This is a genomic window from uncultured Streptococcus sp. (assembly GCF_963511325.1).
Lineage (GTDB): Bacteria > Bacillota > Bacilli > Lactobacillales > Streptococcaceae > Streptococcus.
On sequence record NZ_CAUPII010000011.1, the window covers coordinates 1 to 45,137 of the forward strand.

The following is a 45,137-nucleotide window of genomic DNA, read 5'->3' on the forward strand; positions in this document are numbered from 1 at the left end:
TGTTTGGGTCTTTAATATCAAGGAGTTTTGTGATAAAATGTAATTGTTCCATATGGATCTTTCTAATGAGTTGTTTTGTTGCTTTTCATTATAGATCTTATGGGACTTTTTTTCTACACAAAAATAGGCTCCATAAGATCCATAGGGGATTTACCCACTACAGAAATTATAGAGCCACTAATTGAACTTTTGTCTATTCGTAAAGCAATTGAAATTCAATATTCTTTGCCAGAGTTAGAAAAAATAAGGTTCTTAGGGTTATCTCACTTTATGAAAGTGCATAAAAATGGTATAATATATAGTAGAGTTTTTCATTTTAAAATCTTTGTATTGTTTAGAACATTTATTGCTTTTTATGATATAAGAAAAATCTCAGGAGAATTAGATTATTAAATATTAGTTGAAATAAAACCATAGAAATAATGATTTTGGTTTAAAGATGATATAAAGTGATAATCGAGATATAAAGGATTTATGATAGAAATCTGTTTCAATTACTTAGAGATTATCGTCATAAGGAAGTTCTATAACTACTTCTTTAAGTTGATATGTGTTGTTTCCACGATATGAAAAACGATGGCAGTTAGTTTCAGTTTATATTGCGGTTGAAAATTAAATGTATGTAATAACTATCTATGTATAAAGTAACTTCTATAATATCCAATATAAATTGGGTGGCAGAAGTTGTCTTTTTCATTGTCTTTATCATAAAAAAAGTATGAGAGATATGAAAAAAAAATTAGGAGTGGGATTGTATGGGAAAGGAATTAATTAGTGTCATTGTTCCAGTTTATAATGCTGAAAAATACTTACAGAAATGTTTAGATAGTATTTTGGAACAAACATATCAAAATTTGGAAATTATCATTATAAATGATGGTTCTACAGATAACTCGGGACAAATCTGTCAGGAATATGAAAAACAGGATGATCGTATCATCTATATAGAAAAAGAAAACAGTGGTGTATCTGATACGCGAAATGCTGGTCTGGATCGAATGACAGGAACGTATGTTACCTTTGTTGATTCCGATGATTGGGTAGAACCAAACTATATTAAGTTTTTATATGAGAAAGTGATAGAATATCAAGCAGATATTGTAGTTGGAAATTATACTAGTTTTAATGAGTCTAATTCAGTTTTTTATTTCCACATCTCTACTGACTATTATGAAAAAGTATATGATAATAAGTCTATAATACCTTGTTTATACGACTCTAAAGAATTGTTAAAGTCTGCTTTGATTGTACCCTGGGGGAAAATTTATAAAAAAGAAATAATAGCGAATTTGCGTTTTCCAATTAATAGAATTGGAGAAGATGCATTATTTAATTTGAAGGCCTTATTAGATTCTGAAAAAGTTGTTTATGTTAATAAATCAGCCTATATATAGAGTGCGTGAGGGAAGTTTGTCCAATACTTGGACAGATGAATGGATTAGAGATGCCATTTATATAATTGAAGAGAGATTATCTTTATTGGCAACGTTAGGATATCCACTTTCGGAGCATAGGCGAGCATACAAAATGAGTTTGGATTATATCAGTTCTGAAGCTTACAATAGAGGTTTAGCTAATTCTTATGAATTAAACTACATAAAAGAGAAAAAGATGTTATTGGATAGACTTCTTCCTCAGAGTAAAGAAGACAAAAAAGCCGTCGTATTTGTAGCTGATTTTTTATATGTCGATCAGGTTGTGACAACCATGAAATCTATTTGCTATCACAATCGTTCGGTTCGTTTTTATATTATCAATAAGGATTTTCCAAAAGAGTGGTTCATACAATTGAATGGTCGATTAAGGGACTTTGATTCGGAAATTATCAATTGTCGAGTAACATCTGATCAAATATCACGTTTTAAAACAGATATTAGTTATGTAGCCTCTCTGTGTTATTTTATACCTGATTTTGTAAAAGAAGATAAGGCACTTTATTTGGACTGTGACTTGGTTGTTACGAAAAATCTAGATGATTTATTTGCGACTGACTTACAAGGTTATCCATTAGCTGCGGTGCGTGATTATGGCAGAAAAGTGTACTATGATCAAGAAATATTTAATGTAGGTGTATTACTAATCAACAATCTTGTTTGGAAACAAGAAAGTATGACTCAACGATTAATTAATTTAACTGATGAACAGCATGACAAGGCGGATCAGGTGGATCAACTTGTTTTGAATAAACTTTTTGAAAATAAGTGGCTAGAGTTGGATTTTGATAATCATTATATTGTGAGTCATAAGCAATTTACAGATTATAAACTACCAAAATCTCAAGACTATCCAGGTATTATTCATTATCTTTCGCATAGAAAACCGTGGAATGATATAGGGATTCAAGCTTATCGCAATGTTTGGTGGTATTATCATAATCTTGAATAGACAGAATTAGGCCAAAACTATCATTTACTTACGCTTAAAAAGGCTCATATCTATCCTCAAAAACTACCTGTTACTTGTTTAATTTATACTTTTTCGGATCGTATTGAGCAATTAGAGTCTCTAGTTCAAGCTTTACCGGAAATTCAATTTATAATTGTAGCTAGCGTCAAAGTTAGTGATCAATTGACAAAAAGGATTGTCAATCCCAATGTGACTATTTTGTCTGAATTTAATGATTTATCAGAGCTTGAGCAAGAATTGATTGAGATAAGTCAAGTTCTTTTAGATATTAATCACGGCGAAAAAAATGAAGAAATAATGGAGCAGTTTGCAAAATTAGGGAAGCCTATTCTTGCCTTTGAAAATACAAAATATTCTGAAGTTGGACAGATAATCTATAAAGTAGAACAAGTTCAAGAAATGATTAATAAAATAAGAGAAGTGGAAGATAAACATGGATTTTAAAAATTCTGTAAAGTTGTTAGGAGATTTTCATCATATAGAGATTTCTCCTACTAGTAGCATTGAACTAGGAACAGATGTTACATTTCGCTCATTTGTAAGTCTAGAAGTGTCTAATAATGCTAAGCTGACACTAGGAAATAGAGTTTTCTTTAACGATCATTGTACGATTCGTTGTGGCAAAGAGATTGAAATTGGTAAGGATACTATGTTTGGTGATGGTGTGAGAATTTTTGATCACAACCATAAATACTCTAATTACCATATTGAAAAAATTCAGTTTAAAGCTGATAAGATAACTATAGGGAAAAATTGTTGGATTGGAACTAACGTTGTTATTTTAAAAGGTGTTACCATTGGAGATAATGTTATCATTGGGGCAAATGCTTTAATTTATAAAGATATCCCAGCTAATTCTGTTGTCACTGCTCAAGAGGATTTAAAAATCACTCCTAGACAACAGCATCAGTTTCACGCCTTTACTTTAACAGCATCAGATACTTTAGAACATTTAGACTATCTTGTACAAGAACTTCCTGAAGTTGCATTTCATATAGCTGCTAAAACAAATGTCTCAGACTATCTAGAAAGCTTTAATCACTACGAGAACGTGAATATTTATACTAATGTGCATCATGATGATATTCTCGAAGATTTATTAAATAGAGCAGATATTTACTTAGATATCAATCATTGGGGAGAGGTTGATAATATTGTAGGTCGTGCTTTAGAGATAGGAAAACCGGTATTTTCTTTTGAAACAGTTGTCCATAGAAGAGATAAAAACGTCCGAGTTTTTAGTTTAGAGGATAAAGAGAGTATGATTAATAGCATTCGTCATCAACTAGCGAATGATGAAAATGGAGATTAGATAATGGGGTTTGATATTTTGGAAGAAAGAAGGGCAGTTGTTCTTGCGGGGGATAAGAATTACCTTATCCCGATACTTACAACAATAAAATCTATTCTATATTACAATCAAAATGTTAAAATTTATATTCTCCATCAAAATATTCCTAGTGACTGGTTCAATGATCTCAAGGTACAAGTGGAGAAATTGGGAAGTGTTGTAGAAGACATTCGTATAGATGAAGAGATTGATTCTAGGTGGAAAAACCAGGAACATATTTCAGCGATTGCGTATGCTCGCTATTTCATTCCTCATTATATTGAAGAGGAGAGAGTACTCTATCTGGATAGTGATTTGATTATTAATGGTAGTCTTGATTTACTCTTTAATATTGATTTGGGTGATAAGTATCTTGCTGCTGTTCGAGATGTAGATGGTGTTGGTTTCAACTCAGGAATGTTATTAATTGATAATTCTAAGTGGAAACAATATGATATCACTACTAAATTAATAAATAAGACAATTGATTACGTATCTTCACCTGATTTTGCAATCAGTGATAGATTTAATGGTGTTCAGACTATATTAAATTTGATGTTTGAAAATCATTGGCTAGAGTTGGATAAGCATTTTAACCTTCAAGTTGGTCATGATGTCATTGCTTTTTATAGCCATTGGGATTCACACTTTGAGTTGGATAAAGAACCTTTGATCATCCATTATACGACCTATCGAAAACCATGGTCCACTTTGATGGGCTATCGTTATCGAGACTTATGGTGGGCATTTAGGGATGTTAGTTATGAACAGATTGCTGACCACTATGCAGGACGTTTTACCATCAAGAGAGTTTATGACCTTCATAATGTCAATCTATTTACATTCACAGATTCGCAGGATTTTCTGTATATTGAAGAACTAGCTCAAGCTCTTCCTGATGTTGGATTCCATATTGGAGCTTATACAGATATGGGTTCAATTTTAATGGCTTTGGACAAATATCCTAATGTTTACTTATATCCTAGCATGGTTGGGGCAGTGATTGATGAAATGATTGAGAAGACAGACGCCTATCTGGATATCCATAAAGGGAGTCCGATGGACTTTATCGTCAGTCGCTATACCAGTGCAGGTAGGCCAGTACTGACCTTTGATACGACCAACAAAAATCAATTGGAACAAATAGTCGTTTCCTCTCAATCTCCACAGTCAATGATAGAAGCAATTAAAGAGTTAAAGAAAGATAAAATGAACATGAAGGCAATTGTACTCGGAGCCAACTACCAATATGCAGATAAGGTATTAACGACAATCAAATCAATCTGCTGTCATAATCGAGGACTTCGTTTTTATCTGATTAACAGCGATTTTCCGACAGAGTGGTTCTATAATCTCAATCGTAAATTAAAGAAGCTAGACTGTGAAATCGTCAATGCCCGTGTCAATAGTTCTCATATCAGCCAATATAAGACCAATATTCACTATGCAACATTTTTACGTTACTTTATTTCGGATTTTGTTGAGGAAGATAAGGTCTTATATCTGGACTGTGATTTGGTTGTCACAAGAGACTTAAGTCCTCTATTTGATGTCGAATTAGGAGACTATCCTTTGGCAGCAGTCAAGGATCTGGGGGCTCAAGTATATTTTAATGAGCATGGATTCAACGCAGGTGTCTTGCTCATCAATAATCGCCTTTGGAAACAAGAAGAAGTTCGCAAGCAGTTGATTGAAATGACTAATGAGTTGCATGATAAGGTTGCTCAAGATGATCAAAGTATCTTGAATCTCTTATTTAAAGATCGTTGGTTAGCTTTAGACTTTAAATATAACTGCATTACCTTGCATACACATTTCTCAGATTATCGACCAGAACCTGGGACTTATCCACCGATTATTCATTATTTGACAGAGAGAAAACCATGGGGATTGTATGAACGCTCCATCTATCGAGATGTTTGGTGGTATTATAATGCCCAAGATTGGTCTGATATGAGTCAGGTAACACCTTGTCTGACAAAAGATCAGGTGAGTCAATACACAGGGGTTCAACATTCAGCCCTAGTCTATACCTTCTCAAGCGACTTGAGAAATATGGGCTACTTGATTGAACATCTACCGGATGTCAAATTTTATGTGGCAGCTCCCGTTATGGTGGCTGATAGTATCACAGCTCTACTAGCCTACCCAAATGTCTCTGTCTTGTCAGATATTGCTGGGCAACCAGCTTTGATTGATAGCTTGGTTGAAGGCTGTGACTTCTTACTGGATATCAATGCTGAATCCGAAGTTGATGGGATCATTGGGCGTTTCCGACAAGCTGGAAAACCAGTATTTGCTTTTGAAAGTGTAGCCCATGGTGAACAAGGTCAGTTTCTTTATGACCAAGCACATCCTGAGGAGATGGTTCTAGCTATTGAAAACTATTGCCAAAATGGAGAGCTACCTGTAAAAAAGCTGCAATCCTACCCAAAGGTACTGGATATCCAGCAGAGTCTTGATTATATACTGGAGCACCATTCTTCTGTCATTCGTTATGGAGATGGGGAAATGGATATTATGATGGGGCATGGGATTCCTTATCAAGACTATGATGAGACATTGGCAGAACAGCTTAGAAGTATGATCCAACTAGAAAGCTCTCCAGAATTGCTGGTTTGTCTTTCTGATGTTTTTGAAGGTTTGGAACGCTATAATCCTGAAGCTGTTAACTTTTGGCAAAAGCATTTAGAGAATTATAAAGAAGCCTATCATAGATTTTGTACAGCAAGTTTCTATGGTTCTACTTTTATATCTCGTCCTTATATGGACCTCAAAGATAAGTCTGCTTCGGTAGCCCACTTTGAAAAATTAAAGAAACTTTGGGATAAACGAGATATCTTGATCGTCGAAGGTGAAAACTCACGTTCAGGAGTTGGCAACGATCTTTTTGACAATGCTCAGTCAGTTGAGCGGATCATCTGCCCTTCTAGAAATGCCTACAGTAAAGTTGAGGCTATTCAAGAAGCGATTGAAAAGCATGCGGCTGGTAAATTAGTATTCTTGATGCTTGGACCTACAGCCAAGGTTTTAGCGTATCACTTAAGCAAAAAAGGCATACAAGCGGTTGATTTAGGTCATATTGATTCCGAATATGAGTGGTTTAAGATGGGAGCAGCTTCAAAAGTGAAATTCTCACACAAGCATACCGCAGAGCATAATTTTGATCAAGAAATTCAGCTAGTTGCCGATGCGGCTTATGATGCATCTATCATCGTGAAGCTATAGTCAAGGAGTAGTGAATGAATAAAAAAGTATTTGTGTTAGCAGGAGATTACGGTTATATTCGTCAAATCGAAACTACCTTAAAATCTATTTGCTATCACAATAGTGATGTCAAGATTTATATTTTTAATCAGGATATTCCCCAAGAGTGGTTTGTCTCCGTCAGGGAAAAAATGGCATACCGAAATAGTGAGATAGTTGATATCAAGCTGTTTGGAGGTAATATGCGAAATTGGAGTCTACCACCTGTTGGACAGCACATAAACTTTATGACCTTTGCTCGTTATTTTATACCGAGTTTTGTGTCAGAAGATATTGTTTTATATTTAGATTGTGACTTAGTAGTTACACGTGATTTGACAGATCTATTTTCTATTGATTTAACCAATAAACCTCTAGCTGCTGCAAAAATCATATATGGTTTAGAAGACAGATTTAATGCAGGAGTGTTACTGATCAATAATGCGTATTGGAAGGATAAGGGAATCCAGCAGGAACTCATTAACATTACTGAAAGAGAACATGAACACTTACTTGAAGCTGATCAAACAGTTCTCAATCTAGTGATGGGAGAAAATTATGTATTATTAGATGATACCTATAATTTTCAGATTGGATATGATCAGTTGGCTGATAGTCGGGGGCAATATTTTATTTTTGAATTGCCTTTGACTCCATTACCAGCGATTGTTCATTATTTGTCTACCGATAAACCTTGGAATACTTATTCGGTAGGTCGCCTACGTGAAGTTTGGTGGAAATATAATCAACTAGAGTGGTCTCAAATAAATAGTCAAGAAGAACTTGTCGTGAAAAAAGCTAAATATCAAGCATTGATCATTACAGGCAGTCAGCAATTAGAACAAATTGATTATCTGATTAAACATTTACCTGAGTATGATATTCATATTTTAACTTTTACGGATATGGGAGAAATTCTCAGAAGTCTAGCCAGTTATGAGAATATTAAGTTGCATCCAACTGTTATGAGGTGGATGTGCAGGAAAATGATTGAAGAATGTGATGTTTATCTGGATATCAATCATGAGTTTAAATTTCCTGATGTTTTAGAATGGGTGCAAGAAGCTAAGAAAACAATTTTAGCGTTTGATAATGTGGCCAATCCTTATCATGTAGATCAAGTATTTCCTCATGATAATCCTCAGGCTATGGTCGATTTTTTGAAGGAACTTTAAGTTTGTGAGTGGTTTGTTTTAAAAAATACTAAATTAGAGATTCAAAATGAAAATTAATATTACAAATATTTACGGTATGTCTGGTCAGAGTACAGCCTTGATCGCCCAGAATGAAACCGTTAAAATTGCAAAAAAGTTAGACTTTCACGAGCTTAGCTTTTACTTTTACAATATCTATAGTGATAGTCAAGGCGAGTTGAATAGCCGTTTAGATGGCGTTTTAGCTAAGCTGGGTTATGGGGATATCGTTGTTTATCAATCTCCTACATGGAATGGTAGAGAGTATGACCAGGCCTTTATCAGGAAATGTAAGATTTTAAACACGAAAATTATTACCTTTATCCATGACGTGCCACCCCTTATGTTTCCATCCAATTATTACTTAATGCCTGAGTACATTGAGATGTACAACCAATCAGATCTAGTAGTTGTTCCTTCAGAAAACATGAAAGAACGCCTGATTCAGGAAGGATTGACAGTTCAAAAGATTATTATCCAAGGCATGTGGGATCATGTTCATGACTATCCTTTGAGACAGCCTGCTTTTCAAAAAAAACTATCTTTTGCGGGTAGTGTAGAACGTTTTGAACACTTATCCAACTGGGCTTACTCAACCCCACTCGATATTTTTTCCGAGTCTAATCAGGAGAATCATAATCCAAGTGTTTCCTTTAAAGGGTGGAAAACAGATCCAGAGTTGCTTTTTGCTTTGTCAGAGGGGGGCTTTGGCTTAGTATGGGGAACAAGTGAAAATCCAGCTGAAGAGGCAGATTACTATCGCTTGAATATCTCTCATAAAGTTAGCACTTATCTTGCTGCTGGAATTCCAGTAGTAGTACCATCCTATCTCTCAAATGCCAGTTTCATAAAGGAAAAAGGCTTAGGTTATGTAGTAGATAGTTTGGAAGAAGCCAGTCGTCTTGTAGAGGGAACGACAGTAGAAGCTTATCAACAAATGGTTGAAAATGTATATAAAGTGAGTTATGCCTTGAAACAAGGCTACTTTACAAAAAAACTATTGATTGATGCAGTGATGCAGGTTTTGAATGTTTAGAATAGAATAGTTATGGATTGCCCTCATCCATTAGGATGAGGGAACGCCATTGTTAGCAAAAGATCAATTTATAGATTTAGCTATGTTCATCAGAATATCTCATCACTCGAATAAGGTAGGAGAAAAATTTGAAGAAAAAATTAACATCAGTTGTCGTGAAACGGGTTATGTGGACGATTTCTTTCTTATTCATTTACGTTCTAGGAAGTAGATTGACCCTTCCCTTTGTAAACGTTAATGACACGAGTTTTTTGGGTGGAACTGCAGCTTTCTTAGCCTTTTCTACTTCTATAACAGGTGGAAATCTTCGGAGTCTTTCCCTATTTTCAGTTGGACTGTCTCCATGGATGTCGGCGATGATTTTATGGCAAATGTTTAGCATGTCTAAAAAACTTGGTCTGGGTAGTTTACCACTTGAAGTTCAAGATCGACGAAAAATGATATTAACGTTTGTCATTGCTTTAATCCAAGCATTAGCCATTACTCTAAATCTCCCTATTCAGTCAGGGATGAATTATGGGCTAGTCTTGACCATGAATGTTCTACTCTTGATTGCGGGCACCTTTTTCTTAGTCTGGTTATCGGATTTGAATTCTTTGTTTGGTGTCGGAGGGTCTCTAGTTATCTTGATGTCAAGTATGGTGTCAAGTATGCCACAAAACATCTTAAAAAGCATCAAAGAATTACAAGTTGGTCCCTTATTGATTGTGGCTCTTTTGATGCTCTCAATGGTATTTTTAGCGATTGCAGTTAGAGTTCAGAGAGCTCGTTATCGAATTCTGGTAAATAAGATTATGATCCACAATCGCTTTAAACGTTATTCTTATTTGGATATTTTGCTGAATCCAGCTGGAGGGATGCCCTTTATGTATGCCATGTCCTTGGTATCCATCCCACAATATAGCTTGTTGCTTCTTCAGATGGTTTTACCGAAAGAATCGTGGATTGGAGAGTGGATTAGCCGCTTTGCAATTGGTCAGCCAATTTGGGTCTTCACTTATATTGTTGTTTTATTTATATTAGGAATTGCGTTTGCATTTGTAAATATGAATAGTGAAGAAATTGCTGAGAGAATGAAAAAATCTGGAGAATATATTTATAATATCTATCCTGGAGAAGATACTAGTCGTTATCTCGGAAAATTGATATTTCGTTTTGCAATCATTGGGTCTATCTATATCGTATTTATGGCAGGATTACCAATGTTGATTGTCTTATATGATCCGCGCTATATGCAACTAAGTATGCTTTCAGGCTTATTTTTGATTTTTAATGGAATGGTGTTTAATATCAAGGAAGAAATTGATGCTTTGACCTTAAATGAGAATTATAGACCACTCTTAGAAATTGATTCATAATTGTGAGGAGAATATATGTATTATTTCATTCCTTTTTTGGAGCGTAACAATCCATCTTGGCAAGCTAGTATTGTGCCTTGGTATAGAACTCCTTATCGCTTAGAATTTGATGATATCTTACACCAAATTCGTATCTTTAAACGCCAAGAATTAGAATCTAAGATGCTATGGTTGACTTATCATCCTCATCTACGCTATTTGTTACACAGACAAGATTTATTGGAGTCTGATGTTTTCTCCGTTTTTGATGCTATTCAAAATATTGAAGCTGAGGAGATGCATCCTTTACAATTAAAGGATTTAGCATGGGATGAAGATTGTGATTTTATCTATACTCCTTTTGTAGTTGTAGTTAAGCAACAGGGAGAACTCTATGCTGAAATTGAATATGGTTCAGAAGGCTTTATCAGCTACATCACTTACTTTAAGGATGACCAAGTTGATTTTATTTGCTATTTTGATGATCGAGGCTTTTTATCTAGTCTTGTAGAGTTTAAGGATCAGAAGCCAGCTACTCGCTATTATTACAATGCAAAAGGCCAGTGGCAACTTAGGGAAAACTTGCAGGGGGAAGAGCCAATTGTAAAGGTAAACCCAGCAGTAAGCTATCGTTTTGGAAAATTAGTTTATGACAGTATAGATGAAGTCATTTGGGAATTCTTAGCAACATTTTTAAATCAAGACTATGAGGTTGGAGATTCATTTGTTTTGGCAGCTAATACCAAGTTTCAAGATCAATTGTTAGAAAAATTACCAAAAGAAGCTCCTAAAATTATAAGTTTCTTTATTGAAAGAAATCAAGCAGATGATTTACAAACTCATTGCCAGGTAGTAGAACAGTCTAGAATGTTGATTAGTGATCGGAAAGATTTTCTTGAGCGATTACAAGAGACCTATCCCCAATTTGCTTCTAAAATGCATCATTTACCGTCATTTGATACGCGCTTAAAATTAGGGATTAGCCAACGATTAAAAGAATCAAAAATTTATGTCCAATTAGATATACAGATGCAACAAGATCCAGAAGTCCTGTATGAAATCATGCATTTTGTTTCGAAAAATCCCTTGACAGAGGTTGTTTTTTCAGTATTTAATGCAGAAGGTTATCAAATAGAAGCTTTGCAGAAGCAACTCGATTCGCTGATTATAGAACGTCTTAACCCAAGGGATCTGTTAAAGGATACTGTGGTATCTGATGCGGAAAATACATTAGAGGAAAATACCAGAGATGATTATCGCTTTAAGATTATCAATCTAAATGATGAGATGGGCTTAATTCGTGAGTTAGAGTATACTCGTTTAATTGTTGATTTGAATCCAGTCGCTAATATTTACACACAGATTGCAGGGATTAGCGCAGGAATCCCTCAAATCAACCGACACGAGTCAGAATATGTTACCCATTTACAAAATGGGTATATCCTATCGGATTTATCAGAGTTTAGTAAGGCTGGGCACTACTTTTTAGATACCCTGAAACATTGGAATCAAGCCTTAATTTACTCAATTGATAAGATTCGACAAAATACGGGTGATCAATTTGTAGACAAGTGGGAAAAATGGTTAGAGGAGGCAAAAAGTGAGCAATAAATTACAGATTTTGCAGATAGGTAGCAGAAACTGGAGCCATATCTATGAGCTTCCTGAAAATATGGAGTGGCACTTCTTTTGGCCAAGATCAACGACTGCCATAAAGAAGGTCATGAAAATGGAAGGCTTAAGAACTTTTTCAGCTGTTTTGATTGAAAATCCTGAGCATTTATCGGATTTGATTCCGTTGATGAGAAAGATCACTCCTTATACGATTTTCTACCCTGATACAGCTGAGCCTCAATCGAAAGATGTTCAAGATTTTTTGAAAAAAACCTGTGCTCAAGCAACAGATTTTTCAAACCCAGCAGAACTTTTGCGACTCTTATCTAAGGCCCTGTTTAGAGGGCAGTATGGAGATAAGTTAGTTCCAATTGATATGATTGTCAATCCTGCTTTTACGGGAAAGGTTCGATATAACGGTTATGAAAATCTAGAACTCCTAGGAAAGTATGGTCAAGACTTTCGCCCCTTAATTAGTTGGAAGTATAATATCCGAGCTAGCGAATTTAACCCAGTCGAACTTTGGCTCGAATATGAGAAAGATTGGACTTGTGATATTCGTCTGATTGTTCGAAATATCCAAGATGGCTCCACTGATAACTTTGTTAAAGAACGAGTTTTCACAGTTGAAGATATGAAGTCTGCCCTTGTACTGGATGATGACTTTTCTTCATTCATCAGTATCTCTTTAGAAGCTAGAGGAGCAGGATGTCTGAAAATAGGAGCTCTTCACCAGCGTTTGACGCGCTACCAATTTGGTAAATACGTTCTTGGTGGGGGAATCATTCATAATGAAAAGCGTGAGGAAATCAATTACTTTTTCTATCCAGGAGACTTTAAGCCACCTTTGAATATCTATTTCTCTGGTTATCGACGAGCCGAAGGATTTGAAGGTTTCGGAATGATGAGATCTCTTGGTACGCCTTTCCTTCTTTTTCAAGATCCTCGGATAGATGGAGGAGCCTTCTACTTGGGTGATGACTGTCTTGAGAATGGTGTTCGAAATGTCATTCAAGAACATCTGGATTTATTAGGATTCTCAAATAAGGAATTGATCCTTTCGGGTATGTCCATGGGAACTTATGGAGCTATGTATTACAGTTCGTTCTTTGAACCGAAAGCTGTGATCGTTTCAAAACCCTTGGCTAATCTTGGCTTGATAGCAAAGAGAGGCAGACTTGAGGCACCTGGGCTTTTCCCAACCGCCTTTGATATCTTACGTCATCATTCTAAAGGGGATGCTAGTATAGATGCTATGAGATCCTTGGATGATCGTTTTTGGACTCCTTTTAAACAGGCAGATTTTAGTCAAACAATCTTTGGGCTCTCTTATATGAAAGAGGAAGACTACGATCCGCATGCCTATGATGATTTAGTAGCAGCCCTTTATCATACGGGGGCTCGTATTATGGTCAAGGGGACCTCAGGCCGCCACAATGACGATAGTACTACTAGTGCTGCTTGGTTCAAGAATTTTTATAAGATGATTTTAGAGCAGGATTTTGGGAGAAAGTTTTAATGATGATCAAACGGAATAAAGAAATATATTGGGGAGAATTTAAGGGAGCTAGTTTAGGTGATACGAGGCAAAATACATTTTTGTTTGGTTCTATTGTCCTCTATTATTCAAGAGACCATGTTTATCTGGAAAATGATATGGTGAATTCTGGTACTATGATTCATGAGTGGACCTCAAGTTTTAACTTTCAAGGAAATCGCTTAACCCCAACCTTACCTCTTTTAAAAAGGGGATATCGTTACCGTTTGTCTAGTCGTATGACTGTGCAACCTCAAAATGGTTTATACTTTAGGCTCATCTTTATGGATCGTTATGATAAGCAGGTTGGTCAAGTGATTGAAAAAGACTTGGATTTCACCTTTACCTATCCAGAAGAAGCCTATCATTACAGAGTACAGCTGTTGAGTGCAGGATTTCAAGCAGTTGACTTTCATTCATTTTCAATAGAAGAGGACGATTCTGAGCAAGATGTGGAACAAGAATAGACAATTGAGCAAGGTGAAAAAAATCTTGCATCAAATCAATCTAAAAAAAGAAGAGATGGCCTCGCTAACAGATGATGAATTAGCAGGTAAAACTCAAGAATTTAAAGATAGAATTGCTGCTGGAGAAAGCTTAGACGATCTTTTAGTGGAAGCTTTTGCAGTTGTACGTGAAGCCGATAAGCGGATCCTAGGAATGTTTCCCTATGATGTACAGGTCATGGGTGGGATTGTCATCCACCAAGGGAATGTTGCGGAGATGAATACAGGTGAAGGTAAAACCTTGACCGCTACGATGCCAGTCTATCTCAATGCCTTATCGGGAAAAGGTGTTATGCTGGTGACGACTAACGACTATCTTGCCAAGCGTGATGCAGAGGAGATGGGACAAGTCTATGAGTTCTTAGGTTTGACCATTCGCATTCCCTTTTCTGAAGACGAGGATGAAGAGTTAACGCCTGAAGATAAGCGGGAAATTTATAGTGCGGATATTGTTTATACGACAAACAGTGGTCTTGGTTTTGACTACTTGATTGATAATCTAGCCTCTAGTGAAGATAAAAAGTACATGCCAGAATTTAACTTTGTTATCGTAGATGAGGTAGATTCAGTCTTGCTGGATAGTGCTCAAACTCCCTTGGTCATTTCAGGTTCTCCTAGGGTTCAATCCAATTTTTATGGAATTATTGACACCTTGATGACAACTCTAGTTGAGGGTCAAGACTATATCTTTAAAGAAGAGAAAAAAGAAGTCTGGCTCACTACTAAGGGCGCTCAAACTGCGGAGAGCTTTTTAGGTATTGATAACCTCTATTCTGAAGAACATGGCGTACTAGCAAGACACCTGACCTTTGCTTTACGAGCTCATACCTTATTTAAAAGGGATAAAGACTATATCATCCGTAAGGGTGAGAAAGAGGAAGAACTCGTATTGGTAGATCAAAGTACAGGTCGTTTATTAGAAATGACCAAATTACAGGGTGGTTTACACCAAGCCATTGAGGCAAAAGAGCATGTTCCCTTGTCTGAAGAAACACGGGCGATGGCTTCCATTACCTACCAAAGCTTATTTAAGAAGTTTAAAAAAATCTCTGGGATGACTGGGACAGGAAAGGTTGCAGAGAAAGAGTTTTTAGAAACTTATGGCATGTCAGTCATTCGAATCCCTACAAATCGTCCGAATCAGCGAATTGATTATCCAGACAATCTCTATGTTACCCTACCTGAGAAAGTGTATGCATCGCTTGCTGAGATTAAATATTATCATGAAAAAGGTAATCCTTTATTGATTTTTGTTGGATCAGTAGAAATGTCGGAACTCTACTCCTCTCTATTATTACGTGAAGGAATTGCTCATAACGTTTTAAATGCCCATAATGCAGCGCGTGAAGCTCAGATGATTGCAGAGTCAGGTCGTATGGGAGCCGTGACAGTTGCGACTTCTATGGCTGGTCGTGGGACTGATATTAAGCTTGGTCCAGGAGTTGCTGAACTGGGTGGTCTAGTTGTCATTGGTACAGAACGGATGGATAGTAAACGTATTGACTTACAGATTAGAGGACGTTCTGGTCGACAGGGAGATCCTGGCTTGTCGAAATTTTTTGTCTCACTGGAAGATGATGTGATCAAGAAGTATGGACCTTCTTGGGTCCATAAGATGTATAAGGACTATACAGTAAATAAACAGATAAGCCCAGAACTTTTAGAAGGAAGACGCTATCGAAAATTAGTAGAAAAAGCGCAGAAGGCAAGCGATAGCGCTGCTAGATCATCAAGAAGGCAAACCTTAGAGTATGCTGAGAGTATGAATATTCAAAGAGAGATGGTCTATAGTCAAAGAAATCGCTTGATTGATGGAACCGAGGATCTTGATGGTTTTGTTGTAGATGTTCTGGATGAGTTCGTAAGAAAAAGCTTGGCAGAAGAACCCTTTGAAAGTAGAGAAGATCTGTATCATTTTATCGTTAAAAATATCAGTTTTCTTTACCATGCAGTTCCGCGAGAGTTAGATCTGACGGATAAGGATGCAATCAAGCTAGTTCTGGAGACAACCGTTCAAAAGAGTCTACAAGAGAAACGAACGATTCTGGAAACTCATGACTTCTTTTCAGATTTTCAGCGTTTAGCATTGCTAAAAGCAATAGATGATAACTGGGTAGAGCAGGTAGACTACCTGCAACAATTGAGTCTAGCAATCGGTGGGCAATCAGCTGCTCAAAAGAATCCTATTGTCGAGTATTATCAAGAAGCCTATCATGGATTTGAAGAGATGAAAAGGCAGGTCAAGAAGGATATGGTTCGAAATCTTCTATTGAGTCGAGTAGACATTTCACCTGATGGGGAAATTATGGCTTATTTTCCATAAAAAGGGGACAATATGACAATTTACAATATAAATTTAGGAATCGGCTGGGCCAGCAGTGGTGTTGAATATGCCCAAGCTTACCGTGCAGGTATTTTTCGCAGCCTAAATCTGCCGTCAAAGTTTATCTTTACAGACATGATTTTGGGTGATAATATCCAGCACTTAACCGCAAATATCGGTTTTGATGATGATCAGGTCATCTGGCTTTACACTCACTTCACAGACATCAAGATTGCACCGACCAGTGTGACGGTAGATGATGTTTTGGCTTACTTTGAAGGTGTAGAAAGCCGTCGTGAACGAAATGGGAAAATTGAACGAATCTTCTTCTCAGATGAGGACAAGTTTATCACTTGTTATTTAGTAGATGAGGAAAAAGATTTTGTCCAACATGTGGAGTATGTGTATGCTGGTAAGTTAATCCGCAAGGATTACTTCTCTTACACACGCTACTGCACAGAGTATTTTGCTCCTAAAGATAATGTAGCGACACTCTACCAAAGAACCTTCTACAATGAAGATGGGACTCCAGCTTATGAGATGTTCATGAATCAAGGGACCGAGGAAGTCTACCGTTTCAAGGATCGAATCTTATACGGGAAACCCGCCTTGCTCCGTTATTTCATGCAGACTCTTGAGTTAAATAAATCAGATCTAGTGATTTTGGATCGTGAGACAGGGATTGGTCAGGTGGTCTTTGAAGAAGCGCAGGCGGCGCATCTAGCTGTTGTCATTCACGCTGAGCACTATAGTGAAAATGCGACCAATGATGATTATATCCTTTGGAACAACTATTATGACTACCAGTTTACCAATGCAGATAAGGTCGATCTCTTTATTGTTTCAACGGATCGTCAAAAGGAAGTTCTAGAGCAACAGTTTGCTCACTATACCTCGCATGCTCCTAAGATTGTGACCATTCCAGTTGGAAGTGTTGACCAATTAACAAAACCACTAGAGAGTCGTAAGCCATTTTCTCTCATTACAGCTTCGCGTCTAGCTAAGGAAAAGCATATTGATTGGCTTGTCAAGGCTGTGATTGAGGCTCATAAGGAGTTGCCAGAATTAACCTTTGATATCTACGGTAGTGGTGGTGAGGAAGGACGTCTACATGAGATTATCGCTGCAGGTCAGGCAGAAGAGTATATTAAACTCAAGGGTCATGCCGAACTTTCCCAAATCTATTCACAGTATGAAGTTTATCTAACTGCTTCTACCAGTGAAGGCTTTGGGTTGACACTCATGGAAGCAATTGGTTCGGGCTTGCCATTGATTGGTTTTGATGTTCCTTATGGAAATCAAACCTTCATCGAAGATGGTGAAAATGGTTACTTGATTCCAAGCTCATCTGACCATGTCGAAGATGAAATCAAGAAAGCTTATGCAGAAAAAATCTGCCAACTGTATTTGGAGAATCATTTGGAAGGCATGAGAGAAAAATCTTACCAGATTGCTGAGAAATTCTTGACTCAAGAGATTTTGAACAAATGGGAAAATACAATCAAGGAGGTAGTGGATGATTCAGTTATTTGATGTATACAGTCAAGAAAGTCAAGATTTGCACTATAGTCTGACTGAAGCTGGACTGTCTGATTTGGCTGTGGTTATTGAACCCGATGGATTTTTACCAGATGGAGTTGTCTCACCCTTCACCTATTATTTGGGTTATGACAGCGGTAAACCCTTGTACTTTAACCAAGTTCCTGTACCAGACTTTTGGGAGATTGCTGGGAATAATCAATTTGGAACCATCAATGACCTTAATCAAGAACGAGCAGTGATTCATTTTGCAGATGGCTTACAGGCTCGTTTGGTGAAAAAAGTCGAATGGAAAACACCAGCAGGTCGCATCTTCCAAGTGGATCACTATAATCGTTTTGGAGCTTGCTTTGCTAAGACTACCTTTGATGCTTCTGGCCAAGCTATCATGACTTCTTATCGGAATGTAGATCAAAAAGAAGTTATTTTGGAAAACCATGTCACAGGTGATATTCTGCTGACCTTGGAAGGTCAAGGATTGCGCCATTTTTCTGGTCGAGTGGCCTTTATTATAGACTTCTTACAAGGTTTGAAAGTGAATCTTAACCACCTTCTCTTTAATACCCTATCTACCTCGTTTTTGACTTCCTTCCATTTCCCAGACAAATCAGGTCAGGATATTCTAGTTTGGCAAGAACCACTACATGATGGTATACCAGGAAATATGCAACTGATTTTGGAGAATGATCAGCTTCGAGCTAAGACCATTATCATTCCAGATTATGCGACTTATGAACGCGCTCTGCAATTGACGGATGAAAAATTCCATCATAAGTTTAGTCACCTAGGCTATCATTATCACTTTAAGCGTGATAATTTTGTTCGTCCTGATGCCTTGATTGTGACCAATTCGGATCAACTAGAGCAAGTTGAAAAATTGGTGGAGAGTTTACCAAGGGTCACTTTCCGAATCGCGGCAGTGACAGAAATGTCTGCAAAGTTGATGGATATGCTCCGCTACCCGAATGTTGTGCTCTATCAAAATGCCAGTCCCCAAAAGATTCAAGATCTCTATCAACTATCAGATATCTACTTGGATATCAACTATGGGAATGAATTGCTTCAGGCTGTTCGTCAGGCCTTTGAACACAACCAACTGGTCCTAGCTTTTGAAGAAACTGCCCATAACCGTCGCTATACAGCTCCAAGTCATATTTTCGCTAAGGAAGCAGTGGACGGCATGATTCAAACTATTGAATTAGCTCTTTCTAACGTTAAGGAGATGGGACGAGCTCTTGGAGAACAGGGTTACCATGCCAATTATGTGGATCCAATTATGTATCAGGAGCGGATGGAAACCATTTTAGGAGAAAGCCATGACTAAAAAAGATCTATTTTATCAGGATGTTGAAGGTCGCATGGAAGAGATGAAACAAGAACCCATCAAAAAAGAAAAATCTACACGTGGTGAAAAAATCAGTAAAACATTCTCTTTCTTGTTGGGGTTAGTTATCTTGATTGGTTTATTATTTACTTTGATAGGACTTTTGAGGTAGTTAAATGACTGAATTATTGATAATTTTAACCATTATTTTAGCTATTGCCTTAATCATCCTTGTGACCATTCAACCAAGACAAACTCAAATTTTTTCTATGGATGCAACTAGTAATATCGGAAAGCCCAGCTATTGGCAAAGCAATACGCTTGTTAAAGTTCTAACTTTGCTCGTTAGCTTAGCCTTATTTGTGATGCTACTCCTCTTTATGGCCTTAACGTTTTCATGATCTATATTTTTTAAAGAGACAATGCTTGACTTTAACAGTGAAGATTTACAGAAATTTAAGTTTGAGGAGAAAATTTTAAGAAAACTTTTAGGAATCTAGCTTATACTATAAGCATAAGTTAAGAAGACCTTAACTTTAACTCCTAAAAATTTTTCATAATAATCTCCCTATAAAATAAAGTCGCCCAATCAGGCGGCTTATTTTTGTACTAAGTCTATGCTTTTTCATGGTATAATAGTGCTATGAGATTAGATAAATATTTGGTTGCCTGCGCCGTAGGAAGTCGGACAGAGGTTAAAAACTTTCTAAAGGCTGGGCGCGTGACGGTCAATGGTAAAAAGAAAAAATCTGCCAAGCTACAAATCAATGAAGAGACAGACGATATTTGTTTTGACGGGCAAAAGCTAGAGTACGAGGAGTTTGTTTACTATATGATGAACAAGCCCCAGGGTGTTATTTCAGCAACTGAAGATCCTAAACATAAGACTGTCTTGGATTTGTTGGATGACTATGCACGTGCCAAGGAAGTTTTCCCGGTGGGGCGTTTGGATATCGATACGCATGGACTCTTACTCTTGACCAATGATGGCCAGTTGGCTCATGCTCTCCTTTCACCTAAACGCCATGTGGATAAAACCTATCTTGCGCAAGTCGATGGAATCATGACGGATGAAGATATTGAGACTTTTGCCAAGGGGATTCCGCTCAAAGACTTTACCTGCCAACCTGCTAAGCTTGAGCTTGTGTCTCTCGATAGAGAAAAAAACCAAAGTCTGGTTCGCGTGACTATTGCAGAGGGGAAATTCCACCAGATTAAACGCATGGTTGCTTACTGTGGCAAGGAAGTGGTGGACTTGCAACGTCTGACCATGGGAACTTTGACCTTGGATGAAAATCTGAAGCGTGGGGAATGGCGTCGCTTGACCACAGAGGAATTAGAAAGCTTGCTCGAAAGTGTTAGGTAAACTGTGGAATCTTTGAAAAAGGTGAGGAAAATATCCTTGCCTTTTTCAGTTTTTGGTTGCTTCCTTTGTGAAAAGAGTTATAATAGACTGTAGAATAAAAGGAGGATTTTATGAACGCGATTCAAGAATCATTTACAGATAAATTATTTGCCAACTATGAAGCAAATGTCAAATACCAAGCTATCGAAAATGCTGCTAGCCACAATGGAATCTTTGCAGCTCTTGAGCGTCGTCAAAGCCATGTCGACAACACCCCTGTTTTCTCACTTGATTTAACAAAGGACAAGGTCACTAACCAGAAGGCTTCTGGTCGTTGTTGGATGTTTGCGGCCCTTAATACCTTCCGCCACAAACTCATCTCTCAATACAAACTTGAAAACTTTGAATTGTCACAAGCTCACACCTTCTTCTGGGACAAGTATGAAAAATCTAACTGGTTCTTGGAGCAAGTCATTGCGACTGCAGACCAAGAATTGACAAGCCGCAAGGTTAGCTTCCTACTCCAAACTCCACAACAAGATGGTGGTCAATGGGATATGGTTGTGGCTCTCTTTGAGAAATACGGTGTCGTTCCTAAGTCTGTTTATCCAGAGTCTGTTTCATCTAGCAGTAGCCGTGAGCTCAATGCCATCCTTAATAAATTGCTTCGTCAAGACGCTCAAATCTTGCGTGACCTCTTGGCTTCTGGTGCAGACCAAGCGACTGTTCAAGCTAAGAAAGAAGATCTCTTGCAGGAGATCTTTAACTTCCTTGCCATGTCACTAGGACTTCCACCACGTCAATTTGACTTTGCTTATCGTGATAAGGACAACAACTACCAAAGCGAAAAAGGCATCACACCACAAGAGTTTTACAAGAAATACGTTGACCTTCCACTAGAAGACTACGTTTCTGTGATCAATGCTCCAACTGCTGATAAACCATACGGTAAATCTTACACAGTTGAGATGTTGGGAAATGTGGTTGGTAGCCGTGCAGTTCGTTACATTAACGTACCGATGGAACGTTTGAAAGAATTGGCGATTGCCCAAATGCAGACAGGAGAAACTGTTTGGTTTGGTTCAGATGTTGGCCAGCTCAGCAACCGTAAAGCCGGAATCCTTGCGACAGATGTCTATGACTTTGAATCAAGCATGGATATTCAACTCACTCAGGACAAAGCAGGACGTTTAGACTACAGCGAAAGCTTGATGACCCACGCTATGGTCTTGACAGGTGTTGATTTGGATGAAAATGGCAAATCAATCAAATGGAAAGTTGAAAACTCATGGGGAGACAAGGTCGGTGCAGATGGTTACTTTGTTGCCTCAGACGCTTGGATGGACGAGTACACTTACCAAATTGTTGTTCGTAAGGAATTACTAACAGCAGAAGAACAAGCTGCCTATGAAGCAGAACCAATCGTCCTTGCACCATGGGATCCAATGGGTGCCTTGGCTGAATAAATGAGATATAAAAAGAACGGTTCTATAATTTTTAGGGTTGATGGAAATTTTCCACCAACCCTATTTTAGTGTATACAAAAAGGCCAACATCCATTATATTAAAAGCGCTGAAACCTAAAACAAAAGGATGATGACCATATGAACAATATACTAGAAGCTACACTACAAATCAAAGATAAAAACATTATTTGGGATAATAAAGTTCAAGAGAAGATATTTAAAAAGAGAAAATCTTTATTTTATGCAGCTACTTATACGCATAAACCAGAATTTTGTACCGTTTGTGGGTGTGTTAGCCGAAATAATAATATCGTTAAAAACGGCACGAAAACATCTCGTATCACTCTCTGTTCTGTTTCAGGCCTAGCGGCCTACTTAAATCTACGCAAGCAGAGATTTCTCTGTAGAGAATGCGGCTCTTCATTTACCGCAGACACTAGTCGAATCGTAGAAAAACACTGTCATATCTCTAAACGCTTAAAAAACGAAATTAAATCAAAAATAAGTGAAACAGTATCTGAAACCTATATCGCAAAAGAAACAAATGTTTCAGTTCATACGGTAAGACGTATCATAGATGATACAACACGTTTACTAAAGATTAAACCATTACACGATTTACCTGAGCATTTGTGTTTTGATGAATTTAAATCCGTCAAATCTTCCGATAGTAATATGAGCTTCATTATTTGTGATAGCACTACACACAAGCTGGTCGATGTTGTACGAGATAGAAAATCTTACAGCTTGAAAAAGTATTTTCATCGTTTTGAGCCTAAGACTAGATTAAAGGTAAAAACTATCTCCATCGACATGTACTTACCGTACATTCAATTAATAAAAGAAATGTTTCCTAACGCTAAAATTATCATTGATCCTTTTCATATCGTACAAGCCTTAAATAGAGAATTAAATCGAACTCGGGTACGTGTCATGAATAAGCATCGCTATAAAGACTCTAAATTATATCGAAAGTTAAAACATTATTGGAAGTTAATTTTAAAGAACTCTAATGAACTTCAGAACTATAAATATAATCGTTATAAGCTTTTTGAAAGCTTCATAACAAGTAAAGGAATCGTAGATTATATCTTAGAAAAAAATCCATCTCTTAAAAATGATTATGAGGTTGTACATTCACTTCGTGAATGTATACAGGATAGAGATTATATAGAATTCAAGGAAACGATTGAAGCAGCTACGCAATTAGACCTATCTCCTGGTTTAAAAAGAGTATTAAAGACTCTTATGACTTACTTGCCATATATTCAAAATACTTGTGAGTATCCAACTAGAACAAATTGCCCTATTGAAGGAATAAACAATAAAATAAAAGTGCTTAAAAGAAATGCCTACGGCTTTAGAAACTATTACCATTTTAGAAATAGGATTATTTTAATAACAAAAATGTTTGGCCCAAAACAAAAAGGAATTAAGCAACAATTAGTTGCTTAATCCCTTCCTAAATTTCTTCATCAACACTATTTACCAAAGAGCCCTTTTTTAGTGCTCAAAATAGCACTCAATTTTAAATGGATTTGGTGTTCAAAAAATATAATCAAATGCAACAAACTAATTTCATTTTTAATAGGCACAATTAATTTTAGAAGATAGTACGAAAAAATATTGACTATTTTCTTTAGAATGTGTAAAATTTAGATAGATTATTTAAAGTGAGGTTTTTTTATCTTGTCTATATTAAAGAAGAAAGTTAATATGTTTAGTGTACTATTGAATGTGGTATTAATAGCTATTATAGCTATTGGAGTGCTATTTTTCTTACCTAAGGAACATAAATCAGAAGTCAAATCGTCAATTAATATCGAAAGTATTGAAAAAGTGAATGAAGTTGTATTTTTGAATGCGGGAATTAATGAAATTATTTCTGAAACAAAAACAACTCAAGTTTTTGGGTTTGATGTGCCGTTCTCTAAAAAAGCAGCATTAGTAATTTTAAATTATAAAGCTAAATTTGGAATTAAAAGTAGTGTAAAGGTTGAACAAATAAGCGAAAAAGAATATAAGGTTATTGTTCCAAAATTGGAAGTAATTGGTGTTGAACTTTCAAAAGATAATCCTTATGATTTATATGATAGTCATGGAGAGTTATTAAGTGGAACTACAGAAGATATTGATACTGGGAAATTGGTCGCTAACCAACTTTCTAGTGATAAACAAGCAGAGTATTTAGATAAATTTAAGAGTGAAATTAAAGAATCTGCAATCAATTATTATAAAACAATATTTTCTTCAATGGATTCTGAAGTAAAAGTAACTATAGAATTTACAGAATAATTTTTGAAATACAAAACCCTGGCTATCTCTGGTCAGGGTTTTGTGTGGTTCTATAATTTTTAGGGTTGATGGAAATTTTCCACCAACCCTATTTTAGTGTATACAAAAAGGCCAACATTCATTATATTAAAAGCGCTGAAACCTAAAACAAAAGAATGATGACCATATGAACAATATACTAGAAGCTACACTACAAATCAAAGATGCACACAATGAAGGTGTTACATTCCATTTCTTAGAGAATATTAAAGAAGTATTGCGTGATGAGAGTGGGAAAGTAACTGGTGTAAAGGTTATTACAATGGAACTTGGTGAATCAGATGAAAGTGGAAGAAGATCAACGCATGAAGTGGCAGGTAGTGAACATATTATTCCATGTGACCTTGTCGTTGCAGCAATTGAACAAAAGTAGACTTTAGTGTTCTAGATGAAAGGTAAAAATTTGACTTTCGGTCAACATCAGAATACAATAGAAATGAACTAATAACAGGGGATGCATATTTAGGTCCTCAATCTATCGCAACCGCAATTAAAGGCGGGTGAGAAGTTGCGACAGAAGTACATGAATCGTTTAAAGAAAACACATAAATAACTTGTGGTGCCTTTCGTTTTTTTACTGGGAAAATTAAGGAACTATAGTTATAAATTCTTAAAGATATTAATATATCAACGTGCGTATATTTATAGGAAGAAGGTTATGTCATCTATAGTTGTACTTCTGACGATAAGGTTGTTCGTGTACCAAAGGAAATTAAAGGTAAACCTGTTATCGCAATTGGAGAACGTGGTCTTGCGAACTTGAAACATTGTGAGGCAATCGTTTTACCAGATACAGTACGATATATTGGAAAAGGTGCGTTTGCGATTGACAATAAGTTAAAGTATGTCCACTTTGGTAAGTCAATAGAAACAGTAGAAGATGATGTTTTCAACTCTGACAGTTCATTAGAATCAGTTGTATTCCCAGAAGGAACAAAGAGTATTGGAACATTAGTATTCTGGGGGACATCATCAATTAAATCTATTACAATTCCAGCAAGTGTAACAGAAATTACAGAATACTTCTATTTTGTGGATAACTGTAACCCAGATGTAGAAATCCATACACCTAAGGGATCAAAGGCAGAAGAAGTAGCTAAAGCAATGCAACTTAAAGTAGTAAATGACTAAAGGGGAATAGTATGAACAAAAAATTACTATCAGGCTTAGGGACTGACCCCAAAAAGTGAGAATTTAATAAAAACACCCTAGGGCTACCGTCTTCGGTATTCAACCGGAGACAGGTAGTCCAATTTTTGTTGGATTCTTTTTTCATTAGGTTCTTCATCAACACTATTTGACAAAGAGCCAAAAGAATCAGGTGATAAACCTGATTCTTTTTTTGTTTATACATTCTCGTCGAGATTACATGATACCGAAGAAACGAGCTGCGATACCAACTGCAAAGAGGGCAAGGATGATTGTGATTGGAGATACTTTTTTCTTAAGCAACCACATGCAAAGGAAAGTAAGGAGGAGTCCCATCAATCCTGGAATCAATGAGTTCAACTGACCTTGAAGGGTTTGTGGTTGAACGCTATCCAAGCTCATACCACTAAGTGCTTGACCAAGAATACCCTTCAATTCTCCACCTGTAACAGCACCTTCTGGGAAGTTGATGTAGGCACCTTCTGATAATTGTTTCCCTGGAAGGTTGATAGTGAAGTTGATGGATACCCAACGTTGTACAAGAACGGCAAGGATGAACATACCAAGGATTGAAGCTCCTTTAGTGATGTCTTTCAAGATACCACCTGACATGTCTTTAGTGATTTCAGATCCAGCCTTGTAACCAAACTCTTGTGTGTACCAAAGGAAAGACATACGGATTGCATTCCATCCAAAGAAGAAGAGAAGTGGTCCAACGATATTACCAGTTGCAGCAAGTGATGCACCAAGGGCACCAAGGATCGGACGAACTGTAAACCAGAAGACTGGGTCACCGATACCGGCAAGAGGTCCCATCATACCGATCTTAACACCTTGGATAGCAGCATCATCGATTTCAGTACCGTTAGCGCGTTCTTCTTCAAGTGCAAGAGTAACCCCCATGATTGGAGCAGCTACGTATGGGTGAGTGTTGAAGAATTCAAGGTGGCGCTCAAGAGCAGCTGCTTGGTCTTCTTTTTTAGTGTAAAGTTTCTTGATAGCTGGGATCAAAGAGTAAGCCCAACCCAAGTTTTGCATACGTTCGTAGTTCCAAGAACCTTGAAGGAATTGTGAACGCCACCAAACTTTTTGGCGATCTGATTTTGATAATTGAATTTTTTCAGCCATGATTGTTCCCCTTTCTAGTAGTCTTCTAGGATATCACCAATTGGGTCGTTAGAAGTTGCAGCTCCTCCGCCACCGTTTCCACCTTGTTTAGAAAGATTGAGATAGATGAAGGCAAGGGCAACACCGATTACACCAAGGGCAATCAAAGTCAATTGAGAGATTGCTGCAAGAGCAAAACCGATAGCGAAGAATGGCCATACTTCACGAGTAGCCATCATGTTGATAACCAAAGCGTAACCAACGGCAACGACCATAGCACCACCGACAGCCATACCACCTTTAAGCCATTCTGGCATAAGTTCCAATACGCCTTGAACGGCTTCAGTTGGCATTGCAAGCAAGAGCGCAGCTGGGATAGCAATACGTAGACCTTGAAGAGCAAGGGCAAGGTAGTGAGCGCGTTCAACAGCAGCAATGTTTCCTTCTTTAGCAGCAGCGTCAGCAGTGTGAACCAAACCAACTGAGATTGTACGAACGATCATAGTCAAGAAAAGTCCAGCTACGGCAAGAGGGATTGCAGTTGCAGTTGCGACTGCGATACCTTCAGTAGTAAAGTTACCACCTTTGATCATGATGATTGCAGCTGCAACAGAGGCAAGGGCAGCGTCAGGAGCTACGGCAGCTCCGATGTTAGCCCAACCAAGGGCGATCATTTGAAGTGATCCACCAAGCATAACCCCTGCTTCAAGGTTACCTGTGACAAGACCGATAAGGGTACATGCTACGATTGGTTGATGGAATTGGAATTGGTCGAGGATACCTTCAAGACCTGCGAAGAAGGCAACAACTACAACCAAGATAGCAGAAATGATTGAAATATCTGACATGGTTTTATTCCTTTTCTATTTAATGTTAATTATTGAACGTTAGCTTTGCTAATCAAGTCAAACAAATCTTTTTTAGTGTCGTTTGGTACTTTACGTACGTCAAATTCAACACCAAGATCACGCATTTTTTCAAATGTAGCAACGTCGTCTTTGTCCATTGACAATACGTTGTTGACCATTGTTTTACCAGTTGAGTGAGCCATTGATCCAACGTTAAGAGTCTTGATTGGCACACCGCCTTCGATAGCACGAAGAGCATCTTGAGGTGTTTCAAACAAGATAAGGGCGTGTGTCTCACCAAAACGAGGGTCTTTTGCAACCTCAATCAATTTTTTGATTGGTACAACGTTAGCCTTCACTCCGTTAGGAGCTGCTTGTTTGATCAATTCTTTACGAAGATCGTCGTTAGCTACGTTATCTGAAGCAACGATGATACGGTTAGCTTTTGAATCTGGTGTCCAAGCAGTTGCGACTTGTCCGTGAAGAAGACGTGTGTCAAGACGAGCAAGATTGATTTTCAATTTACCGTCTCCAATGACAGTTCCTTCTGGAATAGCAGCTTGGGCTACAGGCGCAGCTGCAGCAGTAGCAACTTCCTCAGCTGGATTTAGTTCTTCTGGAAGAGCCTTGATGCCATCCTTAGATTCTTTGATGATATTTGCAGCGACTTTATCCACTCCAGCATTAGCATCCATAAGGCGCTCTGTGTAGGATTGAATCAACATCGGCAAGTTAAGTCCTGTGATGATGGCAAATTTACGCTCAGGGTTTTCTCCCATTACGCGGCTAGCTTGGTTAAATGGAGAACCACTCCAAAGGTCAGCCAAGACTAGAACCTCATCTTCTGCGTCAAATGCAGCCACAGCATTGTTGAATTTGGCGTATAAATCATCTGGACCTTCGTTTGGCATAAAGGTTACAACTTGAACCTTTTCTTGTTCACCAAAGATCATTGATCCTGACTGATGAATACCCGCGGCAAATTCACCGTGGCTCGCAATAATGATTCCGATACTCATTATTGTCATTCCTCCTTATAAAATGTTTGACTTGTAGTTTAAGAAAACTTTAAGACTCCTTAAGTATAAATCGTTTTCAGAAAAAATGCAACTAATTATAATAAAGAGTGAAAAAAATCTCAAAGCCTCATTTTTACAAATATTGATATATAAACTTTTTATAAAATCGTCTATAAAATGGTAAAAAAATTTAATATAAAAAAGTGGAGGGACTAGGAAGTTTTCGTCAGTAGTGCTCTTGGGCGTCTAAAAATTGCCCCAAGTCCAATTAGTTGTCGTATCAAAATGTTATACTCAATGAAAATCAAAGAGCAAACTAGGAAGCTAGCCGCAAGCTGTACTTGAGTACGGTAAGGCGAAGCTGACGTGGTTTGAATTTGATTTTCGAAGAGTATTATTGCTAAAAAAACGAGGTGGGATTTTCTGTCCCTACCTCGTTTTGGCATTTTATTTATCTTAGTGTGTAAAGTCTAGAACCATACGACCTTGGATGGTTCCAGCTGCCATTTCATCAAAGACAGCAATTGCATCTTCGACAGGGCGTTTTTGAACGACTGGTACAATCAGACCTTCTGCACCAAATTGGAAGGCTTCTTCCAAATCTTTACGTGTTCCAACAAGGGAACCGATGACTTGGATACCGTCAAGAACTGTTTTGACGATGCTAAGGTCCATCATTTCTGAAGGGAGTCCGACAGCTACTACATGACCGCCTGCACGAACAGAGTCAACTGCTTGGTTGAAGGCAACTTTTGATACAGCTGTTACGACAGCTGAGTGAGCCCCACCGTTTGTTTTTTCTTTGATAAGGCCTGGAACATCTTCGACTTCAAGACCATTAATCACGATATCAGCACCAACTTCTTTAGCTAGAGCAAGTTTATCGTTGTTAATATCTACTGCGATAACGTGAGCGTTAAATACTGTTTTAGCGTATTGAACAGCTAAGTTACCAAGTCCTCCAGCACCATAGAGTACAACCCATTGGCCTGGTTCAACTTTTGCTTCTTTGATAGCCTTGTAGGTAGTAACACCGGCACAAGTAATAGAATAAGCTTGGACTGGATCGAGACCATCTGGAACCTTAACAGCATAATCTGCAGTTACGATACATTGTTCAGCCATACCACCGTCAACTGAGTAGCCTGCATTTTTTACGGAACGACAAAGAGTTTCTCGTCCGGTTGTACAGTATTCACACATACCACAGCCTTCAAAGAACCAAGCTACGCTGACACGGTCGCCAACTTTGAGGCTTTTCACATCAGGAGCAACTTCTTTGACGATACCGATCCCTTCGTGACCGAGAACGCGCCCTGGAACTTTACCAAAGTCACCATGGGCAACGTGGAGGTCAGTGTGGCAGACACCACAGTATTCAACTTCTACAAGAGCTTCCCCAGTTTCGAGTGGACGGAGAACTTTTTCTTCAATAGCAACACCAGTACCTTCTGGATTTACAACCACAGCTTTCATAGCTATCCTCCTTGATTAGTCGTTGAGGTGCAGAGGAAAAGGGGCTTGGCTTGAGAGGTTTTCAAGTGAAGTCGAATTTGAACCGCCTTCTTATTTACTTATATGTGAAGTATATCACGATATTTACTATAGTACAATAGTTTTGAGGTAAAAAACTATGTAATCGCTTAACCGGTTGATAAGACTGTGAAAATTGAACAAGTAAGATTGATGCATTGGCGAGTAAATACCTATAAATGCTAGAAAAGTTGACTTTATATGGCCTCTTTAAGGTTTTCAGCAAATTTTCTGAGTTTCTTCTCGAGGGGATTTTGGTATAATATAGAAAGCAATTGATCTTTCTAGTAAGAGAATTTAGAGTGAGAGGTATGTATGTCCCCTTCTATTCAGTTATTGAAAAGCCGTTATTTAAAAAATATCAAAGAAAATCCGGAACTCTACATTGGTATTGAGTTGGAATTTCCTATCGTTCATGTAAATGGGCAAGCGACAGATATTGAAGTCAGCAAAGAATTGATGCACTTTTTGGTTGGTGCTCTCGGTCTGGAAGTTGAAAAGGAAGACCAGGATGGCAATCCAATTCAACTTGTAGAACCGATCAGTCAAGACCGGATTTTGTTTGAGGTTTCCTATACGACCTTGGAGTTTGCCTTTGGTAGAGCCCAGAATATCCAAGAGGTCGACCAACGCTTTCAAGCTTATATGAAGGTGATTCAGGAAAAGCTTGGGGAAAAGGATCATGCGATTCAGGGTTGGGGAATTCACCCGAATTGGGATATCAATGATAATAGGCCTGTCGCATATCCTCGCTACAAGATGTTAATGGACTATCTGAAGATGGGCAACAATCAGGAGTCCGTTTCTTTGCATGACTTTCCAGCCTATGGTGCATTTATCTGTGGTAGTCAAATTCAGTTAGATGTATCAAAGTCAAACTACTTACGAGTTATCAATGCTTTCACAGAGATAGAGGCAGCCAAAGCTTTCTTATTTGCGAATTCTGAGTTTTCGGGAGCAGACTGGGATACTCAGATTTCGCGAGATGTCTTTTGGGAAGACTCCATGCATGGAATTTATCCAGAGAATGTTGGTGTCAATACCAGACTCTTTAAAGATGAAGATGATTTCTTTGATTATCTAGACCGCTCTGCGATTTTTACAGCAGAACGAGATGGGGAAACCTACTATTTTTCTCCGATTCGGGCTAGAGATTACCTAGCTACTGAGGAAGTTTCGGCCTATACTCTAAATGGAAAAGAAACTCTGCTTGTTCCTCAAGAGAAGGATTTTCAAACGCACCGTAGTTACCAATATCAAGACTTAACAACTCGAGGGACGGTCGAATTTCGTAGTGTTTGTACGCAACCCCTAGACCGCCCTTTTGCTTCGGCAGCCTTTCATCTAGGTTTGTTGGTGAATTTAGACAAGCTTGAAACATACCTAGAAACAGCACCTTTCTTTGAGAGATTTGGTCGTGACTACAAATCTTTGAGACGCCAGTTTTCTAAGAAACAGCTTTCAGATGAGGAGACAGCTGGAATTGTTCAATTCTCCAAAGACTTGCTAGCTATAGCAGAGCAAGGTCTTGAAATGAGAGGTCAGCAAGAAACAACCTATTTAGAGCCTTTGAAAGAAAAATTGACTCTATAATTTTCTTATAAAGGAAGAATTTTCTGAAAAATCATGTTATAATGGATGAGACTATAGATAAAGGATAGAGATTTATGACATTAGTTTATCAATCAACGCGTGATGCGAAAAATACCGTAACAGCTAGCCAAGCGATTTTGCAAGGTTTGGCGACAGATGGAGGTTTGTTCACTCCAGTTAGCTATCCAAAGGTAGATTTGGATTTTGATACATTAAAGGACGCTTCATACCAGGAAGTAGCTAAGCTGGTCTTGTCAGCTTTCTTGGATGACTTTACAGCAGAAGAGTTGGACTACTGTATCACCAATGCCTATGACAGCAAGTTTGATACACCAGCCATTGCCCCTCTTGTCAAACTTGATGGTCAATACAACTTGGAACTCTTCCATGGTTCAACCATTGCCTTTAAAGACATGGCCTTGTCTATCTTGCCATACTTTATGACGACGGCTGCTAAGAAACACGGTTTGGAAAACAAGATTGTTATCTTGACTGCAACTTCTGGAGACACTGGAAAAGCTGCCATGGCAGGATTTGCGGATGTCCCTGGAACTGAAATTATCGTCTTTTATCCAAAAGACGGTGTCAGCAAAGTACAAGAGTTGCAAATGACCACTCAAACTGGTGACAACACTCATGTCATCGCCATTGATGGGAACTTTGACGATGCTCAAACCAACGTGAAGCATATGTTCAACGATGTGGCTCTTCGTGAAAAATTGGCAGCTAACAAGTTGCAGTTTTCATCAGCTAACTCTATGAATATTGGTCGTTTGGTCCCTCAGATTGTCTATTATGTTTATGCTTACGCTCAGCTTGTTAAAACTGGCGAAATTGTGGCTGGTGACAAGGTCAACCTCACAGTACCAACAGGAAACTTTGGGAATATCCTAGCAGCCTTTTATGCGAAGCAAATCGGTCTGCCAGTTGGGAAACTAATCTGTGCTTCAAATGATAACAATGTATTGACAGACTTCTTTAAAACTCGTATTTATGACAAAAAGCGTGAGTTTAAAGTGACCACTAGCCCATCTATGGATATCTTAGTGTCTTCAAACTTGGAGCGCTTGATTTTCCATCTTTTGGGAAACGATGCGGTTAAGACAGCTGAACTCATGGATGCTTTGAACACTCAAGGTCAGTATGAATTGAAAGATTTTGATGCAGAGATTCTTGACCTCTTTGCAGCGGAGTATGCGACAGAAGCAGAAACAGCTGCAGAAATTAAGCGTGTTTACGAGTCAGATTCTTACATCGAGGATCCTCATACAGCAGTTGCTTCAGCTGTATTTAAAAAATACCAAGCAGCGACTGGTGATGCGACAAAGACAGTGATTGCATCAACAGCTAGTCCTTACAAATTCCCAGTGGTTGCGGTGGAAGCTGTAACTGGACAATCAGGCCTTAGCGATTTTGAAGCCTTGGCTCAATTACACGAAATTTCAGGAGTAGCAGTGCCACCAGCAGTGGATGGCCTTGAAACAGCTCCAGTTCGTCACAAGACAACTGTTGCAGCGGCAGATATGCAGGCAGCAGTAGAATCTTATCTAGGACTTTAAAACAGAGGAAGTAAACTCGGTTGGGAAACTAACTGAGTTTCTTTTCATCAGGAGGAAGGATTGTTTAAGAAATATAAAGATATTCTCAACATAGCTCTGCCAGCCATGGGTGAAAATTTCTTGCAGATGCTCATGGGAATGGTGGATAGCTATCTGGTGGCACATCTGGGTTTAATCGCTATTTCGGGTGTGTCTGTAGCGGGTAATATCATCACTATTTACCAGGCTATTTTTATTGCTTTGGGAGCAGCTATTTCCAGCGTCATTTCAAAAAGTTTGGGGCAGAAGGACCAGTCTAGACTAGCCTACCATGTGACAGAAGCGCTCAAGATAACCTTGCTTTTGAGCTTGATTTTAGGGTTCTTGTCCATCTTTGCCGGTCGAGAGATGATTGGTCTTTTGGGGACAGAAGCGTCTGTAGCTGAGAGTGGAGGACTATACCTAGCTTTGGTCGGTGGGACAATTGTTCTCTTGGGCTTGATGACTAGTCTGGGTGCCTTGATTCGTGCTACTCATAATCCGCGTCTTCCCCTTTATGTGAGTCTTTTATCCAATGCCTTGAATATTCTCTTTTCAAGTCTAGCTATTTTCATCCTTGATATGGGCATAGCTGGTGTAGCCTGGGGAACCATCCTATCTCGTTTGGTTGGGGTTGTGATTTTATGGTCGCAATTAAAACTTCCATATACGAGACCAAGGTTTGGACTGGACAAAGACTTGCTGACCCTGGCTTTACCTGCAGCGGGAGAGCGTCTCATGATGCGAGCTGGCGATGTGGTTATTATTGCCCTGGTTGTTTCTTTCGGAACTGAGGCCGTAGCGGGAAATGCTATTGGTGAAGTCTTGACGCAGTTTAACTACATGCCTGCCTTTGGTGTCGCTACAGCAACAGTCATGCAGGTGGCTCGAGCAGTTGGAGAAGATGATTGGGCAAGGGTAGACAACTTAAGTAAGCAAACTTTTTGGCTATCTCTCTTCCTCATGTTGCCCTTAACACTTAGTATCTATGCTCTTGGGACACCACTAAGTCACCTCTACACCAGTGATCCTGTGGCTATTGAAGCCAGTGTTATGGTGACACTGTTCTCACTACTAGGAACTCCTATGACGACGGGGACAGTCATTTATACAGCTGTCTGGCAGGGGTTGGGAAATGCACGCCTCCCCTTTTATGCGACAAGTATCGGGATGTGGTGTATCCGTATCGGAACAGGGTATCTGATGGGAATTATTCTTGGTTGGGGCTTGCCTGGTATTTGGGCAGGAACGCTTTTGGATAATGGTTTTCGCTGGTTCTTCCTGCGCTATCGTTATAAGCAATATATCTGTTTGAAAGGATGACATATGAAAAAAAATGGATTTATCTGGGATTTAGATGGGACCTTGTTGGATTCTTATGAGGCTATTTTAGCAGGAATCGAAGAGACTTTTGCCCAGTTTGACATTCCTTATGATAAGGCTGAGGTTCGTGCCTTTATTCTACAAACTTCCGTTCAAGATCTGTTGGAAAAGGTGGGAGAAGAAAGAGGCTTGGATGCAGATATGCTCAATCAGGTTCGTGCTCAGAGTTTGGCTGAGAATAATGCTCAAGTGGTTCTGATGCCAGGGGCGCGTGAAATCTTAGCTTGGGCAGATCAGCAAGGGATTGAGCAGTTTGTTTATACCCATAAAGGGGACAATGCTTTTACAATTTTGGAGAATTTGGGTTTGGCCCACTATTTCATAGAAATTTTAACTAATCAAAGTGGCTTTGCTCGGAAGCCTAGTCCAGAAGCTGCGATTTATCTTTTAGATAAGTATGGATTAAATCCTCAGCAGACTTATTATATCGGCGATCGGACTTTGGATATAGAATTTGCCCAAAATAGTGGGATTCAGAGTATTAATTTTCTTACCTCTCCTGCAACTTGTAATCAACAGATAGAGCATTTAGAGGATATTAGCTCACTTTCCTTCTAGAATTTTCTTCAAGAAGAATGTGTCAGCCTGATGACAAGAAACTAACAAACTATTTCAGGTAATGTGATTTGTTACAAGGAATGTACAGTTCTGTTAAATAGCCCCAAAAGGGCTTTTTTTCTATTTTCTTTGTGTTATGATAGACAGGTACTACATTTGAAAAGGAGTTTGATAGTATGAAGAAAAGAATTATTTTAGCATCAACAGTAGCCTTGTCCTTTGCCCCTGTATTGGCAACTCAAGCAGAAGAACTAGTATGGACAGCACGTAGTGTTGAGCAAATTCAAAACGATGTTACTAAGAATGAGAATAAAACAAGCTATACGATTCAGTATGGTGATACCTTAAGTACCATTGCTGAAGCTTTGGGAGTGGATGTGACCGTTCTTGCTAACTTGAACAAGATCAGCAATATTGATCTGATTTTCCCTGAGACAGTCCTTACAACAACTGTTAATGATGAGGAAGAAGTGACAGAAGTTGAAATTCAAACCCCTGATACAGTTCAAGGTGGCGAAGGAACAACTGCTACAGCAGATTTGACAACCAACCAAGTCACTATAGATGACCAAACTGTACAGGTTGAAGATTTAACTCAACCAGTTGAAGAAACAGAGGCTCAAGTTGAGGCAGTAGCACCACAAGCGACTGAAGAAGCAGTAGCAAAAACTACAACAGAAGCATCAGCACCAGTAGCAGAACCTGTTACAGAAACTATGGCAGAAGTTTTAGCACCAGTAGAAGAAGCAGTAGCAGAAACACCTGTAGTGGAAGAAACTACTACAACAGAAGCCCCTGTTACAGAAACTGTAGCAGAGACTCAATCAACACCATCAACTTACCAAGCTGAAGCAAGCCAAGGTTCATCAGCGACTTATGCAGCCCCAGCAGCTCCTGACTATGCAGGACTTGCTGCAGCAAAATCAGAGAATGCAGGACTTCAACCACAAACAGCTGCTTTTAAAGAAGAGATTGCCAACTTGTTCGGCATTACATCCTTTAGTGGTTACCGTCCAGGAGATAGCGGAGACCACGGAAAAGGCCTTGCCATTGACTTTATGGTTCCAGTAAGCTCAGCTCTTGGAGACCAAATTGCAGATTATGCGATCCAGAACATGGCGACCCGTGGAATTAACTATATCATTTGGAAACAACGTTTCTATGCACCATACGATAGCATATATGGACCAGCCTACACTTGGAATCCAATGCCAGATCGTGGAAGCATCACAGAAAACCACTATGATCACGTTCACGTATCGATGAACTAATAGAAAGAGAAGTTGAAACTAATCTAGTTTCTGCTTCTTTTTTGTTTTCAAACTCTTAGATAGCGTAAATAAACTCCAGGCATAAAATAGAAAAACATAGCCTTGAGGGATTGTGACTAGGAGACTAATTTAACGGAGTAAGCAAAAGGCTTGCAAAGTCAATTTATTTGTATTATATTTGATAAGTCAATAGTTGATAAATCATATATTAATGAAAGGAGAAAAATACTAAAAATGCATGAATTATTGTACCAGCTTCATTTAACAGATCAGACCATTACTCAACTTTTTGAAAAACAATTGGGAATTAGTTTGACCCGCTATCAAATCCTGCAATTTTTACTGCAACAGTCACCATGTAACCAAATTGCCGTTCAGGAGAAGTTGCAAATCGACCAAGCGGCCTTGACCCGTCATTTTAAGATATTAGAGTCAGAGGGCTATGTCAGTCGCAAACGTAATCCGCTTAATCAACGAGAAGTCTTAGTTGAATTAACCCAAGAAGCCAAGAATCAACTCTTGGTCAATCCGCCTAAACATCACTTGAAAGTGAAGGAACAGATGGAGAGCATCTTATCGCCTGCTGAGCAGAAAGAGCTGACGACTTTACTGACCAACCTAGTGTCAGGTCTAGAAAAAATAGAATTTTAAGGAGAAAACGATGTCAATTATTACTACCATTTTAGCAACACTTGTTGCTCTAGAGCATTTTTATATCTTTTATTTGGAAAGTATCGCAACCCAATCAGATGCAACCAGCCGAGTCTTTAATATGGACAAAGAAGAGCTAGTACGACCATCTGTCACTTCACTTTTTAAAAACCAAGGGATTTATAATGCCTTGATTGGCGTGTTTCTTCTCTATGGAATTTATTTCTCGCATAGCTTAGAAATCGTAACAATCTTTGTTTTATTTGTCATAGGAGCAGCGACTTACGGTGCCTTAACAGCAGATAAAAAAATCATTCTAAAGCAAGGTGGACCGGCAATCTTAGCACTCTTGAGTATCCTTTTCTTGAAATAAAAAGCGGAGGTGGAAAAAATATTGGATTTAAGAATCCATTATTATAAATCCTTATGCTTGATAAATTAAATAAAAAAGCGGACAAGATAGAATTCTGAGTATCAGAAACGAGTATGGTTCGCTTTTTTATTTACGATTAGACTTTTATACGAATTTTGTTTTTAAGTTGGTTCACTTCAGTGTGATTAAGGAAGTGCTGTTTGTAAATCTTTAAAAACTTATGGAAATGCGTGGTCATGTTATTCAAGACTACTTCTTTACTATTAGAGTTTATTTGGATAATACTTGACAAAAGCGATTGTTCATACTATAATCTTTTTTAAACAATCATTGAACAAAAAGAGGTTATCAATATGATTTCAGAAAAACAATTTAAACTACTGTCTTTTTTGCAAGAGCATCCACAAGAGGAGTTTACACAAAGACAGTTAGCGGAACAATTGGAAGTTTCTTTAGGAACAATTAATTCCTTGCTTAAAGAAATGAAAGAAGCTAATTGGATTGATCAAGAAGGTCACCTATCTGAGTTAGGAAAAGAAGCTTTAGAACCTTATCGAGTACAAAATGCAGTGATTATGGCTGCAGGAATGAGTAGTCGATTTGCACCATTGTCTTACGAAGTACCAAAAGGATTGTTAAAAGTCAAAGGGGAGCGCCTGATTGAAAGGGAAATTGAACAACTACAGGAAGCAGGTATAGAAGATATTACGGTTATTGTAGGGTATATGCAGGAAAAAATGTTTTACCTTGCTGAAAAATATGGTGTAAAAATCGTTGTCAATAATGATTACTATAAATACAATAACTGTTCTTCATTAATGTTGGTTAGAGATCAACTATCAAATACTTATATTTGTTCATCGGACAATTATTTTGCCGAAAATCCATTTGAGAAGTATATTTATAGGGGCTACTATTCAACAATATTTGTGGAAGGCGAGACAGACGAATATTGTGCTACCGAAGACTCCAACAACATGATTGTTGACATACAGATTGGTGGTAAAGACACTTGGGCTATGGTGGGACATGTGTATTTTGACCGTGCCTTTAGTGAAAAATTCGTAAAAATTTTAGAAACTGAGTTTAAACACGAGCCCTATAAAGAACAGCTCTGGGAAGATTACTATACCCGCAATGTTCATGAATTGCATTTAGAAGCTCGTCATTATTCAGCGGATATTGTTAAAGAATTTGATTCCTTAGATGAGTTGCGTCAATTTGATGACCGCTACTTGATGAATTCTAATTCTGAGATTATTGATAATATCTGCAAGACCTTGAATTGTGATGCTTCGGATATTGTTCATATTAAACCACTCAAAGATGGTTTGACCAATACATCCTTTAGCTTTGATTGTCTTGATAAAAAATATGTTTACCGTCATCCTGGAAGAGGAACTGAAAAATATATCAACAGGTCAAGTGAAGCGGCTTCTATGGAAATTGCAGCAAAACTACAAATAGACAGAACATTTGTTGCAATGGATAAAAACGAAGGGTGGAAGATTTCAGAATTTATCCCTAACGCTAGACCGCTTGATTATGATAATTGGGATCATGTAGAAAAAGCTATGGGGCTCTTGAGAAAACTACATCAGTCTGGAGAGAAGACAACTCATAATTTTGATTTATTTGTAGGAATTGATGATTTTAGAGAAAAATTGAAGGCTAGCAATCGTTTTGAGTTTGATGGACTTGATGAACTCGATAAAAACATTTCAACTATTAGAGAATTTTTAAAACAGGATGACACTGAGAGAGTTTTATGTCATGGAGATTCCTATAGCCCTAATTTTCTCCTAAACGAACAAGAGGAGATGAGTCTGATTGATTGGGAGTATTCTGGTATGGGGGACCCTGCAGGGGATTTAGGTACCTTCATTGGTTGTTCGAATTATACTGTTGAACAAGCTGAGAAAGTGCTTGAGATTTACTTGCAAGAAGTTCCAGATACAAAAACAAGACGTCATTATTTAGCCTATGTGGCAGTGACATCTTATTATTGGTTCTTGTGGGCCTTATTCCAAGAGAGTGTTGGAAAACCTGTGGGAGAATTTCTTTATACTTGGTATCGATTTACCAGACAATACGGACAACTTTCATTAGAGTTATATCTAGGAGAAAAATAAGATGAAATCTGTATCTGAAATTGAACAATTGGTAGCAGATGAAACGAAACGAAGACTGGAAGAAATGGAATCTCCAGACTATGATTTTGCGCAACCATTCTTAAAAAAAGATTTTGCTTTGATTGGTGTCATCATTGGAATTAATCTAATCTTGATTATCTTAGCTATGACAGGAGGAATTAAATAATGTCGAAAACGACCGACTTTATTCAACAAGAAACCATAACTGGGATTGTTCCAATGACTAGTAAGGATCGGCAATATTCCTTCTGGGATTTATTCTTATCAACAAGTGGTTTTGCGATTGCAACTTGGTGTTACACACAAGGAGCGTATGTTGCTCAATATTTGACCTTCAGCCAGATGTTAATCAATATTTTTAGCTTTAATATTATTTGGGTCTTTATCGAGTGTCTTCCCACCTTGTTTGCAGTGAGATACGGAATTGATTTATGGATTTGGCTTCGAGCGGTTTTAGGGAAGCGCGGAGTGGCATTTTTGTCAACAACTATCAGTTTAGCAAATTTTGGTTGGTATGCAGTTACTGCAAATCTTTTTGCCAGTTCTATGATTCATCTAGCTAATAATTTCGGCCTTGGACTGGAGAAGGGGATTTGGGCACCAATTCTTGGGACACTTTGTGTCTTATTAGGGACCTTGATTGCCCTTGGTGGACCGGAGGTTATAAAAGGTATTAATCGGTTTATGGTAATTGCTTTGCTAGTTGTTGGATTGATTATCGTTGGAATTTGTTTTGTAGCAGTTCCGATTACTGACATTATGAACGTTCAACCAGCAGTACAAGGAGATTTGAGCCCGCTAGAGCGATTTATGATTTCAGGAGAGGGGAATGTAGCGACTGCCTTTTCTTGGTCGACGCAAGCATTAATTTTACCACGTTTAGCAAAATCAGAACGTAGTGGGTATTGGGCTACTTCTTTATCTTATGGCGTAGTAGCACCATTCTTTGCTGCGACGGGTGGTGTTATGGCTCTAGCTATGTTTGTAAGAACAGGAGTTTACGAGAGTGATCCAACTGCGATGCTTTCAACCTTGAGTACTCCTACCTTTGCTCTTCTTAGTTTATTGCTAGTAGCTTTTGCAAATATTGGAACTCAAGGGACAGGATCCTATGTGAACTGTATGATTGTTAAAAGTGGTATGCCTAAGGTGAGCTATAAACTAATGGTTTGGATTGCCATGATTTATGTGAGTGCGTTAACAATTTGGGGTGGCGTAGAAGAATATTTTGGTTCTTTTATCTCGCTTGCAGCTTATATTCAAGGACCTATTATTGGAATGATTGTTGTTGATTATTTCTTGATAAGAAAACGGAAATTAGATTTACGATCAGCTTATTTCTTAGATGGACATCAGGCTTATGAGTTTACTAAGGGATTTAATTTAGTTGGTTTGTCTTGTGTATTCGTATCTCTGTTAGTTGCGGTACTCTTTGTTTACAATCCCCTAACTAAACAAATTCAAAGTTCGATCTTCTTAATCACAACAGGTAGTGGCTTTACGGCGATTTTTGGTGGCTTCCTATATTGGTTGGCAAGCCTAACTCCATTAAAACACTACATGATTAAAGACAGAGATCAAGTAACCATTTAAGGGTCTGAGAACTATTTTGTCTCAGACTCATAAATCCTCATGCTTGATAAATTAAATAAAAAAGCGGACAAGATAGAATTCTGAGTATCAGAAACGAGTATGGTTCGCTTTTTTATTTACGATTAGACTTTTATACGAATTTTGTTTTTAAGTTGGTTCACTTCAGTGTGATTAAGGAAGTGCTGTTTGTAAATCTTTAAAAACTTATGGAAATGCGTGGTCATGTTATTCAAGACTACTTCTTTACTATTAGAGTTTATTTGGATAATACTTGACAAAAGCGATTGTTCATACTATAATCTTTTTTAAACAATCATTGAACAAAAAGAGGTTATCAATATGATTTCAGAAAAACAATTTAAACTACTGTCTTTTTTGCAAGAGCATCCACAAGAGGAGTTTACACAAAGACAGTTAGCGGAACAATTGGAAGTTTCTTTAGGAACAATTAATTCCTTGCTTAAAGAAATGAAAGAAGCTAATTGGATTGATCAAGAAGGTCACCTATCTGAGTTAGGAAAAGAAGCTTTAGAACCTTATCGAGTACAAAATGCAGTGATTATGGCTGCAGGAATGAGTAGTCGATTTGCACCATTGTCTTACGAAGTACCAAAAGGATTGTTAAAAGTCAAAGGGGAGCGCCTGATTGAAAGGGAAATTGAACAACTACAGGAAGCAGGTATAGAAGATATTACGGTTATTGTAGGGTATATGCAGGAAAAAATGTTTTACCTTGCTGAAAAATATGGTGTAAAAATCGTTGTCAATAATGATTACTATAAATACAATAACTGTTCTTCATTAATGTTGGTTAGAGATCAACTATCAAATACTTATATTTGTTCATCGGACAATTATTTTGCCGAAAATCCATTTGAGAAGTATATTTATAGGGGCTACTATTCAACAATATTTGTGGAAGGCGAGACAGACGAATATTGTGCTACCGAAGACTCCAACAACATGATTGTTGACATACAGATTGGTGGTAAAGACACTTGGGCTATGGTGGGACATGTGTATTTTGACCGTGCCTTTAGTGAAAAATTCGTAAAAATTTTAGAAACTGAGTTTAAACACGAGCCCTATAAAGAACAGCTCTGGGAAGATTACTATACCCGCAATGTTCATGAATTGCATTTAGAAGCTCGTCATTATTCAGCGGATATTGTTAAAGAATTTGATTCCTTAGATGAGTTGCGTCAATTTGATGACCGCTACTTGATGAATTCTAATTCTGAGATTATTGATAATATCTGCAAGACCTTGAATTGTGATGCTTCGGATATTGTTCATATTAAACCACTCAAAGATGGTTTGACCAATACATCCTTTAGCTTTGATTGTCTTGATAAAAAATATGTTTACCGTCATCCTGGAAGAGGAACTGAAAAATATATCAACAGGTCAAGTGAAGCGGCTTCTATGGAAATTGCAGCAAAACTACAAATAGACAGAACATTTGTTGCAATGGATAAAAACGAAGGGTGGAAGATTTCAGAATTTATCCCTAACGCTAGACCGCTTGATTATGATAATTGGGATCATGTAGAAAAAGCTATGGGGCTCTTGAGAAAACTACATCAGTCTGGAGAGAAGACAACTCATAATTTTGATTTATTTGTAGGAATTGATGATTTTAGAGAAAAATTGAAGGCTAGCAATCGTTTTGAGTTTGATGGACTTGATGAACTCGATAAAAACATTTCAACTATTAGAGAATTTTTAAAACAGGATGACACTGAGAGAGTTTTATGTCATGGAGATTCCTATAGCCCTAATTTTCTCCTAAACGAACAAGAGGAGATGAGTCTGATTGATTGGGAGTATTCTGGTATGGGGGACCCTGCAGGGGATTTAGGTACCTTCATTGGTTGTTCGAATTATACTGTTGAACAAGCTGAGAAAGTGCTTGAGATTTACTTGCAAGAAGTTCCAGATACAAAAACAAGACGTCATTATTTAGCCTATGTGGCAGTGACATCTTATTATTGGTTCTTGTGGGCCTTATTCCAAGAGAGTGTTGGAAAACCTGTGGGAGAATTTCTTTATACTTGGTATCGATTTACCAGACAATACGGACAACTTTCATTAGAGTTATATCTAGGAGAAAAATAAGATGAAATCTGTATCTGAAATTGAACAATTGGTAGCAGATGAAACGAAACGAAGACTGGAAGAAATGGAATCTCCAGACTATGATTTTGCGCAACCATTCTTAAAAAAAGATTTTGCTTTGATTGGTGTCATCATTGGAATTAATCTAATCTTGATTATCTTAGCTATGACAGGAGGAATTAAATAATGTCGAAAACGACCGACTTTATTCAACAAGAAACCATAACTGGGATTGTTCCAATGACTAGTAAGGATCGGCAATATTCCTTCTGGGATTTATTCTTATCAACAAGTGGTTTTGCGATTGCAACTTGGTGTTACACACAAGGAGCGTATGTTGCTCAATATTTGACCTTCAGCCAGATGTTAATCAATATTTTTAGCTTTAATATTATTTGGGTCTTTATCGAGTGTCTTCCCACCTTGTTTGCAGTGAGATACGGAATTGATTTATGGATTTGGCTTCGAGCGGTTTTAGGGAAGCGCGGAGTGGCATTTTTGTCAACAACTATCAGTTTAGCAAATTTTGGTTGGTATGCAGTTACTGCAAATCTTTTTGCCAGTTCTATGATTCATCTAGCTAATAATTTCGGCCTTGGACTGGAGAAGGGGATTTGGGCACCAATTCTTGGGACACTTTGTGTCTTATTAGGGACCTTGATTGCCCTTGGTGGACCGGAGGTTATAAAAGGTATTAATCGGTTTATGGTAATTGCTTTGCTAGTTGTTGGATTGATTATCGTTGGAATTTGTTTTGTAGCAGTTCCGATTACTGACATTATGAACGTTCAACCAGCAGTACAAGGAGATTTGAGCCCGCTAGAGCGATTTATGATTTCAGGAGAGGGGAATGTAGCGACTGCCTTTTCTTGGTCGACGCAAGCATTAATTTTACCACGTTTAGCAAAATCAGAACGTAGTGGGTATTGGGCTACTTCTTTATCTTATGGCGTAGTAGCACCATTCTTTGCTGCGACGGGTGGTGTTATGGCTCTAGCTATGTTTGTAAGAACAGGAGTTTACGAGAGTGATCCAACTGCGATGCTTTCAACCTTGAGTACTCCTACCTTTGCTCTTCTTAGTTTATTGCTAGTAGCTTTTGCAAATATTGGAACTCAAGGGACAGGATCCTATGTGAACTGTATGATTGTTAAAAGTGGTATGCCTAAGGTGAGCTATAAACTAATGGTTTGGATTGCCATGATTTATGTGAGTGCGTTAACAATTTGGGGTGGCGTAGAAGAATATTTTGGTTCTTTTATCTCGCTTGCAGCTTATATTCAAGGACCTATTATTGGAATGATTGTTGTTGATTATTTCTTGATAAGAAAACGGAAATTAGATTTACGATCAGCTTATTTCTTAGATGGACATCAGGCTTATGAGTTTACTAAGGGATTTAATTTAGTTGGTTTGTCTTGTGTATTCGTATCTCTGTTAGTTGCGGTACTCTTTGTTTACAATCCCCTAACTAAACAAATTCAAAGTTCGATCTTCTTAATCACAACAGGTAGTGGCTTTACGGCGATTTTTGGTGGCTTCCTATATTGGTTGGCAAGCCTAACTCCATTAAAACACTACATGATTAAAGACAGAGATCAAGTAACCATTTAAATAAAAAGGCTCTATAATATTTGTAGTGGGTAAATCCCCTATAGATATTATGGAGCCTATT

Annotated in this window: 38 protein-coding genes and 1 pseudogene; 34 read left to right on the forward strand and 5 right to left on the reverse strand. The window is 37.9% G+C overall.

Annotation, left to right across the window (positions count from 1 at the left end):
• Positions 1–99: 99 nt before the first annotated feature.
• The 21 genes and pseudogenes from RQ973_RS04680 to RQ973_RS04780 all read left to right on the forward strand — a co-directional run bounded on the left by RQ973_RS04680 (position 100) and on the right by RQ973_RS04780 (position 25,667).
• Complete coding sequence (locus RQ973_RS04680) at positions 100–393, forward strand: hypothetical protein (RefSeq protein WP_311522950.1); 294 nt, start codon at positions 100–102, stop codon at positions 391–393.
• A 362-nt stretch (positions 394–755) separates the two neighbouring features.
• Positions 756–2,850, forward strand: a pseudogene (locus RQ973_RS04685) (glycosyltransferase).
• Positions 2,840–3,718, forward strand: a complete 879-nt coding sequence (locus tag RQ973_RS04690; protein ID WP_311522951.1) for a DapH/DapD/GlmU-related protein — start codon at positions 2,840–2,842, stop codon at positions 3,716–3,718. Before RQ973_RS04685 ends, RQ973_RS04690 begins: the two are co-directional and overlap by 11 nt.
• Before the next feature lie 3 nt (positions 3,719–3,721).
• Positions 3,722–6,964 (forward strand): SP_1767 family glycosyltransferase, encoded by a 3,243-nt coding sequence (locus RQ973_RS04695; RefSeq protein ID WP_311522952.1) that lies wholly within the window; start codon positions 3,722–3,724, stop codon positions 6,962–6,964.
• A gap of 14 nt (positions 6,965–6,978) precedes the next feature.
• The gene (locus tag RQ973_RS04700) at positions 6,979–8,157 is read left to right on the forward strand and encodes a glycosyltransferase family 8 protein (RefSeq protein ID WP_311522953.1); all 1,179 of its coding nucleotides are present in this window, start codon (positions 6,979–6,981) and stop codon (positions 8,155–8,157) included.
• Positions 8,158–8,203: 46 nt separating this feature from the next.
• The gene (locus RQ973_RS04705) at positions 8,204–9,211 is read left to right on the forward strand and encodes a sugar transferase (RefSeq protein WP_311522954.1); all 1,008 of its coding nucleotides are present in this window, start codon (positions 8,204–8,206) and stop codon (positions 9,209–9,211) included.
• 128 nt (positions 9,212–9,339) lie between these two features.
• On the forward strand, positions 9,340–10,569 hold the full coding sequence (secY2, locus tag RQ973_RS04710; RefSeq protein ID WP_311522955.1) for an accessory Sec system protein translocase subunit SecY2: 1,230 nt from the start codon (positions 9,340–9,342) through the stop codon (positions 10,567–10,569).
• Between the two features lie 15 nt (positions 10,570–10,584).
• A complete protein-coding gene (asp1, locus tag RQ973_RS04715; RefSeq protein ID WP_311522956.1) occupies positions 10,585–12,159 on the forward strand; it encodes an accessory Sec system protein Asp1 in 1,575 nt (524 codons plus the stop codon).
• Positions 12,149–13,681 (forward strand): accessory Sec system protein Asp2, encoded by a 1,533-nt coding sequence (asp2, locus tag RQ973_RS04720; protein WP_311522957.1) that lies wholly within the window; start codon positions 12,149–12,151, stop codon positions 13,679–13,681. Before asp1 ends, asp2 begins: the two co-directional genes overlap by 11 nt.
• A complete protein-coding gene (gene asp3 / locus RQ973_RS04725; protein WP_248035018.1) occupies positions 13,681–14,166 on the forward strand; it encodes an accessory Sec system protein Asp3 in 486 nt (161 codons plus the stop codon). The genes asp2 and asp3 overlap by 1 nt, the downstream gene beginning before the upstream one ends.
• On the forward strand, positions 14,150–16,528 hold the full coding sequence (gene secA2, locus RQ973_RS04730; RefSeq protein ID WP_311522959.1) for an accessory Sec system translocase SecA2: 2,379 nt from the start codon (positions 14,150–14,152) through the stop codon (positions 16,526–16,528). Before asp3 ends, secA2 begins: the two co-directional genes overlap by 17 nt.
• Before the next feature lie 12 nt (positions 16,529–16,540).
• Complete coding sequence (gene gtfA / locus RQ973_RS04735; RefSeq protein ID WP_311522960.1) at positions 16,541–18,061, forward strand: accessory Sec system glycosyltransferase GtfA; 1,521 nt, start codon at positions 16,541–16,543, stop codon at positions 18,059–18,061.
• Complete coding sequence (gtfB, locus tag RQ973_RS04740; protein ID WP_311522961.1) at positions 18,045–19,391, forward strand: accessory Sec system glycosylation chaperone GtfB; 1,347 nt, start codon at positions 18,045–18,047, stop codon at positions 19,389–19,391. Before gtfA ends, gtfB begins: the two co-directional genes overlap by 17 nt.
• Positions 19,384–19,563, forward strand: a complete 180-nt coding sequence (gene asp4, locus RQ973_RS04745; protein WP_311522962.1) for an accessory secretory system protein Asp4 — start codon at positions 19,384–19,386, stop codon at positions 19,561–19,563. Before gtfB ends, asp4 begins: the two co-directional genes overlap by 8 nt.
• Before the next feature lie 4 nt (positions 19,564–19,567).
• Entirely contained in the window at positions 19,568–19,792 is a 225-nt protein-coding gene (locus RQ973_RS04750) for an accessory secretory protein Asp5 (RefSeq protein ID WP_075230877.1), read from the forward strand.
• A gap of 242 nt (positions 19,793–20,034) precedes the next feature.
• Positions 20,035–20,757 carry a pseudouridine synthase gene (locus RQ973_RS04755; protein WP_311522963.1) on the forward strand — a complete coding sequence of 241 codons (723 nt, stop codon included), beginning with the start codon at positions 20,035–20,037 and terminating at the stop codon, positions 20,755–20,757.
• A gap of 110 nt (positions 20,758–20,867) precedes the next feature.
• Positions 20,868–22,202, forward strand: coding sequence for an aminopeptidase C (pepC, locus tag RQ973_RS04760; protein ID WP_311522965.1), 1,335 nt, complete (start codon positions 20,868–20,870; stop codon positions 22,200–22,202).
• A 138-nt stretch (positions 22,203–22,340) separates the two neighbouring features.
• A complete protein-coding gene (locus RQ973_RS04765; RefSeq protein ID WP_311522966.1) occupies positions 22,341–23,657 on the forward strand; it encodes an ISL3 family transposase in 1,317 nt (438 codons plus the stop codon).
• Between the two features lie 261 nt (positions 23,658–23,918).
• Positions 23,919–24,497, forward strand: coding sequence for a DUF4230 domain-containing protein (locus RQ973_RS04770; RefSeq protein ID WP_000493216.1), 579 nt, complete (start codon positions 23,919–23,921; stop codon positions 24,495–24,497).
• 166 nt (positions 24,498–24,663) lie between these two features.
• On the forward strand, positions 24,664–24,909 hold the full coding sequence (locus RQ973_RS04775; protein WP_004238875.1) for a hypothetical protein: 246 nt from the start codon (positions 24,664–24,666) through the stop codon (positions 24,907–24,909).
• Between the two features lie 362 nt (positions 24,910–25,271).
• Positions 25,272–25,667 carry a leucine-rich repeat domain-containing protein gene (locus RQ973_RS04780; RefSeq protein ID WP_083301256.1) on the forward strand — a complete coding sequence of 132 codons (396 nt, stop codon included), beginning with the start codon at positions 25,272–25,274 and terminating at the stop codon, positions 25,665–25,667.
• Between the two features lie 83 nt (positions 25,668–25,750).
• Here the strand turns inward: RQ973_RS04780 and RQ973_RS09475 are convergent, their stop codons facing one another.
• The 5 genes from RQ973_RS09475 to adhP all read right to left on the reverse strand — a co-directional run bounded on the left by RQ973_RS09475 (position 25,751) and on the right by adhP (position 30,135).
• Positions 25,751–25,840, reverse strand: coding sequence for an IS3 family transposase (locus RQ973_RS09475; RefSeq protein ID WP_367400507.1), 90 nt, complete (start codon positions 25,838–25,840; stop codon positions 25,751–25,753).
• A 61-nt stretch (positions 25,841–25,901) separates the two neighbouring features.
• Entirely contained in the window at positions 25,902–26,813 is a 912-nt protein-coding gene (locus RQ973_RS04785) for a PTS system mannose/fructose/sorbose family transporter subunit IID (protein WP_006149277.1), read from the reverse strand.
• Between the two features lie 14 nt (positions 26,814–26,827).
• The gene (locus RQ973_RS04790; protein WP_311522969.1) at positions 26,828–27,640 is read right to left on the reverse strand and encodes a PTS mannose/fructose/sorbose transporter subunit IIC; all 813 of its coding nucleotides are present in this window, start codon (positions 27,638–27,640) and stop codon (positions 26,828–26,830) included.
• 29 nt (positions 27,641–27,669) lie between these two features.
• Positions 27,670–28,659, reverse strand: coding sequence for a PTS sugar transporter subunit IIB (locus tag RQ973_RS04795; protein ID WP_311522970.1), 990 nt, complete (start codon positions 28,657–28,659; stop codon positions 27,670–27,672).
• 456 nt (positions 28,660–29,115) lie between these two features.
• Positions 29,116–30,135, reverse strand: a complete 1,020-nt coding sequence (adhP, locus tag RQ973_RS04800) for an alcohol dehydrogenase AdhP (RefSeq protein ID WP_311522972.1) — start codon at positions 30,133–30,135, stop codon at positions 29,116–29,118.
• Positions 30,136–30,507: 372 nt separating this feature from the next.
• Here adhP and RQ973_RS04805 point away from each other — a divergent pair, with 372 nt between their 5' ends.
• The 13 genes from RQ973_RS04805 (at position 30,508) to RQ973_RS04865 (ending at position 45,076) form a co-directional block, all read left to right on the forward strand.
• Entirely contained in the window at positions 30,508–31,785 is a 1,278-nt protein-coding gene (locus RQ973_RS04805; RefSeq protein ID WP_311522973.1) for a gamma-glutamylcysteine synthetase, read from the forward strand.
• A 74-nt stretch (positions 31,786–31,859) separates the two neighbouring features.
• The gene (thrC, locus tag RQ973_RS04810) at positions 31,860–33,344 is read left to right on the forward strand and encodes a threonine synthase (RefSeq protein ID WP_311522974.1); all 1,485 of its coding nucleotides are present in this window, start codon (positions 31,860–31,862) and stop codon (positions 33,342–33,344) included.
• Positions 33,345–33,404: 60 nt separating this feature from the next.
• The gene (locus RQ973_RS04815; RefSeq protein ID WP_311522975.1) at positions 33,405–34,685 is read left to right on the forward strand and encodes an MATE family efflux transporter; all 1,281 of its coding nucleotides are present in this window, start codon (positions 33,405–33,407) and stop codon (positions 34,683–34,685) included.
• Positions 34,686–34,688: 3 nt separating this feature from the next.
• Positions 34,689–35,303, forward strand: coding sequence for an HAD-IA family hydrolase (locus tag RQ973_RS04820; protein WP_153225642.1), 615 nt, complete (start codon positions 34,689–34,691; stop codon positions 35,301–35,303).
• Positions 35,304–35,479: 176 nt separating this feature from the next.
• Positions 35,480–36,574: a LysM peptidoglycan-binding domain-containing protein gene (locus tag RQ973_RS04825; RefSeq protein WP_311522976.1), complete on the forward strand. Its 1,095-nt coding sequence runs from the start codon at positions 35,480–35,482 to the stop codon at positions 36,572–36,574.
• Positions 36,575–36,808: 234 nt separating this feature from the next.
• Positions 36,809–37,225 carry a MarR family winged helix-turn-helix transcriptional regulator gene (locus tag RQ973_RS04830; protein WP_398577611.1) on the forward strand — a complete coding sequence of 139 codons (417 nt, stop codon included), beginning with the start codon at positions 36,809–36,811 and terminating at the stop codon, positions 37,223–37,225.
• Positions 37,226–37,235: 10 nt separating this feature from the next.
• Positions 37,236–37,598 (forward strand): DUF1304 domain-containing protein, encoded by a 363-nt coding sequence (locus RQ973_RS04835; RefSeq protein ID WP_075231064.1) that lies wholly within the window; start codon positions 37,236–37,238, stop codon positions 37,596–37,598.
• A 353-nt stretch (positions 37,599–37,951) separates the two neighbouring features.
• On the forward strand, positions 37,952–39,730 hold the full coding sequence (locus RQ973_RS04840; protein WP_311522977.1) for a phosphotransferase: 1,779 nt from the start codon (positions 37,952–37,954) through the stop codon (positions 39,728–39,730).
• A gap of 1 nt (position 39,731) precedes the next feature.
• Positions 39,732–39,917 carry a hypothetical protein gene (locus tag RQ973_RS04845; protein ID WP_153225647.1) on the forward strand — a complete coding sequence of 62 codons (186 nt, stop codon included), beginning with the start codon at positions 39,732–39,734 and terminating at the stop codon, positions 39,915–39,917.
• Positions 39,917–41,344: a cytosine permease gene (locus RQ973_RS04850; protein WP_153225648.1), complete on the forward strand. Its 1,428-nt coding sequence runs from the start codon at positions 39,917–39,919 to the stop codon at positions 41,342–41,344. Before RQ973_RS04845 ends, RQ973_RS04850 begins: the two co-directional genes overlap by 1 nt.
• A 339-nt stretch (positions 41,345–41,683) precedes the next feature.
• A complete protein-coding gene (locus tag RQ973_RS04855) occupies positions 41,684–43,462 on the forward strand; it encodes a phosphotransferase (protein ID WP_311522977.1) in 1,779 nt (592 codons plus the stop codon).
• A 1-nt stretch (position 43,463) separates the two neighbouring features.
• Positions 43,464–43,649 carry a hypothetical protein gene (locus RQ973_RS04860; RefSeq protein ID WP_153225647.1) on the forward strand — a complete coding sequence of 62 codons (186 nt, stop codon included), beginning with the start codon at positions 43,464–43,466 and terminating at the stop codon, positions 43,647–43,649.
• Complete coding sequence (locus RQ973_RS04865) at positions 43,649–45,076, forward strand: cytosine permease (protein WP_153225648.1); 1,428 nt, start codon at positions 43,649–43,651, stop codon at positions 45,074–45,076. The genes RQ973_RS04860 and RQ973_RS04865 overlap by 1 nt, the downstream gene beginning before the upstream one ends.
• The last annotated feature ends 61 nt before the right edge of the window (positions 45,077–45,137 follow it).

Bases quoted from the DNA above. Each gene is read 5' to 3' on its own strand.
- RQ973_RS04680 (WP_311522950.1), top strand. From the start codon at position 100: ATGGGACTTTTTTTCTACACAAAAATAGGCTCCATAAGATCCATAGGG.
- RQ973_RS04690 (WP_311522951.1), top strand. From the start codon at position 2,840: ATGGATTTTAAAAATTCTGTAAAGTTGTTAGGAGATTTTCATCATATA.
- RQ973_RS04695 (WP_311522952.1), top strand. From the start codon at position 3,722: ATGGGGTTTGATATTTTGGAAGAAAGAAGGGCAGTTGTTCTTGCGGGG.
- RQ973_RS04700 (WP_311522953.1), top strand. From the start codon at position 6,979: ATGAATAAAAAAGTATTTGTGTTAGCAGGAGATTACGGTTATATTCGT.
- RQ973_RS04705 (WP_311522954.1), top strand. From the start codon at position 8,204: ATGAAAATTAATATTACAAATATTTACGGTATGTCTGGTCAGAGTACA.
- asp1 (WP_311522956.1), top strand. From the start codon at position 10,585: ATGTATTATTTCATTCCTTTTTTGGAGCGTAACAATCCATCTTGGCAA.
- asp3 (WP_248035018.1), top strand. From the start codon at position 13,681: ATGATGATCAAACGGAATAAAGAAATATATTGGGGAGAATTTAAGGGA.
- secA2 (WP_311522959.1), top strand. From the start codon at position 14,150: ATGTGGAACAAGAATAGACAATTGAGCAAGGTGAAAAAAATCTTGCAT.
- gtfA (WP_311522960.1), top strand. From the start codon at position 16,541: ATGACAATTTACAATATAAATTTAGGAATCGGCTGGGCCAGCAGTGGT.
- gtfB (WP_311522961.1), top strand. From the start codon at position 18,045: ATGATTCAGTTATTTGATGTATACAGTCAAGAAAGTCAAGATTTGCAC.
- asp4 (WP_311522962.1), top strand. From the start codon at position 19,384: ATGACTAAAAAAGATCTATTTTATCAGGATGTTGAAGGTCGCATGGAA.
- RQ973_RS04750 (WP_075230877.1), top strand. From the start codon at position 19,568: ATGACTGAATTATTGATAATTTTAACCATTATTTTAGCTATTGCCTTA.
- RQ973_RS04755 (WP_311522963.1), top strand. From the start codon at position 20,035: ATGAGATTAGATAAATATTTGGTTGCCTGCGCCGTAGGAAGTCGGACA.
- pepC (WP_311522965.1), top strand. From the start codon at position 20,868: ATGAACGCGATTCAAGAATCATTTACAGATAAATTATTTGCCAACTAT.
- RQ973_RS04765 (WP_311522966.1), top strand. From the start codon at position 22,341: ATGAACAATATACTAGAAGCTACACTACAAATCAAAGATAAAAACATT.
- RQ973_RS04770 (WP_000493216.1), top strand. From the start codon at position 23,919: ATGTTTAGTGTACTATTGAATGTGGTATTAATAGCTATTATAGCTATT.
- RQ973_RS04775 (WP_004238875.1), top strand. From the start codon at position 24,664: ATGAACAATATACTAGAAGCTACACTACAAATCAAAGATGCACACAAT.
- RQ973_RS04785 (WP_006149277.1), bottom strand. From the start codon at position 26,813: ATGGCTGAAAAAATTCAATTATCAAAATCAGATCGCCAAAAAGTTTGG.
- RQ973_RS04790 (WP_311522969.1), bottom strand. From the start codon at position 27,640: ATGTCAGATATTTCAATCATTTCTGCTATCTTGGTTGTAGTTGTTGCC.
- RQ973_RS04795 (WP_311522970.1), bottom strand. From the start codon at position 28,659: ATGAGTATCGGAATCATTATTGCGAGCCACGGTGAATTTGCCGCGGGT.
- adhP (WP_311522972.1), bottom strand. From the start codon at position 30,135: ATGAAAGCTGTGGTTGTAAATCCAGAAGGTACTGGTGTTGCTATTGAA.
- RQ973_RS04805 (WP_311522973.1), top strand. From the start codon at position 30,508: ATGTCCCCTTCTATTCAGTTATTGAAAAGCCGTTATTTAAAAAATATC.
- thrC (WP_311522974.1), top strand. From the start codon at position 31,860: ATGACATTAGTTTATCAATCAACGCGTGATGCGAAAAATACCGTAACA.
- RQ973_RS04820 (WP_153225642.1), top strand. From the start codon at position 34,689: ATGAAAAAAAATGGATTTATCTGGGATTTAGATGGGACCTTGTTGGAT.
- RQ973_RS04825 (WP_311522976.1), top strand. From the start codon at position 35,480: ATGAAGAAAAGAATTATTTTAGCATCAACAGTAGCCTTGTCCTTTGCC.
- RQ973_RS04830 (WP_398577611.1), top strand. From the start codon at position 36,809: ATGCATGAATTATTGTACCAGCTTCATTTAACAGATCAGACCATTACT.
- RQ973_RS04835 (WP_075231064.1), top strand. From the start codon at position 37,236: ATGTCAATTATTACTACCATTTTAGCAACACTTGTTGCTCTAGAGCAT.
- RQ973_RS04840 (WP_311522977.1), top strand. From the start codon at position 37,952: ATGATTTCAGAAAAACAATTTAAACTACTGTCTTTTTTGCAAGAGCAT.
- RQ973_RS04845 (WP_153225647.1), top strand. From the start codon at position 39,732: ATGAAATCTGTATCTGAAATTGAACAATTGGTAGCAGATGAAACGAAA.
- RQ973_RS04850 (WP_153225648.1), top strand. From the start codon at position 39,917: ATGTCGAAAACGACCGACTTTATTCAACAAGAAACCATAACTGGGATT.
- RQ973_RS04855 (WP_311522977.1), top strand. From the start codon at position 41,684: ATGATTTCAGAAAAACAATTTAAACTACTGTCTTTTTTGCAAGAGCAT.
- RQ973_RS04860 (WP_153225647.1), top strand. From the start codon at position 43,464: ATGAAATCTGTATCTGAAATTGAACAATTGGTAGCAGATGAAACGAAA.
- RQ973_RS04865 (WP_153225648.1), top strand. From the start codon at position 43,649: ATGTCGAAAACGACCGACTTTATTCAACAAGAAACCATAACTGGGATT.